This is a genomic window from Hymenobacter segetis (genome assembly GCF_054776495.1).
The window spans coordinates 747,275-804,945 of record NZ_BAAHBV010000002.1; the positions used below are offsets into that span (position 1 = coordinate 747,275).

A 57,671-nucleotide genomic window follows, 5' to 3' on the forward strand; every position below is an offset into this window, starting at 1 on the left:
AATGACAAACGAAGGGACTACTTCTTCGCCCGAAACGACCAGGTCAGCCTAAATACCGCCACCACGTCGCCGGCCTCATCCACGCCGGTGCTGGTGCATACCACGGTGCGGCCTTCGCCGGTGGCGCGGCTTTCGGCAATGGCCTGGGCGATAAGCGGGCCATCGGGGCAGGTGAAGGCGATAAGGCCCACGGCTTTTTTCGTAAAATCGCCTTGAATGCCGACTACCAGCATCGAAACAGGCCCGCCAGCCTGCACCTGCATCATGGCCTGCACGCCGCTGGCAAACTCCGCCGCCATGGCCAGACAGGCGAAATAGAGGCTGCGAAACGGGTTCTGGGTAAGGTATTTGTAGCGGATGGTGACCGTGGCCGATTCCGGCGTGAGCTGCGTGAGGCGCAGGCCCGCCAGCCACGCCATGGGCAGCTTGCGCAGCATAAACAGCCGCAGCTTCAGCGGATTCAAAACCTGGCGGCGGAAGGCGGCGGCTTGCAGGGGATCGGTGGCAGTGGTCATGGGGCGAAGGTACGTTTTAGTGTTTGCGCGCTTTGCCCTTTTCATCGGCCGGACTTGAAACCGGGCCGGGGGCTGGCCGCACCACCAGTTCCTGGTAGCCAAACGTGTCGTCTTTTTCGCGCCGAAACTCTAGCTGCGGCAGCTCGCCCAGCACGATTTCGGCGGTGGTGTACACCTTGCAGCCATCCAGCAAATGCCCGCCGATGGTGCGCCCGGTGCTGTCTGAAACGGCCAGGTGCAGGTGCGAGCCATTGGTGGAAAGTGTGCCGACCAGCGACACAATCTCGAAATGGCCTTTATACACGCTCGGTGCTTCCTGATTGGCCAGCCGTAGCGTAGCCACCGTGAGGCTGCCCACGCAGGTAATCATGGTGCCGGCCAGGATGTGGTTTTGCTGCGCGAAGGCCGTGAGCTGCTGGCGCAGGTCATCGCCGGGGTGCAAGCGCAGGGCGTATGTTTTGAGGGCGGAATGTTGGGCGGCGGGCACGGCGAACATGGACGGAAGCGGAGTAGTGGGCTGCGCCAGCAGCGGCCCCGCCGCCAGCTCCAGCCCCGCAAGAAGTAGCAGTTTCATGGTCGAAGGTAGTCAGCGCAGCCCCGCTCCCACCTCATTCCAAAACAACAACGCCCCCTGACAAAAGCCAGGGGGCGTTGGGCAATCAAGAGCAGGTGGCGGTTATTCCTTCACTACCTTCAGGTGCTGAGCGGGCTGGCCGGGCAGGGCCAGGTGCACGAAATACACGCCACTGGCCAGGCTAGCCAGCTCCTCGGGCAGCTCCACCTTGTTGGTACCGGCTTGCAGCGTGGCCGTGCCCTGCTTCAGCAGGGTGCGGCCGGCGGCGTCGGTCAGAGTGAGCTGGGCCGGGGCGGCGGCAGTGCCCAGGGGCACGTCCACGGTCAGGGTGAGGGACTGCCGGAACGGGTTGGGCGCGGCCGTCAGGCGCAGGGCCGTGGCCTCGCTCGTGCCGAACGTTACGGTGCGGACGGGCGAGAACGTGGCCGTGCCATCCAGGTCAAGCTGGCGCAGGCGGTAGTAGCGCAGGCCGGCTTTGCTGGCTTCCTGGTCGAGGAAGGCGTAGGCGCGCGGGGCCGTGCTGCTGCCAGCGCCGGCCACAAAGCCCATCTCGCGGAAGCTGCGGCCGTCGGTGCTCACCTGCACTTCAAAGCCCCGGTTGTTTTTCTCGCTGGCGGTGGTCCAGGCCAGGGCCGCGTTGGTGCCCTGGCGCTCGGCGGTGAAGCTGCTCAGCTCCACGGGCAGCGGGGCTTGGGCGTCGCCCAGCGTCCAGACGGACAGGTGGTCGAGGCCAGCCTTGCTCACGGTGTGGGCCGAGGTGTTTGGAGTGCCGCCCGCGTAAGCAAACGGCCCGGCCACGGTGGGAGCACTGAAGAGGCGCAGGTTGCTTTCGCTGATGCTGTTCAGCTCAAACACCGAATTGTTGTAGCCAAATACCATGTCCACGTTCAGGTTGGTATCGTTGACGGGCGTGATGGTAAAGCGGCGGCGGATGCTGCGGCTGCGGGGGCCGCCGGCCGGCGTCACCCCGTAGAGGGGCGTACCGGTGCTGCGCATCACTGTGGTCAGGCCCGGCAGCGTGGCCGGGGTCACGTTGTCGGCTTTCAGGGCGTGCGTGGTCAGCGTGAGGCCCAGGCCGGCAAAGCTGCTCGTGCTGTTGTCGGTGCTGAGGTCGGCGGCGGGTACCTCCACATCGCCCAGCACGAAGCTGGTGCTGGTTTCGGTGATGGTGGCACTGCCGGTCAGGCTGATTTTATGGCTGTTGGCCAGCACGTAGGTTTTCAGAATGCCGCTGGTCAGCACCAGGGCATTGGCTACCGTTTGGTTGGTATTCACGTGCAGGGTATCGGCCTTGTTCACCGTTAGCTGGAAGAAGCTCAGCGGCTGGGACCCGTCCAGGTTCTGGGCCACACTGCCCACGAAGGCCACGGCGCCCCCGGTCAGGGTGGCGTTGGCAGCGGGCGTGTTGTTGGTCAGGTTGCCGTACACGCTCAGCAGGCCGGCGCTCTGGGCCAGGCGGGTGCCGTTGTCCAGCGTCAGGCTACGCACTTCGGCGGCGGCCGTCGTGCTCAGGTTCGGGTAGTTGGCGAGGCCGGCTGGGATGAGGGCATCCACGGTGCGGGAGGGCACGCAGGCCGTCCAGTTGGCCGGGTTGAACCAGTTGCTGCCGTCGCCGGAAGCAGCCCCCGTGTAGGTGGTAGTGGTGCAGGCGGCGGCGGTGCCCACCGAAACGGTGGTATTAGCCGTGCAGGCGTTGGCATCGCGCACCGTCACAGTGTAGCTGCCAGCCAGCACACCCGTGAAGGTGTAAGCGCCGGCCGTGGCTACAGCAGGCAGGAAGGTGGTCCCGTCGAGGCTGTACTGGTAGGGGCTCGTGCCGCCGTTGCCGGTGGCCGTAACCGTGCCATCGTTGGCACCGGCGGCGGTTTCATCGGTTTTAGTGGCCGTCACAGCCGTGGCCGAAGCCGGAGCCGTGATGGTAACCGACTGCGCCGCCGAAGCCGTGCAGAACTGGCCCTTCACCAGCACCTGGTAGGTGCCCGCAGCCAGGCCCGTGAACGTGTAGGGGTTGGTGGCACTGGCGGTATAGCTCGTTCCGTTGTCGATGGAGTACGAATACGGAGCCGTGCCGCCCGCCGCCGTCACGGTGATGCTGCCCGTGCCGCCGAAGCAGGCCACGTTGGTTTGCGTGGTGCTGAAGGTGGGCAGCGGGTTCACCGTGATGGTGATGGGCGTAGCCGGGCTGGTGCAACCGCTGCTGGGGTAGCTGGCGGTTACGTTGTAGGTCGTGGTCGTGGTGGGGTTGAAGGTGATGTTTGAACCCGCTACCGAGGCCGTGGCCGGGTTGCCGACTACGGTGTAGGTGGGCTGGTCAGTGCGGGTACCACTTACGCCTACGTTGTCAATGGCCCAGTATAGGCCGTAAACGCCTGCATAGCGGAAGCGGATTTGTACGCTGGCCTGGTTGAGGGCCGCTGCTGGCAGGGCCACGGTAGTGGCTGGCGAAGCGCCACTGCTGGTGCCCACATCGGAGCCCGTGTAAGTAGCAAAAGCCGTCCAGGTAGTACCATCGGTGCTGTATTCAATGCCTGCAAAAGTATCGTTCGAGAAGCTGTTGTAGTACTGCTGCACCGAAAGGGTGGCGGCGGTATAGGCTAGGGTGCTGAAGGCCGGCGACACCAGCGTGGTGTTGGTGTTTGAACCGATGCCCCCGTCGTCGCTATCAGCAATGAAGAAAGACCCGGTGCCGCTGTTCGACGGCCCGTTATAGCTGGTAGGATTGCCGGCACGAGTGCCGGTGAAAGGCGCTGCCACTCGCTTAAAGCCCGTTATGGGCAACCCCGTATTGGTGGTCGTGAAGCCATTGGCTCCGCTGTCAAAGTCCGCCGTGGACAGAATCGTCTGCCCGGTCAGCGTGACCGCATTCGTCGAAGCCGCGACCACCGTGCTGCCACCGGCGCAGTACGCGGCAGGGGTACTGGGGGCCAGGGTCGGCGCGTTCGGCGTGGGGTTCACCGTAATGCTTACCGGCAGCGTGGCCGAGCAGCCGGTGGTGCTGTTGCCGTCGTTGGCGCTCACCGTGTAGGCCGTGGTACCTACTGCCGCCCCGCTGAACGTGATGGTCGAGCCGCTCACGGTGGCATTGGTGGCGGGAAGGATGCTCAGGTTGGTATAGGTGCCGGGCACAAAGGTGAGCACCGTGGAGCCGCCCGCGCAATACGAAGGAGTACCGGTGTAGCTCAGCGTCGGCGGAGTCGTCACGTTCACATCCACCGCCATGCGGGCACTCTGGCAAGGTCCCGTTACCTGCCAGTTGTAGAAGTAGAAGTAGGTAGTGGCCGTGGTGCCAGCGGTGATGGACACGTTGCCGCTGGGCGAGGTGTAGGGGAAGCCCCCGCTGGATGTCTCCCGCACCAGCGAGGTAAAGGTGCCGCTGGTAACCAGACGCAGGCCCGTACCCGCCGGCACGTTGTAGTTCAGGTTCACGGTGTAGGCCGTGGCGCCTGTGCCGGCCGGGTAGCTATAGGTGCCGGTCAGGCCCGGAATCAGGGTCCCGGCGCTGTTTTGCACCTGAATGGTGACCGAGCCAGCCGCCCCGTTCGGGTAAATATTCACCGATTTCAGGATGAAGGCCGAGGCTGCGGTGAACACCAGCCCGTTGCTGGTGGTGGTGCCAGCGCTTGCAGTCGGGGCCGCCCGACCTACGCTCTCGCTGCCCGCGTTGGGCGTACCGGCGGCCGCGAAGTACTGACGGCTGGCCGTCACGTTGGGCGAATAGCTGTTGCTGGTCGCCAGTATCGTCGTCGAAGTATTCGTGTCGTACCAGTAGATGGTGCTGCCCGCGTTGGGCGTCGCGGTCAGCGTCACGGTGCCGGGGCCGCAGCGCGTCACCGGCGAGTTCGTGGTCGTCACCACCGGGTTGCTCACGGCCACGGTCACCAGGTTGGAGGTGGCCGTGTTGCTGCCGCAGGTAGCCACGGCTTGGTAGTAAGTGGTGGCCGTGATGGCCGGAGCCACAAACGAGGCCTGGTTGGCGCTGCCCGCAAGGTCGGCGAATGGCCCGCCCGCGCTGCTGGCCGACTGCCACACGAAGCCTGAAGTAGCCCCGGTGGTGCCGGTAAGGGTGAGGGTGGGGCTGCCGCCCGGCGAGTTGCAGTAGCTGCCGGGGTTGGCCGATGCCGAGCCGGCCGCCAGCGGCGTCACGGTCAGGGTCACGGTGGTGGTGTTGGAGCAGGTGCCGTCGGTACCCGTCACGGTGTAGGTGGTGGTGGCGGCGGGCGTGAAGGTGATGTCCGAACCGCTCACCGTGGCCGTAGCCGTGGGCGTTACCGAGTAAGTGGGATAGCCGCCGAAGGTGATGGTGGTGCTGCTGTTGGCGCACACCGTCGAGGCCGGGGCCGCCGGCGTGACGGCCGGTGGCGTGGTCACGTTCACCTGAATAGGCGTGCGGGCAGTGGGCTCGCAGCTAGTGGCGAAAGTCAGGTTGAAGAAGTTGTTGTACGAAGTGTTTGACGTGCTGCTGGTACCGGCAGAACTATACGAATGCGTCACCGAGATAGGCCCGCTGGTGAGGGGATAGCTGCCCGTGTAGTTGCCCGCAGCGTAGCGCACGAAGCCGGCTGCATTGGCAGGGTTGCTCAGCTTGTAGCCGCCAGCGGCCAGGGCAAAGCCCAGCGGCACCGTCACCTTCGTGCCGACTTCGGCTGCCGTAAAGGCCCGGCTCACCACCGCGCCGCTCACGGCCGTACCCGCGCCAGGGTTGCCCCCGGCCACGGTATACAGCTGAATGCTGCTCGTGCCTGCCACCGTCGGGTACACGTCCACTGACACCAGGGTGCCAGCTGTGGTCACGTTGAAGCCCAGGGCATAATCAGCGACCGTAGTACCGGCCGAAGTACCGTTGCCCACGTTGCTGGCCAGGCCGGCCACGTTGGTCGCCGAACCGTTGTCTTTAGCCCCCACGTAGTAGGTGGTGGTGCCCGTCACGCTCACCGTGGCCGATGGCCCCGTAGCGAAAGCGGTGCCGCCCGTGGCGGCCGTGTAGTACTGCGCCGTGGCGCCGCTGCTGGCCGTGGCCGTCAGGGTCACGCTGCCTGCGCCGCAGCGCGACACCGGCGTGTTGGTGGCCGTGATGGTCGGGTTGGTTACCGTCACGGTTACCGTGTTGGAGAAGGCTGAGCTGCTGGGGCCGCACACCGACTTTGCCTGGAAGGAAGTAGTGGCCGTGAGGCTGGGCGTCACGAAGGGCGAACCCGTGCCAATAGCGGCTGTGTAGCCGTCGGCCGATGAGTACCAGGTGAGGGTACCACCGGTGGCGCCGGTAGCCGTGAGCGTGGCCGTGGTGGGGCCACAGCTGGTGGCGGGCGTCACGCTGGCCGTGCCCGGTGCCAGGGGCTGCACGGTGCGGGTCTGGGCAGCCAGGTTGTCGTTGCCGGTATTCTGGTCGCCGCTGGCCGTGGCCGATACGGCGAAGGAATAGGTGCCGGGCAGGGTCATGTCGAGGGTGCCGGGCAGGGTAATGTTCACGCTGGCCCCGCTGGCCAGCGGAGTGCCGCCGGGGTTGCCGGCGTTGGTGCTCACGGTAGTCGTGAAGGTCTGCGTCACTGCGCCGCTCACGCTTACGGTCACCGTCACGGGGCTGGCCGTGAAGTCAAGCACGTTGGTGGTCGAGCTGTTGCGCACGGTCACGGTCACGACCTGGGCGGCACTGTAGCAGGTGCTGCCGGCGGCCGGGGCTACCAGGGCGATGGGCTGGGCATCGAGGGCCACGGCGGGCACCTCGTCGGCCCCCATCCAAGGCGTGGTCGTGCTGCGGGTTTCCCCATCAATGTCTACCGTCACGCCCGCGATGGGCGTGCCGGCGGCCAGCGCCACGTTGGTGGTGTGCAGGTCGGTGGCCGCCAGGAAGCCGGGGTCAATGTTCTTGGAGTTCGCATCCTGGCCGGTGCCAGTCGTGGCCTGGAAGGCGGCCAGGGTAGTCAGGTCGGTACCGGAGGTAGTATTGGTGCCCGTGCCTCCGATGTTGCCCAGCACCCCTTGCGTACCGCTCACGAAGTAGTCGTTGTAGTCAATCGGCGCAAAGGCCGTATTGGCAGACGTGCTATAAAACGCAAATGCTTTGGGCGTGCCGCTAGCAGCCGAGCTGTTGATGGAGTTAACGAAAATGTTGTTGCGGATATCCAGCACCGTAGTTCCCGTGCCTACGTAAAGCGCTGCCGACATCAACGCAGCCGATGCCTGGGGAGCAGTGCCCGTCAGATTCACCGAATTATAATAGAGGTTGATGCCCCCTTGCCCGCCATTGTAGATGCGAATGCCTGTGATGCCCGCATTGGAGGAGCTGTTGAGGTTCGTCCAGCCCGCGCCCGTGATACCGGCCACGAAGTTGTTGCGCAAGGTCAGGTTGGCCGTGGTGCTACCCGTGCCGACGTCGATGCCGTGGCCGCTGTAACCGTTGGTGGTCGTGGCAGGGCCGACATTCAGCACCTTGTTGCGGTTCACCAGGCCGCCCGTGAAGCCCGTGCCCAGTAGCAGGCCGTAGGTATCCGAGGCAAAGGTGGTGGTGATGCCGGTAATGGTGTTCTGGCTAACCGCAGCCCCGGTCACGCCCGCCGGGAAGCTCATCCCGACCGGCGCAGTAGCTGAAGTAGCCACCACGTTCTGCACCAAGTTGCCTGTGACGGCCGGCGAAGTGGCCTGCGCCACGAAAATGCCAAACACGCTGATATTGGTAGCCGTGGCGGCCGTAGCGGGGCCAACGACGTTGTTGGTGATTTGCAGGCCCGTGCCCGGCGTGGTAGCATCAAGCCCCACCACAATGCCTTGGGAGGCACCCAGCACCGTGTTGTTATTGATAACGATGCTGTTGGCGCTGCCGCCGGTGCTCAGGTTGTAGGTGGTGCTGCACACCAGCACCCCGGTGCTGGTGCCGCTGCTGTTGGCAGCTCCCTGCAGGTTCAGGTTGCGCACCTGCACGCCTACGGCCGGCGCGGCCGGCGTGCCGGCCACCCACACCAGGGCGGCGGCCGTGGCCGTGGCGCTGGTGTTGCTCAGCGTCAGGTTGCGGGTGGTGCCGCCGGCCGTGTTCGAGCCGTCGAAGATGATGTATGAGCCGCTCGTTGTCTTAAAAGTCGAGGTCGTGGTGGCGTTGGTGAACGCCGTAACCACGCCCGTGTAGGGCTTGATGGTTAGCGTATTGGTGGCGCTGGCATCGGCATTGGCCCCGAAGTTGATGGGGTAGGTTTCGGTGCCCTGCGTGTTGCTGAACAGCAGGAAGCGCACCGGCCCGCCCAGGCCGCTGCTGTTGTAGGCCGCCGCCGCCGCCGTGAGGGTGGCAAACTCCTTGGTAGGGTCGGGCGAGGTGCCGGCCGCCGCGGTGCCCAGCACGTAGTAGTCGCCGGAAAGCGTCGGCAGAATGAGGTAGCTATTGGGGCTGCCGGGGGCCGTGCTGCCGGGCGGGTTGGTGCCCGAGCCACCTGCGGGGCTGGTGCTCGCATTACTGTTGGCGCTTGCGTCCTGGGCGGCCACGTAATACTGCACGGTGCTGCCCACTGCCGCCCCCGGAATGGTGAAAGTGTAGCTGCTGCCGCTCGCGGTGCTGGCCGCCACGCTCGTGTAGGCCCCGGTGGTGCCCACGCGGTAGTAAAGCAGCGGCGCGCCCGTGCCGGTGGCAATGCCGCTGGCATCGGTGATGGTGGCCGTGAGCGTGCGGCTGGCCGTGCTGGCCGTGCTGGCCAGCGCGGTGTAGGTGATGGTGGGCGGGGTCAGGTCGTTGGGCATGAAGCTGCCTTCGTCGGCCCCGATGTCCGGCGTGCTCGCGTCGCGGGCGTCGCCGTCGTAGTCGGTGGTGATGCCGCTCACGGGTGCGCCGTTGCTCTCCACCTGCGTGACCACGGAAGGGTTGATGTGCAGGAAGGTGGGGTCGGTGCCGGTGGTGCTCAGGAAGGGCGGGTTCTCCGATACCGAAGCCGCGTCGCGGGGTGTCACGCGGTTTTTGTAGACGGCCAGCGTCTGGTCGCTGTTGGTGCCGTCGTTGAAAATCAGGTTCGCGGCCGAGGGTGTACCGGCCCAGAACAGGTTGTTGTTCGAGGTGCTGGCGTAGCTGGTGAGCGTGGTGCTGCTGCGGCGGTAGGCTACCGTCAGGCCCGCGCCCTTCGCCGTCGAAGTGTTCACCACGATGTTGTTGCGCAGGTCCAGCGTGGGGGTGGTATTGGCAAAGATGCCTGAGGTGCCGAAGGTGGCAGCGCTACTGGTGGCATTCAGGTAAATGGTGTTGTAGTAGGCGTTGACCGTAGTAGTAGGTCCGGTAGCGGTGCTGGTGATGTTAAGGCCCGCAATAGCTGTGGTGCTGGAAGCAGCCGGCGTGCGCAGGTCGCCAATCAGGTTGTTGTTTACCGGGTAGGTAGTGCCGCCCGAAATGGTGATGCCGTTGGCAAAGCCCGCCGCGCCGGTGGCGCTCAGGTCGTAGATTTTGTTGCGGGCAATGTTGGTGCCCGTGGCCCCGCCCGTCAGCAGCGCGAGGCCCGTCACCGTGCCGCTGCCGCTGCTGATGGCCAGCCCCCCAATGGTGTTGCCCGTGACAATCTGCGCATCGGCAACCACGGTGTTGATGCTGATTCCCCGAACAGTGTGCGTGGTGGCCGCGCTGGTGCCGCTCACCGTGAGCCCCGTAATGGTGTTGTTCGTCACCGTTTCGGCCACCGGCGACCCAAAGTTGTAGTACCCGTAAAGCGTCAGGGCGGGCATCGTGCTACTGCCCGTCGCCGTGACGCTGTTGTCTTTAATCGTGTTGCCCGTTACCACCACCGCCGGACTACCCGCCGTGGTACCACCGCTGGCTTGAATCCCGTAGAACAACAGCGAGAATGCGCTGCCCCCGGTGTAGGCCGTGGTTAGCTTGAGGTTGGCTACGGTATTGTTGCTGATGTTGGTGGTGCCGGTTGAGAGGTTATTGATGCCTGCCATAAGAGCCCCACCGTTGGTAACAGACGTGACCACAATGGAGTTGGCGTTGCTAACGTCGCCGATGGTGTTGCCCGTGACGTTGCCAATGTTGGTATCGCCGGCTGACACGTAGATACCCGAAAACACCCCATTACTGGAGCCCGAGCCGCTGGTTGTGTTTAGCGCAATCCGGCGAATGGTATTGCCCTGAAGGCTACTGGCTGTGCCCGAGGAAAAGGCCGCCTGAATGCCTACAAACTTGTTGGCGTTGGCGCCGGCCACCGTGAAGGTGCCGCTCGCGGCACCAGCGGCTGCCCCCCCAATGGCGTTGCCCGTGATGGTATAGCCAGCGCCGGTCCCGATGAAGATGCCGAAGTACGTATTGCCAGCGGACGATGTGCGGGTAGTCGTCTGGTAAATGCTGTTGTTGGTGATGCTCCAGGCCGTGTGGCCATTGGCGTTGGTGCCCGCCAGGTAGATGGCCGCAGCATTGGCGCTGGCCAGGAAGTAGTCGAACAGCTCGTTGCTGTCAATGATGTTGCCGCTGTTGGCCGCGCCCGCTGTTGCCGTACCAAGCGAAAAGATGAGGAACGTGGGCGTAAGCGTGCCGCTCGAGGTACTAATCCGGTTATTCAGCAGCGAGTTGGTGCTGTTGCCCCCACCACCTGCCGTGCCGGTACCAAAGTATACCACCCCGCTTGTGGTGGAGGAAGTGATGCCCTGCACCTGACAGTACTGCACGGTGTTGTTGTTGGCATTGTTCACAAACTGAATGGTGGTGCCGCTCGCGTTGGTGTTGGCCACGAGCAGGCTGGCCGTGGTGCCCGTACCCCCGGCCCGGCCATCGAGCACCAGCGATTTGCCGCCGTTGATGTTAAGGATGGCCGTGCCATTGCTCCCCGTGATGCTGCGTCCGGTAGCGCCGGCCGCCGGCCGCACGGTCACCGTAGCGCCACCCGCCGGCACCAGTTTGTATTCAATGGGGAAGGTTTCGCCGGTGCTGACGTAGCCGCTTTGCAGCTCCAGAATGACCGAGCCGCTGATGCCGTTGGTGTTCACGGCTGCCATCGCGGCGGTGAGCGTGGCGTAGTCAGCGCCGGTTGGCCCCACGCTTTTCGTGCCTGTGACCTGGGCCCAGGCGCTGCCCACGTTGCCCAGCAGCGCTACCAGTATCAGAAAAGCCAGCCACCAGAGCCGGGCAGTAGTGGGCCGCGCCATGCGCTGCCCGAAGCGTAAAGGTTTTATCATACAGCAACAAAAAGGGGAACAGGAAATAAATGAATGACGGATGGAAAGCTGCAACGACCATTCCGGTAATAATGAGCAGCTTGAGCAACAGTACAGCCCTTAAAGCTACTGGAGTCGCCCGTGTTTTTCCTAATTATTGGGGTTAAATGTCAATTTTCCCCGACAAAGCGCCGTCGGGGCTAGGCGGGGTGGTGCGCTGCCTCCCCCAGGGCCAGGGGCCGTGCCCACGGGGGACAGGGGGCGTCCCCCCCAGGGACAGGGGTCGTCCCCCCAGGGATAGGGGTCGTACCTACGGGGGCATGAGGGCGATGCCAGGGGGGCGGGCCGGGTGCCGGGGCCAATTGTTTTTTTACTTACGTTTGCCCGGCCGGTGGGCCCGCAGAACTACTTCCGTCCCAACCAACTCATCACGCAGGCTGCCCTGCCCCTGGCCAGCCAGAACACGGCCCCCGTGGCCCTGGCCAAAATCGACGGCGTGGCCGTGACCCAGGGCGACGAAAAGGGCCACGTCGACGTGGCCTGGCACGGCAGCAGCCGCGCCAAAAGCTACGTGGTGCGCTATGGCCTGGGCGGCGGCCCCGACAAGCTGACCGAAACCAAAGTCGTCACCAAATCGCGCCTCAGCCTCTACGGCCTCGCCAGCGGCCAGGAAGGCTGGCTGAGCGTGTACGCCGTGGGCGCCGAAGACGGCCCCCCTTCCGCCCCCGTGCGGTTTATGGTGCCGTAAGGAATAAATCAGGGGTTAATAGCCAAGGGCTGCCGGGTGGGGACTATCATTTAATGATGACAGTCCCCACCCGGCAGCCCTTGGCTATTAACCCCGCTGCTCCTACTTGCTGAAGCGCACCGTGCCGTAGCGCACTCTGATGTTCACGTTGCCGGCTCCCCGGGCCGGGGCGGCGGCTCCAAACGTGCCCAGCACATCGCTCGTTTGCGGGCCGTTTTCCTGCGAGAGCACGCGCACCAGGTTTTTATCAACCAGCAGCTGCCCTTGCTCAGTGCTCACATCGAAGCGGAAGGCCGGAGCCTCGGCAAAGCCTAGGCGGATGGTGCTGAAACCGCCGTCGAGGTTCACCTGGCGGAAGTTGGCGCCCATGTCGCGCACCACGAAATCGGGGCAGTAGCGCAGGGCCATATCGAGGGCTTCATCGAGTTTTTCGATGGTGAAGCGCGAGTAGCCCGACGAGCCGCGCAGGTTGCGCACGGTGCCCAGGGCCACGTCGCCGTACTTGCTGTGCACGGTCAGGTCCTGCACGGTGCCGATATCCACGTCGGAATAGTTGTTGCGCAGGTCCACCGTCGTGCCCGTATCGAGGCGCAACTGGGCGTAGCTGGCATCAATGCTGGCGCGGCCGGCAAAGGCAATGCGGCAGTCGCCGTTGGCGATGCGGATGAGGTTGCGCGGGCCTTCGAGGCGGGCGGTACGCAGGGTGCCGTACTCCACGGCCAGCTCGGTGGGGCCGCTCACATCACCGGCCACAGTCACCTCGCCAAAGTTATTGTAGATTTTCAGGGCCGTGGTACGGGGCAGCCAGATGGTGTAATTCACCTCGTAGCGGCAGCCGCCGGCCCGGCCGCGCAGCGCGGGGCCAAACTGCGTACTCACGGCCACGCCACCGGTTTTTGCGTCGTAATCGAGCCACTGCACGCCCAGCGCATCCAGAATCTGGCGGGCCCCGGCGTCGCTTTCGGAGCGCGCCACCAGTTCGGCATCGACCTTTATTTCCTTCTTATTCCAGGGGTTAATCTGCACTCGGCCGTAGCGCGTATCGAGCGAAAACGGGCGGCCGGTTTTCGGCACCGCGTAGCTGCGCACGAGGTGGCGGCGCTGTTCCACTTGCAGGCTGGCGCTGCCCTGGCCGTCGGTCTGGTCCACCAGCGGGTTTTGCTGCGGGCCCTGCTCCTGCTCATCGCCACCAAACAAAGCGGCTTCGGCGCGGCGGGCTTCAGGGGTGAGAATATTGATGGCTACGCCGGGGCCCACCACCACCCAGCGGGCCTGGCGGTCCTGCGCCTGAGCACTACGCGGGCTCAACAGGCCCAGCAGCCCGCCGCACAGCGCCAACAGGCGGCTTACTCGGAAGACCATGTGCTGGTTCATTCGGCCTGGCGCCGGCTATCGGCCAGCACGTAAGAACTGGTGTTGGGAGCTGCCTGGGCCGTGTTGCCCAGGTTCAACTGCCGGTCCAGGATGTCGAGGCGGATTTGCAGGTTGCGGTTCATGGCCGTGAGCACGGCATCGGGCTGCGGGTGGTGCAACAGCTGCTGCTTGAGCTCGCGGTAGCTGGAGTCCAGCGACACCAGCTCGTGCTGCCAGTCAGCATTCATGGCGGCCATGCCGGGGCCGCTCAGCTGGCTCAACTCGGTTTGGCGGCGGGCCAGCTGGTTGGTATAGTAGGCTTCCATGCCGCGCACAGCGCGCACCAGCTGGCTATCGGCCCCGGTGGTGTGCTCGGCGGCGGTGAGGGAAAGCGGGTTGCCGCCCTGGTACAGGGCCGCGTCGGGTTCATTAGCAGCGGTGCCAAGCGTAGCGGCGGGCGCGGCAGCCACGGCCGTTTCGGGGGCGGCGCTGCGAGATTTCCAGGCTTCGCTGGCCCCAGCGGCAAACACGAGCAGGACCAGAGCCGCCGCTACGCCGTAGCGCTGAAACCAGTGGAGGCGGGCTTCGGGCTGAGCTACAGGAGCCACTGCCGCCACGGGTGCCACAAAGGGCACTTCCAGCGCCGCGGCAACGCGCATGGCCGGGGTTTGGGGCGCAGGGGCAGCAGCGTTTAGCTGCTCCTCCAGCGCGGCCCAGAGGTCGGGGCGTGGCTCGTGGGTGTCGAAATCGGCGCGGTGCCGCTCGACGAAGGTTTCAAGAGATTTATTTTTGAGGGTATCCATGAATGAGTAGCAGACGCACGGTTCGTCCAGGTTCAGGGCGGGCCACGGGGCTATACGAAAACCGCGGCCGGGCGAAAAAGGATGAAGGGTAGTTGAAAGGTTAAATGACTAGCGATAACGGATAAAAACTTAGCTAAGGCCGCGCTGAGCGGCTAATTCGCGCAGCCGAACCCGCGCCCGGCTGTACTGTGATTTAGAAGTAGATTCGGAAATTCCCAGGATGCCGGCGATTTCCAGATGGTCGTAGCCTTCGAGCAAATACAGGCTGAGCACCACGCGGTAGCCATCGGGCAGCTCCTGAATGCAGCGACGCAGCACGTCGGCGCGGTAGTGCATATCGGCCTCGTCTTCGGGCGAGTGGGCGGCGGTTTCGGCGGGCTCTTCGTGGTGCTGCTCGCCCAAGGGCACCAGTGCCAGCCGCCGCTGCCGCAGGCAGTTAATGCTCTTGTTCACCACAATCCGCTTCAGCCACGCCCCGAACGACGAGTCGCCCTTATAGCCGCTCAGCTCCCGAAAAGCGCTCAGAAACGACTCCTGGAGCACATCCTCAGCCTCGGCGTAGTCGCCGGTGATGCGCAGGGCGGCGTTGAACATGGCCTTGGAGTAGCGCCGGTAAATTTCGGCCTGGGCCTGGCGGTCGTTGAGGCGGCAGCGCTCCACCAGCGGAGCGTTGATGTCGACGTAGGCGGAATGGGCGAGGGCTTCCATTGCAGAAAACGGGGTATTTAGAAGTGCTTAAGCAACCCATAGACCAAGCGTTGGGTTCAGGGGTTGCACGGCAAATTACGCGGCGAAAGCACGGCCGCCAAACCTTTTGCGCAGTGGCCAGTTTCATCACCGCGAAACAAAATTTTGGCATTTCGCTTTTTTGTCTTTTACATTTGCCCCAGCAATCCTCGTTTGGGGCGCTATTCATTTTTATACAGAGGCGCGGAGAGACAGGCTCGACGAAACGCCGGCAACCCCCACCAGTTGGAACGGTGCCAAGTCCTGACATATAAAAACGCCGTGAGCACATCCACCAACCGCCGCCTGCACCCCACCACCCTCGCCGCTTCGCGCCGAATGTGCTGTTGCATGCCCCGTCCCCTGGCCTATATGCTGGGGGCAATTGCTGGTTGTTGAACTAGGGCTTCTCTTCCGGCGGCTGTTGCGACGGCCACCCCGCTATCCCTTTTGTGGTGATTGATTCATTGCGCGACGCATAGCGGGTTTTTGCGGCCTTCGCGGCCCATTCTGGTTTTTTCTACGGAGAAAAACTCCCCTTATCATCATGGCATTACCCCTTGAAAGCCAGGTCGCTGACCTGCGCCGTTACCTGCCCGAATGCTCGGTGCCGGAAACCCTGGCCCTGCTGGCCGACCACTTCCCCGGCCGCGTCTCGTTTTCCACCTCTTTTGGTTTGGAAGACCAGATTATCACGCACTTCATCTTCGAAAACGACCTACCCATCCGGGTTTTCACCCTCGACACGGGCCGCAATTTTCAGGAGACTTACTCGACCTGGAACAAGACCCTGCTGCGCTACGAAAAGCCCATCGAAGTCTTCGCCCCCAACGGCCCGGCCATCGAAGAGCTGACCCGCCAAAAAGGCCCCAACAGCTTCTACGAGAGCATAGCGAACCGGAAAGAGTGCTGCAACATCCGCAAGGTGGAGCCGCTGAGCCGCGCCCTGGCCGGCCAGCAGGTGTGGGTAACGGGCATCCGCGCCGAGCAGTCGCAGAACCGCCAGACCATGCACCCGGCCGAGTGGGACGCCGGCCACGCCCTCATCAAAGTGCACCCGCTCTTCGACTGGACGTGGGCCGAGTGCGAAGCCTTCGCCCAAGCCAACGGCATCCCGGTTAATCCGTTGCACCAGAAAGGTTTCGTAAGCATCGGCTGTGCGCCCTGCACCCGGGCTATTGCTCCGGGTGAGGACTTCCGCGCCGGCCGCTGGTGGTGGGAAGATGCCGCTGCCAAAGAGTGCGGCCTCCACGCCACCGCCGCTCACCAGGGCCTCGACCCGGTGGTGGAGCGAATGCCGGGCTAGGCCCGAACCGATGCGCCGGCGGCCGGGCCGCTGGCGCTACTTTCTTCCCCAAAGGCACCTTTCGCGGGCCTCATCCCACCCACCTCTTCCGGTTTTTCAATTTCGTCCGATTTTTTCGGGCCATGACTTCCTACGCCAATGCCAACCGCTGTTTATCTCGATTACCTCGACCGTCTGGAGGCCGAAGCTATTCATATCCTACGTGAAGTGGCCGGCCAGTTCGAGCGGCCTGCGCTTTTGTTCTCCGGCGGCAAAGACTCCATCGCCCTTACCCGACTGGCGGAAAAAGCTTTCCGGCCCGGCAAGTTTCCCTTCCCGCTCGTGCACATCGACACGGGCCACAATTTTGAGGAAATCATCAATTACCGCGACGAGCTGGCAGCGCATTTGGGCGAGAAGCTGATTGTGCGCAAGGTGGAGGACACCATCCGGGAGCGCGGCCTGCACGAGCCGGGCGGCAAATACCCCAGCCGCAACCCGCTCCAAACTTACACCTTGCTTGATGTCATTGAGGAGTTTGAGTTTGACGCCTGTATCGGTGGAGCGCGGCGCGACGAAGAAAAGGCCCGCGCCAAGGAGCGCATCTTCTCGGTGCGCGACGATTTCGGCCAGTGGGACCCCAAGCGCCAGCGCCCCGAACTGTGGAACATCTACAACGGCCGCATTCAGAAGGGTGAAAACGTGCGCGTGTTCCCCATCTCCAACTGGACGGAGCTGGACGTGTGGAACTACATCCAGCGCGAAAACATCAAGCTGCCAGATATTTACTTCTCGCACGAGCGCCAGTGCGTGGTGCTGCCCAGCGGTCAGCTGCTCGGTTTCAGCGAACACCTGAATTTGGATGAGACTGACGAAATCGTGAACCGCCGCGTGCGCTTCCGCACCGTGGGCGACTCGACCTGCACGGCCGCCGTGGAAAGCGACGCCGCTTCGGTGGACGACATTATTCAGGACCTGCTGCTGGCTAAAGTGAGTGAGCGCGGGGCCACGCGACTGGATGATAACCTCTCGGAAACGGGAATGGAGGACCGGAAGCGGAACGGGTATTTCTAGAAATCAAATGTGGGGAACCTTACCCCCGGCCCCTCTCCAAAAGAGAGGGGAGCTTGACACCGAAGTCATTGGCTCAAAGAAATCAATTAAACAAATAATCGACTGGCTCCCCTCTCTTTTGGAGAGGGGCCGGGGGTGAGGTTCCCCCGCGTGGGGTCGCCTGCCCGCCAGCCGCAACCAAACATCAAAATGGACCTTCTCCGATTTATCACCTGCGGCAGCGTCGACGACGGCAAGAGCACGCTCATCGGCCGCTTGCTTTATGACAGCGACTCCGTTTCCCTCGACGTGCTGGCTACGCTGGAAAAGCGCCGCGCCACCACTGGCGGCGACGTCGATTTAGCCCTGCTCACCGATGGCCTGAAGGCCGAGCGCGAGCAAGGCATCACCATCGACGTGGCGCACAAATATTTCACCACGCCGCGTCGCAAGTTTATCATCACTGACGCGCCGGGCCATGTGCAGTACACCCGCAACATGGTGACCGGCGCGAGCAACGCCGACCTCGCCATTGTGCTCGTAGATGCCCGCCAGGGCGTGATTGAGCAGACCCGGCGGCACACGCTGCTGGCCTCTCTGCTGGGCATTCAGCACTTCGTACTGGCCGTAAATAAGATGGATTTGGTGGGCCACGAGGAAGTGATTTTCCAGAAAATAGTGGCTGATTACGCGGCCATTACCGAGCAGCTGAAACTGCCGAACGTGGTGGCCATTCCGCTCAGTGCGCTCAATGGCGACAACGTGGTGCGCCGCTCCGATTTCCTACCCTGGTACCACGGGCCCAGCCTGCTGGAACACCTTGAAAGTGTGCCGGCCGCCATTGATGCTAACCCGAATGAGCCGCGCTTTCAGGTTCAGTATGTGATTCGGCCGCAGACGGAGGAACTGCCTGATTACCGGGGCTACGCCGGCCGGATTCAGAGCGGCACTTATCGCCAGGGCGACCGGGTACGCATCTGGCCCTCGGGGCTGGAAACGGTGATTGAGGCCATCGAAGTCAACCAGCAGGAAGTGGCGGCGGCCAGCGCCCCGCAAGGCGTGGTGTTGCGCCTGCGCGACGATGTGGACGTGAGTCGGGGCGCTACCATCGTGCCCATCAGCGCCCACCCGGCGGTGGTGCGCGAACTGGAAGCCACGCTGTGCTGGATGGACGAGCGGCCCCTGCGCGCCGGCCGCAAGCTGCTGGTGCAGCACCACGCCGCCACCGTGAAAGCGGCAGTGACCACCATCCTGCAAAAAACCAACATCGAAACCTTCGAAAGCCAAGGCACCGATGAGGCCAAACTCAACGACATCGTGCGGGTGCGCCTGAAAACGGCCCTGCCCTTGGTAGCCGATGAGTACCGTCAGAACCGTGTCACGGGCGCTTTCATCCTGGTGGATGAGCAGACCGGGGCCACCCTTGCCGCTGGCCTCGTGGCTGCTACCGACCCGGAATATTTCACGGATGAAGTACCGGCCGCAGCGGCTTTTTCCATCTAGTATTTGACCAGTAATATGGCTAATTCCCCTCTCTTTTTACCCCGCCTGACGGTTGTCGGGGCCGGACCCGGCGACCCGGATTTGCTAACCCTGAAAGGTACCAAAGCGCTGGCGGCAGCTGATGTGGTGCTCTACGATGCGCTGGCAAATGACGCGTTGCTGGCGCACGTGCGGACCGGCGTTCCGCTGATTTTTGTGGGCAAGCGCAGTGGTTTCAAGGCTTACACGCAGGAAGGCATCAATGACCTGATTGTGCAGCAGGCCTACCGCCACGGCCACGTGGTGCGGCTGAAAGGCGGCGACCCATTCGTGTTTGGCCGGGGGCGCGAGGAAATGCTCTACGCCGAAGCCCACGGGCTGGCTACAGACTACGTGCCGGGCATCAGCAGTGCGGTGGCGGCGGCGGGCAGCGTGGGCATTCCGGCCACACACCGGGGCCTGAGCGAAGGCTTTCGGGTGCTGACGGCCACCACGGCCGACGAGCAGCTTTCAACCGCCTTGCTGGAAGCGGCCCAGACGCCCAGCGTTACCACGATTATCCTGATGGGCATGAGCCGGCTGGCGGAAATCGCGGCGCTTTTCGCCCGCTATGGCGGGGCTGAGGTGCCGGCTGCCATCATCCAGAATGGCACGCTGCCCAACGCCCGTGTGGTGGCCGGCACCGTGGCTGATATAGCGGAACGCGCCGGCAGTGCGGGCCTGGGCGCACCGGCCGTGATTGTACTGGGCGACGTGGTGCGACTGATGAAGCAGCCGGTAACAGCAGTTTCCGGGGTAGCAACCGAGCGGCAGCCAGCGCATCGGGCTTATGCGAAAGTGGCTTAGAAATCTAGCCAAGCGGCCTCCCTCCTTTTGAATTTCGAATTGATTATGCCCACGCTCCCCATCCTTCCGCCTCACCTCGACGAGGCACGCCTTCAGCAGCTTAGCGCCGGATTATCGGCGCAGCAGCTGGCGTGGCTGAGTGGTTATTTCTATGGTCAGGCCACCAGCGGCGGCGCGGCAGTTGCAGCTGTCGTGCCCGCCCCCGCCGGGGTGGCAGCCCCGGTGGAAAAGTTGGCTATCCTCTATGGTTCGCACACTGGCAATGGCAAGAAAGTGGCTCAGCAAGCGGCCGAGGCGGCTAAGCAGCGCGGCCTCGCTGCCGAGGTGCGCGACATGAATGACTACCCCACCCGGCAGCTAGCGCAGGAGCAAAATCTGCTCGTCATCGTGAGCACGCACGGCGAGGGCGAGCCACCGATTTCGGCCGAGGAATTGCACCAGTTTATCAGCGGCAGCCGCGCTCCGAAGCTGCCCAAATTACGCTTCGCCGTGCTGGCGCTGGGCGATACGAGCTACCTGCATTTCTGCCAGACGGGTAAGGATTTCGACCAATGTTTAGCTGACCTAGGCGGTACCCGCCTGCTGGACCGCGTGGATGCGGACGTGGACTATCAGGCAGCTGCCAGCCAGTGGATTGAGGCGGCCTTGGAGAAAATTGCGGGAGTCACAGTAACGGCCGCTGAATCTGGAGGCATTGCAGCGGCTTCGGTTGCTTCAGCTGTTTCCACTGCTCCATTCGACCATTCAATCATTCACCAATTCACCCGCGAAAACCCCTGGCCGGCGCGGGTGCTGGAAAGTATTCAGCTGAACGGGCGCGGCTCGGACAAGGAAACGTATCACATCGAGCTGAATTTAGCCGGCTCGGGCCTGCGCTTTGCGCCCGGCGATGCGCTGGCCGTGCGCCCCCGCAACCACGACCCGCTGGTGGAAGAAGTGCTCCGTGCCGCTCGTCTTTCCGACTCGGCCACGGTGCAATTGGGCGCCGAAAACCTGCCGCTGGCCGCCGCCCTGGCCAGCCGCCGCGAACTCACCGTGCTCACCCGCGACGTGCTGGAACGCTACGCCGCCCTGGCTCCCCATGCCGAGCTGCACGGCCTGCTAGCCGACACCAACCGCCTCCAGCCCTACCTCTACGGCCGCGACGTGGCTGATTTGCTCACCGATTTCCCAACCGACCAGCTCACCGCCCAAAATTTAGCCGACACGCTACGCCCGTTGCCCAGCCGCGCCTACTCCATCGCCAGCAGCCTGCTGGCTCACCCCGACGAGGTGCATCTCACCGTGGGCACGGTGCGCTACGAGGCCCACGGCCGCCGCAAGCACGGCGTATGCTCCTCCTTCCTGGCCGACCGCGTGGCGGTGGGTGACGAGGCCCGTGTGTTCGTGGAGCACAACGAGTATTTCAAGCTGCCGCAAAATTCCGGCACCGACATCATCATGATTGGGGCCGGCACGGGCATCGCGCCGTTCCGCGCCTTCGTGGAGGAGCGAGTGGAGCTGGGGGCCACTGGCCGCAGCTGGCTGCTGTTTGGCAACCCGCATTTCACCACCGATTTCCTGTACCAGGCCGAGTGGCAACAGCACCTTAAGCGCGGCGGGCTGGCCCGGCTCGACGTAGCCTTTTCGCGCGACCAAGCCGAGAAAGTCTACGTGCAGGACCGGTTGCTGGAGAATAGCCGCGAAGTATTTGGCTGGCTCGAAAACGGCGCGCAATTCTACGTCTGCGGCGATAAAACCCGACTGGGTGGCGCAGTACAAACGGCGCTGGCGCAGGTAGTGCAGAAGGAAGCGGGGCTGTCGGCTGAAGACGCGACGGCTTACGTGAAGAACCTGCGCAAGCAGCGCCGCTATTTGGAGGACGTGTATTAGTCTTCTGAAAATACCTAAAAACGTCATGCAGAGCGTAGCGAAGCATCTCGCGTGCCACGACTAACCAAGACGTTTTCACTATTGAATTGCTGCTGCACGCGAGATGCCTCGCTGCGCTCTGCATGACGTTCTGAATAGCCTTTAAACCACCTATGAAAACCTCTTCCGCCCCCAATTCTCCCTGTTGTTGTCGAATGCGCCTGCTTCCCCGCTTCTCATTCCCGACTTCAACTTTCCCCGTTTATGAAATCCTATTACCCCTCGTTTCTCCTTTTCCTCATCCTGTTTCTGGCTAGCATCAGCGCAGCTTTTGCTCAAACGCAGCTCATTGCCATCAGTGGCGTGGTGCATGAGAAGGGCACCAACGGGGCGCTGCCCGGCGTGAGTATCAGCGTGAAAGGGGCCAGCACCGGCACCCAGAGCGATGCCACCGGTAATTTCGTCCTCAAAGCCAAGCTCACTTATCCGTTCACACTCGTCTTCAATGCCCTGGGCCACGAGGCCGTGGAGCTGGAAATTCTGAGCAGTAGCCAGCCGCTGAACGTGACGCTCGAAGCCAAGGGCGTGCTTACTAATGAGGTCGTGGTTTCGGCCTCGCGGGTGGAGGAAAGCCGGCTGAAATCGCCGGTGGCCATTGAAAAGCTCGATATCCGCGCCATCAAGGAGACGCCCGCGCCCAGTTTTTACGACGCGCTGGAAAACGTGAAGGGCGTGCAGATGCTCACCAGCAGCCTCACCTTCAAAGTACCTAATACGCGGGGCTTCAACATCCCGAACAACTTCCGTTTCATGCAGCTGGTGGATGGCGTGGATATGCAGGCCGCTACGCTGGGTGTGCCGCTCGGCAACGCCATTGGCCCAACGGAACTAGACATTGCCAGCGTGGAGGTGACGCCCGGCGCGGCCTCGGCCCTCTACGGCATGAACGCCATCAACGGCATGGCCAACCTCACTACCAAAAGCCCCTTCACCTACCAGGGCCTGAGCGTGTACCAGAAAGTGGGTGTGAACCACGTGGGCAGCGCGGCCGACCGCAACCCCAGCGCCCTCACCGAAACGGCCATCCGCTACGCCCAGGCGCTGGGCAGCCGCTGGGCCTACAAGGTGAACGTAGACTATCTGCGCGGCACCGACTGGCTGGCCAACAACCAGACCGACCAGAACCCGCAGGGCCTGAGCACCTCCAACCCCGGCTTCACTGAACTGTCGGGCACTGCCAACCCAGCCGCCGACTTGTGGAACCGCTACGGCGACGACACCAACTCTTCGCTCACCGTGACCATCCCCTACCAAGGCAAAAACCAGGCGTTTACGGTGACGCGCACGGGCTATTACGAAAAGGACCTCGTGAACCCCATCGTGCGCAACATCAAGGCGGACGCCAGCCTGCACTACAAGCTGACGGATAAATTGGAGCTGAGCTACGGCTACCGCTTCGGGCTGATGGACGGGGTATTCCAGCGCGGCAACAAGATTCAGCTCGATGGCGTGACCGTGCAAAACCACAAGCTGGAGCTGAAGGGCGCGGACTTCGTAGTGCGCGCCTATGCCCTGCTCGAAAACACCGGCAACTCCTACAACCTCAACCCCCTGGCCCTGAACCTGGACCTGCAAAATGGTTCGAATACCGTGTGGGGCAATAAATTCAAGACCGCGCTGCAAAGCCAGCTGGCCGGCGGAACCGCCCTCGCGTCCGCCATGGCCGCCGCCCGCGCCGCCGCCGATGCTGGCCGCGCCGAGCCCGGCACGCCCGCTTTCGACGCCCTGAAAGCCCAAATCATGGCCACCAACAACTGGGACAGCGGCGTGAACGTGGCCGGCGCGCCCACGCCCGGCGGTGCGGCCCTCTCGCAGCACAGCCGCACCTACCACACCGAGGGCGTCTGGAACCTGGGCCAGCGCGTGAAATTCGTGGATTTGCTAGTGGGAGCCGATGCCCGCGTGTACCAGATTATCCCCGACGGCAACAATTTCGTCGATTTCAGCCTCCCGCTGGCCGACCGCAACCGGGCCGGCGGCGACTTCGTGTACTACAAGAAATACGGTGCCTTTGGCCAGGCCACCAAGCTGCTGCTCGATGACAAGCTGAAGCTGACCGGCTCGCTGCGCGTGGACTACAACCCCGAGTTCACCGCCAAAATCAACCCGCGTCTGGCCGCCGTGTACACCTTGGCCGAGAAGCATAACTTCCGCGCCTCGTATCAGAACGGCTGGCGCTTCCCCTCGTTGTTTGAGGCGCTGTCGTTCGTGAACAACGGCAACGTGCGCCGCGTGGGCGGCCTGGCCCGCGTGAACGAGGGCCTGAACTACCTGCAGAATTCCTATACCCGCACCAGCATCGACCAGTTCAACGCGGCCGTGAACGCCTACGTGGCCGCCAACGCCGGCAGCACCGCCGCCCAGGCCGGCCTGCTGCTCCAAAACCGCGCCCTGCTGCAAGTAGCCAACCTGCCCACCGAGCAGCCCGAGCAAATCAACGCCTACGAAGTGGGCTACCGCAGCGTGCTCCTCGACAACCGCCTGGCCATCGACGCTGACGCCTACTACAACATCTACTCCGGTTTCCTGGGCCAGGTGGAAGTGAGCGTGCCCAAAGATGCCAACGGCGCGCAAGTGGCCGTGGGCTCCGATGCCGCCGCCCTGGCCGCCCTGCGCGCCAACCGCGACGCCCGCCAGGACCGCTACCGCGTGTACACCAACTCGCGCCAGGACTACCACAGCTACGGCTCCACGCTGGGCCTCACCTACAACTTCTACCAGAAGTTCACCGTGGCCGGCAACGTGAACTACAACGCCCTGTCGAAAAACAGCCAGGCCGATGTGTTTGTGACCGGCTTCAACACTCCGAAATGGGCCACTAACGTGTCGGTCGGCAACCGCGAAATCGTGAAAAACTTCGGTTTCAACGTGAACTGGCGCTGGCAGGACTCCTTCTACTGGGAGAGCCCGCTTGCCAACGGCCAGGTGCCCGCCTACGCCACCCTCGATGCCCAGGTGAATCTGCGCGTGCCCACGCTGAAATCCACCGTGAAGCTCGGCGGCACCGACATTTTCAACAAACGCTATTTCCAATACGCCGCCGGCCCCACCATCGGGGCGCTGTACTACGTGAGCGTCGTTTTTGATGCTACGGTGCTCCATTAACTGTAGCGTGGACTCTGCGAGTCCGAGAACGAGCGCAGCGAGTACCAATGCCTGCGCTGGCTGATTTCAAACAATAACAAGAGCGGCCGATGATACTCGCTTCGCTCGTTCGCGGACTCGCAGAGTCCACGCTACATCCCCCAAAATCCCATGTCCGAAACCACCGCTCCGCAGAAACTCTCCGAAGTCGAGCACGTCAAAACTGCCAGCCGCTACTTGCGCGGCACCATCGTCGAGAGCCTGCGCAACCGCCTCACCGGCGCGCTGAACCACGACGACACCCACCTCATTAAGTTCCACGGCTCGTACCAGCAGACCGACCGCGACCTCGACTCCGAGCGTAAGCGCCAGAAGCTGGAGCCGCTGTTTTCCTTCATGATTCGGGTGCGGGTGCCGGGCGGCGTGGCCACCGCCGCCCAGTGGCAGCGCATGGATGCCCTGGCCGACGCCTACGGCAACGGCACGCTCAAGCTCACCACCCGCCAGACCTTCCAGCTGCACGGCGTGCTGAAGCGCGACCTGCGCCCCACCATCCAGGGCTTCAACGATGCCCTGCTGGACAGCATCGCGGGCTGCGGCGACGTGAACCGCAACGTGATGTGCAACGTGAACCCGCACGAGTCGCAGGTACACGCCGAGGTGCAGGCCGTGGCGGCTGAAATCAGCGCCCACCTCACGCCGCGCACTACCGCTTACCACGAAATCTGGCTCGATGGCGAGTTGCAAAACACCACCGAAGCCACCGACGACGCGGAGCCTATCTACGGCAAAACTTACCTGCCGCGCAAGTTCAAAATTGCCCTGGCGCTGCCGCCCTACAACGACTCGGACATCTTCTCGAACGACATCGGCCTCATCGCCATTGAGGAAAACGGCCGGCTGCTGGGCTTCAACGTGGCCGTGGGCGGCGGCCTGGGCATGACCTTCGGCCTGCCCGAAACCTACCCCCGCCTCGCCGACCTCATCGGCTTCGTGCCCACCGAAAACGTGGTGGATGTGTGCGAGAAAATCGTGACCATCCAGCGCGACTGGGGCAACCGCGAAAACCGCAAGCTCTCGCGCCTTAAATACACCATCGACCGCGCCGGGCTGCCCGCTTTCGTGGCCGAGCTGCACCAGCGCCTGGGCTACGAGTTGGCCGAAACCCGCTCCTACCAGTTCCACAGCTCCAGCGACGCCTTCGGCTGGACGATTGCCTCCAATGGCCTGGCGCACCTGGTTTTGTTTGTGGAAGGTGGGCGGGTGCTGGACCGGCCCGGCTACCGCCTCAAAACTGCCCTGCGCGAAATCAGTGCCTTCCATACCGGCGAATTCCGCCTCACCGGCAACCAGAACCTGATTCTGGCCAACATTGAGCCCGCCCACCGCACCCGCGTGCAAGCCATCCTCGAAAGCCACGGCGCGGCCCCCAAAGCCGAGCAGCTCACCGCCCTGCGCCGCAACGCGCTGGCCTGTGTGGCGCTGCCCACCTGCTCCCAGGCCTTCGCCGAAGCCGAGCGGTATTTGCCCCAATTACTGGATAAGCTCGATGCCGTCATTCGCGCCCACGGCTTGGCCGAAGCCGGAATTCTCATCCGGATGACGGGCTGCCCTAACGGTTGCGCCCGTCCCTACCTGGGCGAAATCGCCTTGGTAGGCAAAGCCCCCGGCCGCTACAACCTCTACCTCGGCGCCAACCACGCCGGCGAGCGCCTCAACAAGCTCTACCGCGAAATGCTGGACGAGGATGGCATCCTGCGCGAGCTCTCGCCCCTGCTGGCCGCCTACGCCGCCGAGCGCCGACTCAACGAGGGCTTCGGCGACTTTGTGGTGCGGACCGGTGTTGTGAAAGCCACTCAGCACGGGTTGGACTTTCACGCCTAATTCTATTATCTTTCTGAGCTATGGATTCCAATTTCCCTAATCCCGCAGGCCCGGCGGTGGCACCCCCGCCGCCGGATACTGCCTCACCAGCCAACAACCTGTTTCCCATCTTCCTGAAGCTGGAAAACATGCGCGTGCTGCTGGTGGGCGGCGGCAACGTGGGCCTGGAAAAACTAGGCGCAATTCTGCGCAACAGCCCCGCCACGGCCGTAACGGTGGTCGCGCCGCACATCCTGCCCGAGCTGCGCGAGCTGGCCGCTCGCCACCCCAAAGTGCAGCTGCTCCAGCGCCCCTACCAGGACCGCGACCTCGACGACAAAGACCTCCTGTTCCTGGCCACCGATGACGTGGCGCTACACCGCTACATCTGCGCGGCGGCGGCGGCCCGCCAGCTCCTCACCAACGTGGCCGACACGCCGGAGCTCTGCGACTTCTACCTCTCCTCGGTGCTGCAAAAGGGTGATTTGAAAATCGCCATTTCCACCAACGGCAAGTCGCCCACGGTGGGCAAGCGCCTGCGCGAGGTGCTGGCCGAAGTGCTGCCCGCCGAGCTGGCCTCGGTGCTGGGCCAGATGACCATCATCCGCAGCCGCCTGCAAGGCGACTTCGCCAAAAAAGTAAAGTCGCTGAACGCCGTGACCGCCGAGCTGGCTCACGGCCCGGCCTACGAAACGCCCGCCACCGCCTACTGGCGGCGCGTGGCCACGGCCTCGCTCATGACGTTTGCGGCGTTTATCGTCCTCAATATTCTCTCTTACTACTTCACCTGGCAGCAGGCCTGGGACGTGGCGCGCTCGTCGGGCACGTTCTACACGTTTGTGGCCGTGGGTTTCCTGGCCCAGATGGTGGACGGCATGCTGGGCATGGGCTACGGCGTGGTGTCGGCCATCAGCCTGATGTCGCTGGGGCTGAGCCCGGTTTCCGTGAGCGCCAGCATCCACACGGCCGAGGTGTTTGCCAGCGGCGCGTCGGGCTACAACCACTACCGGTTTGGCAACGTGAATAAGCGCCTATTTCGGGTGTTGCTGCTGCCGGGCATCGTGGGCTCGGTGAGCGGGGCGCTGCTGCTGGCGCATTTCGGCGAAACCTACGCCGGCTACATAAAGCCAATTTTGGCCGTGTACCTACTCATTCTGGGCGTGCGCATCATCGCCAAAGCCTTCCAGAAAGTGGCAAAAAAGCGCAAAAAGGTGAAAAACGCTGGCTGGCTGGCCGGGGCCGGGGGCTTCCTCGATTCCTTCGGCGGTGGCGGCTGGGGGCCGCTGGTCACCAGCACGCTCATTACCAACGGCCGCACGCCGCGCTACGTCATCGGCACGGTCAGTCTGGTCGAATTCTTCGTCACGTTTGCCAGCGCGTTCACGTTTTTCACCATCCTGGGCATTTCGCACTGGCAAATTGTGCTGGGGCTCATCGTGGGGGGCGTGGCCGCCGCGCCCATCGCCGCCAAGCTGGCCGGCCGCCTGCCCACCCGCTGGATGTTCGTGGGCGTGGGCCTGATGGTCATCGTCTGGAGCCTCTGGGCGCTGCGCAAGCTGCTGTAAAGCCGGGGCGAATTTCGGCTTTTACCTTTGACGCTTTCGCACCACCAATCCCTTTCCATGCGTCAGCGTTTCCTACCCATTTTATTCCTCACCACCCTGTTGGGGTGCAGCAAGTCCGACTCCAACCCGATTGCTGATTTCGGTGAGGGCGAAGGCATCACCTATCGCACCGGCTCAAACCTCCCAGCCGGCCCCAGCGACCCCACCGACTGGACCTCCGATGGCGAGTGGAACAAGCAGGAGCGCGCCCTTTTCACCGACCTCAACTTCGACCTGAATGGCCCCCAGCAGTCGGGCTTAGTAAGCGTCTCCCCCGCTTACCCAAACCCTTCGGCCGGGCAGGCCAACTGGTCTCTGAACGCCACGCGCCCCGCTGGCGGCAATGCCGCATCCTACTCCGTACGCGCCCTGTTGGTGAACCGTCAGTATAAAATCATGCGTCAGCTGGGGCCTACTGATTTCGTCAACGGCATTCAGTTTTCGATAGATTACATCGGCGCAGGTCTCAGTCCCAACGAGCTGTACCGGCTCTATTATGTGGTGTACAATGCCACCGGCCTCGTTTATAAAGGCCACGGTGATGTTCGCTACAACCGCTAGCCGTCTTTTTCTCCATACACAAAGAGGCCCCGCCGAATGCATCGGCGGGGCCTCTTTTATTACTCCAACGCAAGCTAAAGCTGCACTACACGTCGAAATTAATCCCCTCCACCAGCGGCAGTTCAGTGCTGTTTATGGCATTGGAATCTTCTTGTCCGCGCCAGTTGGATGTCTCTTCGCTGGCTCAAACAGCTCCAAAAAACCGATTCGCTACTGGCCAGCGACTGCAGCGGGCGCGGCGCTGTGCCAGGCACTCAGCTGCTCTAGGATGGGCAGTAGCGCCCGCCCGTATTCCGTGAGGGAGTATTCGACGCGGGGCGGTGCTTCGGCGAAAGCCTCACGGTGCACGATGCCATCTTCCTCCAGCTCCCGGAGCTGCTCGGTCAGCACCTTGCGCGAAATAAGCGACAGGCGCTGCGCTAGCTGCCCAAAACGGCGAGGCTGCGTCAGGTAGGAAATGATGATGAGTTTCCATTTCCCGCCCAGCACGCCCATGGTGCGGGTCATGGAACAGGCTGACGAACAAAAATTGGCGTCCCGCATGGCAAAATTTAATAGCGTTCAGAATCAGGGATAGTTACACAGAAGTAACCAGTTTGTAGGGGGAAATGATTGGCGTTGGTAAGAAAAAGTAACTGTCGATAGTTACTAAAATAAACCAACACAAAATAACTCATTTTCTCATGTCAACTTCTCAGAAATTAGCTGGTAAAATTGCCCTCGTTACGGGCGGAAACTCCGGTATCGGGCTGGCCACGGCCCAGCGCTTCATTGCCGAAGGCGCCTATGTATTCATCACCGGGCGGCGGCAAGCCGAGCTCGACGCGGCCGTACAACAGCTTGGTGATTCGGCCTTTGGCGTACAAAGCGACGTTAGTAACCTGGCCGACCTCGACCGATTATTCACTGTCATCAAAGAGCAAAAAGGCCGGCTCGATGTGGTGTTTGCCAATGCCGGCATCGCAGAGTTCGCGCCCGTCGAGGCCGTGACCGAGGCGCAGTACGACCGGCAGTTCGACATCAACGTGAAAGGCCTATTTTTCACGGTGCAGAAGGCGCTGCCGCTGCTCACCGACGGCTCGGCCATTGTGCTAATGGCCTCCATCGTGGGCTCAAAGGGCTTCGAAAGCAACAGCGTATACAGCGCCACCAAGGCCGCCATCCGCTCGCTGGCCCGCACCCTGACTTCTGACCTCAAGGCCCGCCGCATTCGGGTGAATGCCGTCAGCCCCGGGCCCATCGAAACGCCCGGCCTCAACAGCGTGCTTGATTCTCCCGAACAGGTGGCCGCGTTTAAAGCGCAAATGGTGACCACCGTGCCGCTGGGCCGCATCGGCGACGCCGATGAGATTGCCAAAGCCGTGGTGTTCCTGGCCTCCGATGACAGCAGCTTCGTGACCGGCGTCGAGCTATTCGTCGACGGCGGCATGGCGCAGGTATAATTGCGGCAACCCGTTTCTAAGCAAAAAAGCCTCATCCAGTAGTGGATGAGGCTTTTTTGCTTTATTTAAACCGAGGAATTACACGTCGAACTTGATGCCCTGCGCCAGCGGCAATTCCGTCGAATAGTTAATTGTATTCGTCTGACGGCGCATGTACACCTTCCAGGCATCGGAGCCGGATTCGCGGCCGCCGCCGGTTTCCTTCTCGCCGCCGAATGCGCCGCCGATTTCGGCTCCGCTCGTCCCAATGTTCACGTTGGCAATGCCGCAATCTGAGCCGCTGGCCGAGAGGAAAGCTTCGGCCTCGCGCATGTTCAGCGTGAAGATGCTGCTCGACAGGCCCTGACGCACGTCGTTTTGCAGCTCAATGGCCGTTTCCACGTCGCCGCTGTACTTGATGAGGTAGAGGATGGGCGCGAAAGTTTCTTCCTGCACCGTGTGGTAGTGGTTTTCTACTTCCACCAGGGCCGGAGTCACATAGTGGCCGCCGTTCAGCTCGGGGCGGGCTAGCACCTCGCCGCCGCTCAGCAGCGTGCCGCCTTCGGCCTGCACCGCTACCAACGCCTGCTCAAACATTTTCACCGCATCAGCATCAATCAGCGGCCCCACCAGCGTGCCCGTTTGCAGCGGGTGGCCGATGGGCAGTTTGGGATAAATGGCCAGCAGACGGCTTTTTACTTCCTCAAATACGCTGTCCTCGATAATCACGCGGCGCGTGCTGGTACAGCGCTGCCCGGCCGTGCCCACCGCCCCGAACACGATAGCCGGGATGGCAATTTTGAGGTCGGCGTTTTTGGTCACGATGATGGCGTTGTTGCCGCCCAATTCCAGCAGGGCGCGGCCCAGACGGGCACCCACCACTTCGCCCACCTTGCGGCCCATGCGGGTGCTGCCCGTGGCCGATACCAGCGGAATGCGCTTGTCAGCCGCCATCGCGGCCCCGATTTTCGCACCGCCGATAATCACGCTGAACACGCCTTCGGCAATATCATTCTCAGCCAGTACATCCTTGATGATGTGCTGCACGGCCACGGCCGTGAGGGGCGTTTTCTCCGAGGGCTTCCAGATGCTCACGTCGCCGCACACTGCCGCCAGCATGGCGTTCCAGCTCCACACGGCCACCGGGAAGTTGAAGGCCGAAATGATGCCCACGATGCCGAGTGGCTGGTACTGGTCGTACATCCGGTGCGCGGGGCGCTCCGAGTGCATGGTGAAGCCGTGCAGCTGCCGGCTCAAACCCACCGCGAAATCACAGATATCAATCATCTCCTGCACTTCACCCAGGCCTTCCTGGAGGATTTTGCCCATCTCGGCGCTCACCAGCTTGCCCAGCGGCTCCTTGAATTCGCGCAGCTTATTGCCAATCTGACGCACGATTTCGCCGCGCTTCGGCGCGGGCACTAAGCGCCAGGTTTTGAAAGCTTCCTGCGCGGCTTTTACCACGGTTTCGTAGTCATCAGCGGTAGCGAAAGCTACGCTGGCAATGCGGCGGCCATCGGCCGGCGCGTTGATGACGCGGCGGTCGGCGTTGGCGTCACCGCCCCAGGTGCGGCCGGTGCTGTAGGCGGCGTTATCGGCCTGCACGCCCAGTTGGCGCAGCACGTCCTGAATGCCGTGGGGGTCGTGGTGGGGGTGCGGTACCGTTACGTCGGGTGCGGTAGCTTCTTCGAGGGCCTGCTTCATGGGGGGATTGGGGGTGGGATGTTGCTGCGGCAAAGCTACGGTTTGCCGGGGAGTTGGCCGAGTCCGGCCCAAGTTGGCTTGGCCATTTCCCCAGAAACTGTCATTCCGACGCAGGAGGAATCTTGGTTCAACCATTGGAACGGCTTTTATCAGATTCCTCCTGCGTCGGAATGGCAACTCCTCATCGCCTCGACCGCTTTTTCACACCTTGCGCGGCTCCTGCGCCAGCAGGTGCAGGTTATTGAACACATCAAGACTGTCGCGGCGCATACCCCGCACTTCCTCGTCCGAAAGCTGCCGGATTTTGGTGTGGAAGTCCTTGTAATACACCATGAACACGGCCAGCTCCGTCACCCGATTCTCGTAAGGCACCATGTTTTCCAGCACCGCATCAAAGAAAACCGGGCTGTGCGTAGTCACGAAATACTGGTTGGTTTGCTGGGTAGCAATACGCTCGGCCAGCTGCGAAACATATAGCGGGTAGGAATGCGCCTCGGGCTCTTCCAGCAAAATCACGGTGTTGCGGTTCGATTCCATGACCGCCAGGTGGAAGCCGTAGCGCTGCAAGGTATCGCCGCTGCTCGAGTACGGGTAGGCAAAGCTCAGGCCGTCGAGCTCCTTCATCACCTCGAAGCGGTTGGTGTCGGGGCGCACGCGCAGGCGCAGGTTGTGGTCGGCGAAAAGGGTGGCGAATTCGTGGCGCAGGTCGGCACTGGCTTCCAGCACCTGCACCAGGTTGTTGCCGTGGGGCGGGCGCAGGGTGGCATCGGGGTAGCGGCGGTCGAGGTGGGCGTTGCGCTTGAAGCGGTAGGATTTTACGGCCCGGGGCTGCCACGCCGGGCGCGATGTGAGGTAATGCCCATCAGTGCCCGGCCGGTCGGTCAGCCCGTCGCGGTCGAACTCGGTGTAGATGAAGCCGGGCTCGGGCAGCGCGGTGGCGCTGGCTAGGTGGCTGTGCAGCCGGGCTAATAGTTGGGCATCGTCGGTGCTTCGGGTGCGGCCCCGGCCTTCCAGCATGGGCAGGCCCAGCTGGGCGCGCAGCAGTAGGTAGGCTGTTTGGCTGAACGCTCCGTACTGAAAACGCTTGCTGTCGCCCACGCCCATGCGGCCCAGAAGGCACACGTCGCGGTCGGTTTCTACCCGGATGGGGGCCGTCATCATACTGTCGTGAAACAGCTGCGCCGGCTTCTCATACCGAATGAAGCTGCGCATAAAGCGCTTCTTCTGCTCAAACGGAAAGCTCCCCAGCAGGCTCATGGCCTCCAGCACCGTCGACTTGCCCACATTGGGCTGCCCAATGATGAGGTTGACGCGTCGCGGGTGCAGCACAGCACTTCGAATCGACTTGAAGTTCTGAATATACAGAGTGTTGATTACGTTTTCCATTAATAAAGGGAAAGCTGGGCACACCGCAGAAGCACTTCTAAACGCTCAGTCCTTCGGCTCCCGGTTTGGGATAACAACTACGTTAGAAGCCGCCGACAAGGACTAACTCTGAAGTACTAAAAAGGCATTTTTTCTCATTATTTTCTCTGACCATCAATCTACTACCTTCTTTCTTACGAGGACATTTCACGTACCCCCGGCTTTTCTTACTGCGAAATAAAATTCATCCCAAAATGGGACCTCAATACTGCAAGCGGGTCGCTAACAAAAAAAGCCCCTGCCGATGCGGCAGGGGCTTTTCCATTATTCAACCACGGCAGGCTATTCCTGCCCGATGGGGTAGTACGCCTTGCGGCCGTCGGGGTACACGCCTTCCACCAGCGCGCCCGAGTTTTCGCGGGCCTGGTCGAGGTAGTTTTTCACATCGGCGGGCTTGGTCACCTGGTTCTTGTCGATGCGGGTGATGATGAAGCCATCGGCCATGCCCGTCTCGCGGAAGTTGCTGCCCTTGATGCCCGAGATTTTAGCGCCGCCCTCCAGGCCCAGCTTGGCCAGGTCGCGGGCCGGCACGGCGGCAATGGTCGCGCCTTCATACTTGATGGCGGCGGCAATCGCATCCTCACGCACGATGCCGGTGGTACCGGTAGCGTTGCGCAATATGGCTTCGGCCAGGCTGGCCGTACCGTTGCGCGTGTAGCTCACTTTAATCTTGTCGCCAGGGCGGAAGCGGGCCACCTGCTCCTGGAGCTGCGAGGACGTATTCACGGCCACGCCGTTGATTTGGGTGATGATGTCGTCTTTCTTCAGGCCGGCCTGGGCGGCGGCGCTGCCGGCCGTCAGGCCCTGCACATACACGCCGTTCAGGGTGTTCAGCTTCTTCTCCGAAGCCAGCTTGGCGTCCACTTCCTGGATTTGCACGCCGAGCAGGGCGCGCTGCACCACTTTGTATTTCAGCAGGTCGTCCACCACTTTGCTGGCCAGCGAGCTGGGAATGGCAAACGAGTAGCCTTCGTAGCTGCCCGTGTGCGAGGCAATAGCCGAGTTGATGCCAATCAGGTCACCGTTCAGGTTCACGAGGGCACCGCCCGAGTTGCCCGGGTTCACCACGGCATCAGTCTGGATGAACGACTCGATGCCCATGTTGTCCTTGCGGCGCAGGATGTCGATGTTCCGGCCTTTGGCCGAGATAATGCCAGCCGTCACGGTCGAGTTCAGGTTGAATGGGTTGCCCACGGCGAGCACCCACTGGCCCACTTTCACGTCGTCGGAGTTGCCGTATTTCACGAAGGGCAGGTTGTCGGCCTTCACTTTCAGCACGGCCAGGTCGGTGTTGGGGTCGGCCCCCACCAGCTCGGCTTCGAATTTGCGCTTGTCATCGAGCACCACCTCAATCTTGGAGGCTTTGTCGATAACGTGGTTGTTGGTCACGATGTAGCCGTTGGCGGCGATAATCACGCCCGAGCCCGAGCCCTGGCCGCCACCCTGGGGCTGCTGGCCATGAAACTGCTCCAACTGGTCGCCAAAGAACTGGCGCAGGAAGGGGTCCATCTGCTGCTGGCGCTGGTCGACGGACGGCGCGGCATATTCGGTCATGACGTGGACTACGGCCGGGGTTACGGCGGCCGCGGCAGCCACGAAGTTCAGGCCCTCGGGCACGGCATAGGGCGTGCTCCGCATCTCAGAGGTGTAACGCACCTGGGGGTCGGCGGCTACGGCCTGAGGTGCCACGGGGGCCGGCTCGAGCAGCTTGTATCCCCCCACGGCCACGCCGCCGCCGAGAATAGCGGAACCGAGCAGGCCGAGCATCATTTGTTTTGCTTGCATGGGTAAGGGAAATTTAGAAAAAGGTGAATAGGGTGAACTGGAGACCTAATTTAGCATCAGCCGAATGAAAACCGGATGAGTCCGGCTTAGTTATTTTTGGCATAACGCAGAAAGGATTCGCTTTCGCATTCAAAGGTTGCTTTCAGCAGAAAGCAGACCAAAACGAGCTTGTCAGCAGCCCAACGCTGGCGGCTGCAAAAAAGGCACCCCAAGAGGTGCCTTTTTTTACAAGCCAACCCGCGCTTAGCGGATTTCGATGTGCTGGGTGGTCACTTTTTCAGTGTCGAAGGGCAGCGTCACGCGCAGGATGCCGTCGGTCATTTCGGCGGCGATGGCCTTCACATTAACCGTTTTGGGCAGGCGGAAGGTGCGCGAGAAGTGGCCGTAGTTGGTTTCGACGCGGCGGAACTTAGGTGCGGCTGGGGCCTCGGGGGCAACCACGGCGGGCGTATTCTCGTCGGCGGGAGCGGCGGCTTCGGTAGCAGCAGCGGCAGCTTCTTTCGCAACCGTCACCGGGTTCGACCGGTTGCCGGATACAACGAGCTGGCCGTCGAGGAATTCGAGGTTAACGGTTTCTTTTTTTACGCCGGGCAGGGCCAGGTGCAGTTCAAAACCGGTGGCGGTTTCGAGGATGTCGGCAGCGGGCACGAAGGCGGGCGTGGGCTGCGTGGCGGCCGTTTGCGGCTCGCGAAGCATGTCGGCCAGCATGGCGCTCAGAGCGCGGCTGGGGCGGAGGGAAGGACGGTTGTTGTTATACAGCAGGGTTGCCATTGAAATATAGAATATTAGGGGAAGTGAAAGAATCACAGCCGGCTGGCGGCATACTTCCCTTCCTTAAATTCTATACCAATCGATTTACGAAGTATTTTTTGCGACAATTTGTCTTATTTTCAGAAAATCGGTAATTATCGAATGTTGGCGCTAGCTAATAAAATTCCTTCTGAACTCATTCAAGACATAATCAGCCCTAAAGTCAAGCCTGAAATTTTGTCATCAACTGAAGGTTGTCATCCTGCCGCAGCAGGAACCTGAGGAAACCTTCAGGCACATTTTCTCAGATTCCTCCTGCGTTCAGAATGACAGTTATGCCTTAGTGCTGCGTGGGCAGCTGCTGGCGGTTTCCAGAGTTCTGTTCCGGGATGATGGTGAAGCGCAAATCGAGCCCCAGCACCGGGGTCACGGCATTGAGCTTGCCGCCGGAGGTCTGGATTCCCAGCGAATTGTATTGCGGCAGCGTGACCAAATAATTGGTCTGGTACGCAAACCAGGGCGTAAAATCAAACAAACCGGCCACCCGGAAACCCACCTCGCCGCGCAGGCTGGTGAACTGGATGGTGCGTTCGTCAGGGTCAGTATCGGACTTGAGGAGGCGAACGTGGGTGGCTGCCTCGTAGCTCAGGCGGGGGCGCAGAGCGAAGCCGCCGGTGCCAATGGGCAGGAGCTTTTCGAGGTCGACGCGCAGGCGGGCGTTGGTCTGGCCCTTGGCTCCGGTGGCGCTGGGGAAGGTGCGCTCCAGGCTCAGGCGCTGGCCGAAGGTGAGTGGGCCGAGGGGGCTGCGGTGGCGCAGTAGCACCTCCGGTATCAGCACGTAGTCCTTTGTGCTGGCGGAGAAGTAGCCGAGAGTGCCGCCCAAACTCCAGTGCTCGCTCAGGAAATGCTCGTAGGCGAGGTTCACGCGCTGCTCGTCGAAGCCCAACACGCGCTTGGGCTCAGCCCCGAGCAGGTGGTTGTTGTCGGTGTTCTGCTGGCCGCGCACGGACAGGAGCAGGTAGTCGTTGCCGGGCAGGGCCAGCTCGGCCTGCACTTCGGGCCAGAGCTGTAGGCCGGAGGTGGAGCGGCGCGTTTGGGCGGCGGCGGGCCGGGCCAACAGGGCGGCTAAGAGCAGGATGTAGGGCAGAAATCGGTTCATAAAGGGAAAGTAGCGCGGACTTTTAGTCCGCGAATGGAATAATTTGGGCAGTTCACTCGCGGACTAAAAGTCCGCGCTACTGAGCTCCTTTATCGCTAGCCAGGCCATGAGGCCGGGGCCGGTGGCCAGCGCCTGCTCATCAATATCGAAGGTGGGCGTGTGCACGGAGGCGGCGAAGCGGCCATCGGCGTGGCGCGTGCCGAGGCGGTAGAAGCAGGCCGGCGCGGCCTGCGAGAAGTAGGCGAAGTCCTCGGCAGCCATCCACTGGTCGAGCTCCACCACGTTTTCGGGGCCGAGGTATTCTTCGGCGGCGGCCCGAACGCGGGCGGTGAGGGCGGGCTCGTTTTCCAGGTACGGGTAGCCGTGGCGGATTTCGAGCTCGCACACCGCGCCCATGCTTTCAGCCAGTCCTTCGCAGAGCTTGCGCAGGTGCTGGTGGGCTTCGGCGCGCCACTCCTCGTTGAGGGTGCGGAAGGTGCCTTCGATGTAGACTTCGTTGGGAATAACGTTGGTGGCACCGTTGGCGATGACCTTGCCGAAGCTCAGCACCGAGGGAATTTTGGGGTTGGCGCGGCGGCTCACAATCTGCTGGGCGGCCACAATGATGTGGGCGGCCACCAGCACGGGGTCGAGGTTCATTTCGGGCATGGCCCCGTGGCCGCCCTTGCCTTTGATGGTGAGGTAGAGCTCGTCGGTACTGGCCATGTAGCGGCCGGGGCGCAGGCCGATTTTGCCGGCCGGCAGGTGCGGGAATACGTGCTGCCCGAGCACATGGCCCACAGCCGGGTTTTCCAGCACGCCTTCCTTTATCATCAGTGAAGCGCCGCCGGGCAGCCGCTCCTCGCCGGGCTGAAACATCAGCTTCACGGTGCCTTTGAACTCGCCTTTCAGCTCATTCAGAATGCGGGCCGCGCCCAGCAGGGAGGCCGTGTGCACGTCGTGGCCGCAGGCGTGCATCACGCCGGGGTTGGTCGATTTGTAGGGTACGTCGCTGGTTTCGGTGATGGGCAGCGCGTCCATATCGGCTCGCAGGGCGATGGTGGGGCCGCCGGGCTGACCTTCGATGAGGGCCACCACGCCGGTGTTGGCAATGGGCTGCGGCTTGAGGCCCAGCTTCTCCAGCTCCCGCGTGACGAAGGCGGCGGTGTTCACTTCTTCAAACGAAAGCTCCGGGTGCGCGTGCAGGTGCTGGCGGATGGCGACGGTGTCGGCGGCGTGGGCGGCGGCGAGCTGCTGGATGCGGGGAATGAGAGGGGTCATGGGCGGTAGGCGTTGGGCGGTCAAACTCCCCTCCTTACCAAGGAGGGGATGTTCGAGCCAAAGGCTCGGACGGGGGTGGTTGTGGGCGTTGAACGACTCGCGAGGAAACAGCAGGCGGGGTCGTTCAACGATTCAACCACCCCAATTTCAGCTTCGCTGAAATATCCCCTCCTTGGTAAGGAGGGGAGTTTTTTGTTCTTTCTGCCCCTCCCCTACGGGTTCTTGTTTAGCACCACTTGGGTGGCTTCGAGCTCCAGCTTGGGGGTGAGGCCGCGCAGGCGGGCCATGGCGCGGGCCGCGTCGAGCTTGGTGAGGTAGTCGCCGATGTAGAGGCGGTAAACCGGCGATTTGAAGGTGATGTAGTCCGTCTCATCGGGGTAGCGGCCGATGACGGTGCGGCGGATGGCCATCACCTGGTCGCGCTCCAGGCCGAGGTACACCAGCAGGCGGTAGCCCTGGGCGTATTTTACGTTCTGGTTGGTGTAGGCCTGGTCGCGCAGGCGCTGCTCTACCTGGGGGTTGACGTGGTTGGTAGGCAGCACCGTGGTTTTGGCGGGTGCGGTGGCCAGGATGGGCGTGGCTTTGGGCGCGGCAAATACCGGGCGGTACTTCGTCACGTCCTCGGCGGGCATGGGCGCGGCGGTGGCGGCCTTTTTGAGCGTGGTATCGGCGGGGGCGCTGGCACGGGGGGCCTGCGGGGCCGCGCCGGCGCAGGCGGCCAGCCCGAAGAACAGGGAGGCGACGAGCATCTTAGGCAGCAGGCGATTCATCGGATTCAGCAATCAGGGCCAGGCTATTGGACGAGCCGATGCGGTCGGCGCCGGCGGCTACCAGGGCCAGCGCGGCTTCGCGGGTGCGGATGCCCCCGGCGGCTTTGATACGCACGGTATCGGGCAGGGAGCGGCGCATGAGCTCAATATCGGCCACCGACGCGCCCCGGCTGGCAAAGCCGGTGGAGGTTTTCACGAAATCGGCCTCGCCGCCCACGCACAGGCGGCAGGCCAGCTCAATCTCCTCGTCCGAGAGCAGGGCGGTTTCGATAATGACCTTGAGCAGGGCCTGGTTGACGTGGCAGAGGTCGGCCAAATCCAGGATTTCGGCTTGGATAGTGTCGGTCCGGCCCGATTTCAGGGCCGAGATGTTGATGACCATGTCCAGCTCCGCGGCCCCGTCATACAAGGCCACTTCGGCTTCCTTGAACTTCACGGCCGGCGTGGCATAGCCCAGCGGAAACCCGATGACGGTGCAAATGCCCACCGCCGTACCGGCCAGCCGCGCCGTGGCAAGGGCCACGTAGCAGGGCGGCACGCACACCGTGGCGAAGCCGTGGGCGGCGGCCTCCTCACAGAGTTGGATTATCTGCGCCTCGGTGCAGTCGGGGCGTAAGAGGGTGTGGTCAATTTGAGCGGCGAGGTTCATGGGGCAAAGGTACGGGGTTCTGCCCCCCTACTCCACCACCAGCCGCCGGGTTGCGGTACGGCCGCCCGCCACCAGCTGCACCACATACACTCCGGTGGGCAGGCCCACCAAATTCAGCTCGGCGCGCTGGCCGGGGGCCGGCAGGGGCACCACCTGCGTGCGCAGGGTGCGGCCCAGGGCATCGAGCACGCTGAGGCGGGCTTCGGCGGCGCCGGCCACGAGTGGCAGGCGAGCCGTGGCCGTGTGATGGGCCGGGTTGGGGTACACCACCAGGTCGTCGGTCGCCCGCAGGCTGGTGGTGGCGGCGGTGGCGGTGGGCACGGGGTCGTTCAGCGAGGCCAGGAAGGCGAGGCCGTTCCCGAGAGGCCCGGTCAGGGTGAAGGCGCTGAAGCGCGCGCCGGCTTGCACCTCGCCCGCCACGTACACGGTCGAGCCGTTCAGGGCCAGCGCGTAGGCATTGTCCGTACCGTCGGAGCGGGCCGACTGCACCCACTCGAAGCGGGCGGTGCTGCCCTGGTCGGTGATGCGGGTCACGAAAACATCGGTGTCGTAGCTGTTATTGATTATCTGGAGGGTGTAGGGGCCGAACTCCGACAAGCGGCTGCCGTTGGCCCCCGCCACGTACACCCCCGTGCTGTTGGCGGCCAGGGCGGTGCCGTATTCATCGGCATCGCCCCCGGCGCGCTGCGCCCACCCGAAGCTGCTGGTCGTGCCCGCATCGGCGAGCTTGGCCACGAATATATCGGTGCCGCCCGCTGCGGTAAGCGACAAGGCATCGAAGCGAATGGTGCCCCTGAAGGAACCCGCCAGGTACACGTTGGCCCCGCTCACGGCCACGCACGGGGTTTGGTTCGAAGCGCCGCCCTGGGTCTGGCGGGCCCAGATGAAATCGCCGGTGGAGCCGGCATCGGTCAACTTGGCCACAAAGTAGGTGGCGAAGCCCCCCGCCAGCACCGTGGTGCCGAAGGCGGCCGCCGTGCTAGCGAAAGGGCCGGCCACATACACATTGGCCCCACTCACGGCCAGGGACGTGGCCACATCCTCGCCCGTGCCGCCCGCCTTCTTGGCCCACACGAAGCTGGCGCTGCTGCCCGCGTCGGTCAGCTTGGCCACGAATACGTCACTGGCGGAATTGGCTGGGGTGGGCAGGGTGGTGCTGCCCAGGGTGAGGGGAGCCCCATCGTAAGCGCCGGCCACGTACACGCTGGTGCCGCTCACGCCCACGGCGCTGGCCGTAGCCCCTCCGGTGGTGGTGCCCTGCCGGGCCCACGCAAAGCTGGCACTGGTGCCCGCATCCATGAGCTTGGCCACGTACAGGTTGGTGGTGCTGCTGCTGAGCGTGGTGGTGCCCAGCGTGAGAGTGCCGCTAAATACGCCGGTCAGGTACACGCTGCTGCCGTTTAGGGCAATGGCGGCTACGTTGGCATTGACAACGCCCAGGGCTTGCACCCACACGAAGGTGCCGGTGGCGCGGCTCCACTTGGCCACGTAGCCAGTGCCGGCAGGGCTGGTGACGGTGGTGCTGCCCAGCGTGACGGTGCCCTGCAAAATGCCGCTCACGTACACGTTGCCGCTGGCATCGGTGGCCAGCGCCCGCGCCCCCGACATGCTGCCGAAGGCCTGATTGGCCCCCACGGCCGTTTGCCAGCTGGGCGGGGGCGGCGTAACGGTGAAGGTGAGGGCATTGCTGGTGCCGGCGGGCGTGGTCACCGTGACCGGGCCGGCCCCGAGGGGCACCCCGGCGGGCACCAGCACCGTGAGGTAGTACCCGCCATTGTTGGTGATGGTGGCCTGGGCCACGCCGTTGAAATTCACGCTGGTGGCCCCCGCCAGGCCACTGCCCGTAATGTTCACCTGCGTGCCCACGCTCCCGTTGGTGGGCAGCAGGGTGGTGAGCACCGGCAAGGGCAGGCGGGCGGTGCCCGTAAGGCTCAGCACGTACGTGCCGGCATCGGAATTGATGATGAGACTGCCGGTGCGGGTGCCCACGGCCAGCGGCGTGAAGGTGATATCAACCGATGTGGTGCCGCCCGCCGCGATGCTGGAGCCCGCGCTGCCCCCCAAGGCAAAGTCGCCGGTAATGGAAACGCCGGCGAGGGTGAGCGCCCCCGAGCCGGGATTGCTGAGCGTGAAGCGCACGGCGGCACTGCTGGTGCCGACGACCTGCGACGCGAAACTATAGGCCGCGCCGCCGCTGGGGTAGGCGGTGCTGCCCTGCGCCACGGCCAGCTGCGGGGCCGTCACGGTGAACACCTGCGCGGTGGTGATGGTACCGGCCGGCGTGGCCACGGCCAATGCCCCCGATACCGCGCCCGTGGGCACCGCCACGCGCACGCTGGTGGCCGTAGCCGTCAGAAAGGCCGCCGCTGGCACCGTGCTGCCACCGCCAAAGCGCACGCTATTGGCCGCGTTCAGGCCGGTACCCGTGAGGGTAACCACCGTGCCGACCGGCCCACTGGTGGGAGCCAGCGTAATCACCGTGGGCAGGCTGGTTACGCATAGCGCAAAGGGCTGGCCGGTGCCGCCGGTTTCGGCCGTTACCCGCACCACGTAGGACTGCCCTACCGTGAGGCTGGCGCTGGCCAGCAGCAGAGTGCCGGCGGGGGCCGGAGGGGATGTGGTAGTGACCAGGGACAGGGCCGTGGCGGGGCCCCGGTACAGCTCCAGGGCCAGCGTGGTGGCGGCGCTGGTTAGCTGCACGCGCACGGCCGGGGAAGTGGCCACGAAGGTGTAGAACACGTCGTGGGCCGGCGCGGGCGTGCTCAGGCCGGTGGTGGTGCTGGCAGTGGCGGCGGCGCTGGTGCCGCTGACGGGCGTGCAGTCGGGGCCGGCCACGAGGGGGAGCGCGCCGGCGGGGTCGTCGTTGGCCGGCGGGCCGGTGAGGGTGAAGGGCAGGCCGTTGCTGGTGCCGCCGGGGGCCGTGGCGGTTACCGTGCCGGTGGCCGCGCCGCCGGGCACCACCACGCCCGTGATTTGGGTGCCGGCCGCGTTCACTACCAGGCCGCTGCTGACCACGGCAGCCCCCGTGCCGGCAAAGGCCACGGCGGAAGTACCCGTCAGGTTGGTGCCGGTGAGGGTGAGCACGGTGCCGGCCCCGCCGCTGGCGGGGCTGATGGCCGTGAGCACGGGCACCGGGGCCGAGGCATCGTTGAGGGCGACCAGATAAGGCCGGTAGGCCCCGTTGACATTCGCCGGAATGGTCAGGCCATCGAAGGTGCTGAGCGGTACCGAGTACCCGCCCGCGTACACGTTGGTGCCATTGGCGGCCACGGTGTACGCTACATCAGTCCGGGTGCCGCCGAATGCTTTGGCCCACAGAAACGTGCCGCCCTCGCCCGCGTCGGCCAGCTTGGCCACGTAGCCATCCAGCCCGGTGGGCGTGGGCAGGGTGGCGGGGCCAAAGGCGGCGGGCGCGGTGCCGTAGGTGCCGGCCACGTACAGGCTGGAGCCGCTGGCGGCCAGGCCGTACAGCAAGTCATCGCCGGTGCCGCCGGCCCGCTCCGTCCACACAAAGCTGCCCGAAGCGCCCGCGTCGGTCAATTTGGTCACGAAGATGTCGGCGGCGTGGTTGGCATTCTCAACCGTGGCCGTACCGAAATAAGCCACCGTGCTCCGGAAGTTGCCCCCCACGTAAATGGCGTTGCCCTGCACCGCCAGGGCCGTGCCTTCGTCGGTGAGGGGGCCGCCCGCCCCCTGCGCCCACACAAAGCTGCCGGTGCTGCCCGCGTCGGTCAGCTTGGCCACGTACATGTCGGCCGAGCCGTTGGTGAGAATGGTGCTGGCCCCAATGGTGACCGAATTGATGAACAAGCCCGTCATGTACACGCTGGTGCCGCTGGCGGCCAGGGCGGCCACGTTGTTGCCCCGGCCCACCTGGTAGGCCCAGGTGAAACTGCCGCTGGCCCCCGCGTCGGTAATCTTGGCCACGTAGCTGCTGATGGCCCCGGCGTCGTTGACGTTGACCACGGCGGTGGACCCGAACGTGGCCGCCACGCCGCTGAAATCGCCCCCCACATACACGTTGCTGCCGCTCACGGCCAGCGCATCGCCCCATTCCAGGGCGTTGCTTCCCGCCCGCAGCGCCCACACGAAGCTCCCGGTACTGCCCGCATCGGTCAGCTTGGCCACAAACATATCGGGGGTCTGGCCGTAGCCGTCGGAATTGGTCAGCGTCTGGCTGCCGAAGGCCGCCGTCGCGCTGTCAAACTCCCCGGTCACGTACACGCTGCTGCCCTGCAGGGCCACGGCTTCGGCTTTGTCGGCGGTGGAGCCGCCGGCCCGCTGCGCCCACACGAAGCCGCCGGTCGGCGTCCATTTCGCCACGAAGACATCGAAGTTGCCCGCGCTGACGAGCGTGGTGCCGCCCATCACCACGGTGCCCTGGAAGGTGCCGGCCACATACACGTTGCCGGCCGCATCGGCCACCGTGGCGTTCACTTCGGCCTCGCCGGTGGCGGTGCTCAGCAGCTGCCAGGGCGGCGCAATGCCGGGGGTGGTGCTCACGGCAAAGGGCACGCCGGCGGTGGTGCCCTCGGGCGTGGTCACGCTGAGCAGGCCGCTGGTGGCCCCGGCCGGCACCACCACGCCGCTGAGCTGGGTGCCCGCCGCGTTGGCCACGAAGCCCGAGCGCACGGCCGGGCTGCCAGCCCCGGCAAACGTGATGGCCGTGGCCCCGCCCAGGTTGGTGCCCGTGAGCACCAGGGTGCTGCCCACGGGCCCGGTGCGCGGCGCTACGCTGGCCAGGGTGGGCCGCAGGGGCAGGTCGGCCAGGGTGGCCAGGCAGGCGGCCCGGCGGCCCGGCAGGTTGTTGGTGCCGTTCACGTAGTGCCCGTCGATGTTGATGGGCGGGCCCACCGTGGCCCCTACGTACACGGTGGTGCCCACCACGGCCAGCCCGGCGGGCTCGTCGTTGCCGGCCCCGCCGGTGCGCTGCGCCCAGGCCAGCTGGCCGTTGGCTCCGGCATCCACCACCTTGGTCACAAATATGTCGTTGTAAGTCACCTCCGTCAGGGTGGTGGCCCCGAACGTGACGTCTACCTGAAAGGAACCGGTGGCGTACACGTTGGCTCCGCTCACGGCCACGGCGGTCATGGCGGCGGTGGTGGCGGTGCCGCCTTCGGCCCACGCAAAGTCGCCGGTCGGGCCCGCATCCACGAGCTTGGCCACGTAGAGGCCCACGCGGGAGCCGGCGTCGAGCAGCTGCTGGCCAAAGCTGACGCGCGTCGCGTAGCTGCCCACCATGTACAGGCTGCTGCCGTTGGCGGCCACGGCCTGGGCATCGGCGTAGCCCCCGGGCTGGCGCGCCCAGGCAAAGGCCGCGCTGCTGCCGGCATCGGCTATTTTGGCTACGAAGGCCGCGTGGCTGCCGGTTTGGGCGAGCGTGGTAGCGCCCATCGACAGCCGGGCGCTGGCAAAGTTGCCCACCACGTACACGCTGGTGCCATTCAGGGCCAGGCCGGTGGCGTTGTCGTTGAGGTTGCCGCCCGCGCCCAGCGCCCACTGCCAGGTAGCGGTAGCGCCGGCATCGGTCAGCTTGGCCACGAAGGCATCACCCTGGTTTGTCGCCCCGGTGGCATTGGTGAGGGTGGTGGCCCCGAAGGTGACGGTGGCCCCCATAAACGTGCCGCCCACATACACGCTGCTGCCACTCGCCACCAGGGCGGCCGGGTAGCTGTTGTTGGTCTGCTGGACCCACACAAAGCTGGCCGCCGTGCCCGCATCAGTGAGCTTGGCCACAAACATTGGCCCCACGCCCGAGAGGGTAATGTTGCCCATGGTGACTATGCCCGAGGCCACCCCGCTAATGTATACGTTGGTGCCCTGCACGGCAATGTCGGAGGCCGCATCGGCCCCGAGGCTGCCGCCCTGCTGGCCCCACACGAAGGACTGGCTGGTGGCGCTCCACTTGGCCACAAATACGTCGGTATCGCCGGTGCCGGGAGCGGCTTTGGTCAGGGTGAGGTTGCCGAGACGGAGCACATCGGTGAAGGTGCCGGTGATGAAAACGTCGCCCGCCGCGTTGGTGGCCGTGGCGTCCACCGTGCTGCCCGTGTTGGCCACCACGGCCATTTGCCAGGCCGGAGCCTGGGCCCGCGCAGCAAAGCCCGGCACTAACAATAGGAACAAGGCCAGCCAACTTACTGGCAGATGGTAGCGGTTTTTCATCAAAGCAATCGGAAAGGAAGGTAGGGTAATCGTAGAAATTTCGCCGTCAAAGCTACTCGCAAGCCTCAGCAATTCAATACCATGCCCGGCAGTGGAGAAGCGGGCCCCGGCATTGAGGCTCAATGTTTCCGGCAGCGCACCGGCAAAGCAAACCGTCCTCCCCTACTCCACCACCAGCCGCTGGGTGATGGCCTGGTTGCCCGCCGCCACGCGCACGGCGTAGAGGCCGGCGGGCAGGCCCGTGAGGTCCAGCTCGGCGTGGGCTTCGGTGGTGGTTTGGCTGCGCACGGCCCGGCCCAGGACATCGAGCACGGTGAGGGTGGCCGCGCCCAGGCCGGCTGGCAGCCGCACCATGGCCATGCCGTGGGCGGGGTTGGGCAGCAGGCCGAAGGCGGGCACGGGCGCGGCGGGCGTAGTGGCCAGCGCGGCGCGGCCCAGCCCCGCCAGCAGGCCCACCCCTACCCCGCTGCCGTCGCCGGCCAGTGCGGCCAGCGGCGCAAAGGTGGCTGGGGGGCTCACCACGCCGCCCACGTACAGTCCCTGGCTGCTCAGGGCCAGGGCGGTACCAAAGTCGCCCTGGCTGCCGCCGCCCACCTGCGCCCACACGAAGCGGGCACTGGCCCCGGCATCGGCCAGGCGCGCCACGAATACATCGTGGGTGCCCGCGGTCATTACCGGGATGCTCCCGAAAGTGCCCGCGTCGACTATTCCGCCCGTCACGTACACGCTGCCGCCGGCCACGGCCACGGCGCTGCCGAAATCGTCGCCGGGGCCGCCCGCCGGCTGCACCCAGGTGTAGGCCGCCGACGCGCCGGCATCGGTGAGCTTGGCTACGAATACGTCGCTGCTGCCGGCACTCGTGAGCGCCAGACTGCCAAACCAGGCCGTGCCCGAGAACCGCCCGGTGGCGTACACGTTGGGGCCGCTCACGGCCAGGCTATACAGCTCGTCGGACCCGGAGCCGCCGAGCGGAACCGCCCAACTCACGCTGCCGCTGGGACCGTTGTCGTTCAGCTTGGCTACCCAGCCATCTTCGGCCCCCGTGCCGGTAAGCGTGGCGGAGCCAAAGGTGGTGGAATTAACAAACAGCCCGCCCGCGTACACGCTGGTGGCCGTCGCGGCCAGCACATTCACATCGGTGTAGCCGGGGCCGCTCAGGGCCTGCACCCACCCGAAGGCGGCCGACGCGCCGGTATCGGTGAGCTTGGCCACAAAGCCCGTGAAATACCCGGCATTGGGCAGCGTGAGCGGGCCGAAGTCGGCCGCGCCGCCAATGGCGCCGCCCAGGTACACGCTGGTTCCGCTCACGGCCACGGCGTAGCCATTGTCGGGGCGGGAGCCGCCGGCGCGCTGCGCCCAGACCACCGCCGCCGTGGTGCCCTGGTCAACGAGCTTGAACACGGCCGCGTCGCTGGCCCCGGCACTGCTGAAGCTGATGGCGCCAAACGTGGCCGTGCCCTCAAAGGTGCCCGTCACGTACACGCTGGAGCCGGCCACGGCCACGGCATGCCCCTGGTCGGCCCCGGTCCCGCCAAAACGCTGCGCCCAGGCAAAGGTGCCGGTGGCGGGACGGTATTTTGCCACGAAGCCATCGTCGCCACCCTGGCTGGTGAGTGCAATGCTGCCCAGGCTCAGCGTGCCCACAAAGCGCCCGGTCAGGTACACGTTGCCGGCGGCGTCGGTGGCCATGCCGGTTACGTTTGAGGAGACGGCGTTTAGCGCCAGTGCCGTTTGCCAGGTGGGGGCCTGGGCGTGGGCCGCGCCGGTGCCCACGAGCAAGAGGGCCAGCAGCAGCCGGCAAACGATGGCCGGAATCAGGGTATGAAGCTTCATGAAGGAAAGGATGAGGGGAAGTATCGGAAAGCGGAAAGAGCCAAGGGGCCGCCCCTATTCCACCATCAAGCGGTGCGTGGCGGTGTGGCCGCCGGCCTGCACGCGCACGGCATACAGGCCGGGCGCAAGGCCGGCCAGGTCGAGCACGGCCAGCGCGGTGGTGGGCACGATGGCAGGGCACACCGCCCGGCCCAGGGCATCGAGCACGCTGAGCGTGGCCGTGCCCGCGCCCAGGCCCGCCGGCAGCTGCACGGTGGCCGTGCCGTGGGCGGGGTTGGGGGCCACGCGCAGGCCGGCCAGTGGCGCGGCGGTGGCGGTGGCCAGGCCGGTGGCATCCGTCAGGCTGGCTACGAAGGCCGCGTTGTTGTAGAAGCCAACGCCGCCGGGCACAATGGCCTGGGTACCGAAGCTGGCCGGCATACCCACCGAACCGGCGATGGAAACGGTGGTACCGCCCAGGGCCACGGCCCGGCAGTAGTCGCCGTAGATGCTGCCGCCGGCCTGCGCCCACACGAAGGTGCCGGTGGGGCCGGCATCGTGCAGGCGGGTCACAAACGCATCATAGGTTTGGGCGGCGGTGCGGTTGGTGAGGGTGGTGGGGCCAAAGGTGGCCGTGGGGCTGGAAAAATGCCCGGCCACGTACACGCTACTGCCCCGCACGGCTACGGCCGTGGCCTCATCATCGGAGCCGCCACCGGCCCGCTGCGCCCACACGAAGGCGGCACTCGTGCCCGCGTCGGTGAGCTTGGCCACGAAGGCATCGTTGTCGGTACTACCGCCCGCGTTGGCAAGGGTGATGGGCCCGAAGGTGGCCGTGGTGCCGGTGAACTCGCCCACCGCGTACACGCTGCTGCCCTGCACGGCCACGGCGTGCCCAACGGTGCTCTCGGTGCTGCCGCCGCGCACGGCCCAGTCGAAGCGCAGGCTGCTGCCGGTGTCGGTGAGGCGGGCCACAAACGTATCATAGGTGCCAAGTGCGCTCATCGTAAGGGCCGGAGTACCGAAAGTGGCCGTCCGCTGAAAATTGCCCGTCACGTAAACGCTGCTGCCGCTCACGGCCAGGCCAAAGGCTTCGTCGGCCCCGGGCCCGCCGGCCCGCACGGCTCCCGCGAAGCTGGCCGTAGCGCCCGCGTCGGTCAGCCGGGCCACGTAGGCATCGGCAATGCCGGCATTGGTAAGGGTGGTGCTGCCCACGGCCAGCGTGGCGCTCTGGAATCTGCCGGCCAGGTACACGGTGCTGCCCGCCACGCCCAGGCTGTTCACCCACTCCGAATCGGGGCCGCCCAGCCGCTGCGCCCACACCACCGTGGCCGAAGTGCCCGCGTCGGCCAGCTTGACCACAAAGCCGTCAGTATTAGCGCCGGTACTGGTGTTGGTGAGCTGCAGGGTGCCCGCCTGCATTACCGGGGCGTTAAAAAGGCCGCCCACGTACACACTGCTGCCACTCAGGGCCAGGGTTTGGGCATACACGGTGCCGGCCCCGCCCAGCTGCTGCGCCCACACGAAGGCGCGGGTGGCGCTGCTCCACTTCGCCACGAAGGTATTATCGCCCTGGTTGCTGTACAGGGTGGTGCCGGCCACCTGGAAGGTACCGGCGAAGGCGCCCACCACGTACACGTTGCCGGCGGCATCGGCCACGGCGGCGTTTACTTCGGAGCGGAAGGCCGAGGCCGTGGCCACGCCGAAGGCCGACTGCCAGGCCGGGGCCTGCGCCCGCACCGCCGGGGCGGCCAGCAAAAGGCCCACCGCCGCCAGCATTATCCGGCCGCGCTGCATCAGGGTAGAAATTTCACTCATCAGAAAAAGAAAAAAGGGAAAGGAATAAGCCGTGCCCCGAAGCCCGGGGCCCTACGCCGGTAAAGATACCGGGCTGCCCCCTACGCCCAAACGCCACAATGCCCCGGCCGACAGGCCGGGGCATTGGGCGGCAGCGGCCGGCGGGGCCTACTGCACAATGCGGCTCTTGACGGCCGAGTACTGCGGCTCGGTGGTGGAGCCGATGAGGGCGGCCACCTTCACGGCCACCTTCGTGCCCGACTCGAAGGGGCCGAGCTGGCGCTCGCGCCCGCCGCCCACAGCCACCAGCCACTGCTCTTCGGGCAGCTTGAGGTCGGTGGAGTAGCGAATAAGGTTCTGAAGGGTGCCGGTGGGGCGCTTGAGCCGTAGCAGCAGGCAGCCGGGCTGGGTGCCGTCCAGCAGCTCCAGGTCCATCACCGCGTCGGTGGCGCTGGCGGTGAGGGTGCGGGCGGCCGTGCCGGACGCATCGGCCAGCACGAGGCCCGAGGAGAGCAGGGCGGGCTCGTCGGCGGGGTAGTCCAGGTTCAGGCGCTTGGCCAGGCGGCCCAGCTCGGTGATAACGATACCGCGCAGCAGGTCGCGTTGGGCAGTTTGGGCGGGCGTGGGGTGGTCGGTGGCGGCCACGTTGGTGTCCAGGGCCGTCACGGCATCGTTCAGCGCCTTCGTCAGGTCTACTCCATCGGAGATGAAGGGGCTGCCTTTGGTCTGGCGGGCCACGGCGTAGGCGAAGGGCGATACGGCATCGTACAGCAGGTAGGTGTAATCTTCGATGAGTTTGGGTTTGCGCATGGCAGTGAGGAAATATGGAGTGAGGAATTGATTGAAATCAAATGTATTATCTCCCCAAACGATTCCAGCATTGCCCGGCTGTTTTCACGTAGAAGTACGTGGTAAATCAGGTGTTTTCACGGGGGTCGCCTTTGGTGGAAACTACTTGGTAAAGGTCTTGTCTGCCATCCCGGACAGCTTCACCCCAATCCCTTTGGCCTTGTCCGCCATCCCGGACAGCTTCACCCCAATCCCTTTGGCCTTGTCCGCCATCCCGGACAAGGCCAAAGGGATGGCGGAAACGTCAGTTTACCCCGAAAACAGCTTGTCCGCCATCCCGGACAAGGCCAAAGGGATGGCGGAAATGTCAGTTTACCCCAAAAACAGCTTGTCCGCCATCGGAGAAACGTTGTCCGGGATGGCTGACAAGCTTTCTCCGATGGCGGACAAGGCCAAAGGGATGGCAGAAATGAAAAATACGTGGCCGCCTGGCTACTCCACCACCAGGCGGCGGGTGGCGGTGCTGCTGCCAGCGGCCACGCGCACGGCGTAGAGGCCGGGCGCGAGGCCGGTGAGGTCGAGCACGGCCCGGGCATTGGTGGGCGTGCTGAGGGTGCGCACCGGGCGGCCCAGGGCATCGAGCACGGTGAGGGTGGCGGTGGTAGCGCCGGGCACGGCCGGCAGCTGCACGGTGGCCGTGCCGTGGGCCGGGTTGGGAGAAAGCGCGAAGGCTGGCAGGGCGGCCCCCGGCGCGGTGGCCAGCGCGGCCGGCCCCAGCGCCGACAGAAAGCCGTTTTGGCTACTGCTGCCGGACAGCACCAGCGTTCCAAAGCTGGCGGGCAGCTTCGCGTACCCCCCCACGTACAGGTTGCCGTTGGCCACGGCCACCGAGCTGGCAACGTCGGTTCCGGTGCCGCCGGCCAGTTGGGTCCAGGCAAAGCGGGCGCTAGAGCCGGCATCGTCCACGCGGGTTACAAAGGCATCGTAACCACCCGCGCCCGCCACGGTGTTGGAGCCGAACGTAGCGTTGCCCGACATGGTACCCGCCACATACACGCTGCCCGCCCGGGCTACCAGCGCGTAGCCCTGTTCGGGACCAGGGCCGCCGGCCTGCTGTGCCCACGTGTAAGTAGCAGTCGCCCCGGCATCGGTCAGCTTGGCCACGAACACGTCGCCGGACCCAGCGCTAACGAGCGAGGTGCCACCGAAAGTCGCCGTGGCGCTGAAGGCACCGGTGGCATACACCGTACCGCCGCCGGCCACCAGCGCGTTCACCTGGTCGCCGCCAGGGCCGCCGGCTGGCCGCACCCAGGCGGTGCTCGCCGCCGCGCCGTTGTCGGTCAGCTTCACCACCACGGCATCGGATAGGCCCGCGCTGGTGAGGGTGGTGCCGCCCAGCGTCATGTTGTAAGAGAAAAACCCGCCGGCGTACACCGAAGCCCCGTCGGCCGCCAGCGCATAGATGCCGTCGTAGTACGGGCCACCCAGGGTTTGCACCCAGGCATAGGTGGCCGTGGCACCGGCATCGGTCAGCTTGGCCACGAAGCCAGCGGCCAGCGAGGCCGTCACGGGCACGGCCACGTTACCGAAGACAGACGTGCCCCCCACCTGGCCGCCCACGTACACGCTACTGCCGCTCACGGCTAGGGCCCAGCCTTCGTCGCCGGTCGGGCTACCGCCCGACTGGGCCCACACGGCCACCGGGGCCGTGCCCTGGTCGGTCAGCTTCAGCACGGCCACGTCGCCGCCGCCCGCGCTGGTCAGCGTCAGCCCTCCTACCGTGGCGGTGCCATCGAAAGTGCCGGCCACGTAGATGCTGGTGCCGGCCACGGCCAGGGCGGTGCCCTTGTCGGCCCCGGTTCCGCCGAAGCGGATGGCCCAAAAGGTGCCGGCCTGGGCGTTGTACTTCGCCACGAAACCATCGGTACCGCCCACGCTTACGAGCGTGGTGCCGGGCACACTCAGCGTGCCGGTGAAGCAGCCCGTCACGTACACGTTACCGACCGCGTCGGCCGCCGTGGCCAGTACCTGCGCGGTGGTATTGCCCACGGCCAGGGCTGTTTGCCAGGCGGGGGCCTGGGCGTGGGCCACCGTCGGGCCCATTGCCCACAAGGCCACCATTAGCCCACTACACGAAAGGAAAGAGGATACGTGCTTCATATAAGGGGAAAGGAGTAGAAAAAGAAAACAACCGATAGTATTCGCGCTAAATGTACACCTTGAGGGGCTCCCGGCCCTCCTCTAAAACCAAAAATACCCCGACCAACCGGCCGGGGCGTTTTGATTATCGGATACAAGCACCGGCTATTCCACCACTAGGCGGCGGGTGGCGGGGCTGCCGCCGGCCTGCACCCGCACGGCATACAGGCCGGGCGCGAGGCCGGCCAGGTCGAGTACGGCGGTGGAATTGGTGGGCGTGCTGAGGGTACGCACCGCCCGGCCCAGCGCATCGAGCACGGTGAGGGTGGCGGTGGTAGTGCCGGGCACGGCCGGCAGCTGCACGGTGGCCGTGCCGTGGGCCGGGTTGGGCGAAAGGGTAATGCTTGCGGAGGCCAGGGCGGTGGCGGCAGCCAATCCGGTAGCCTCGGTGAAAGCAGCCAGAAACCCGGATTGGCCTCTGGTAGTGCCGGTCAGTTGCAGCGGGCCAAAGCTGGCGGGTAGCTCGCTTCCCCCAGCTACATACACGGTTCCGTTGCGGGCTAAGGTCACAGGGCCCCCAAAATCAAAGCCGCTGCCGCCAAATAGTTGCGCCCACGCAAAGCTGCCGGTGCTGCCCATATCCGTCAGTTTGGCCACAAAGCCGTCGGTGCGGGTAGTGTTGGTTAAAACGGTAGTTCCGAAGGTGGCAATGCCTCCGATGTAGCCGGTCAGGTAAAGGCTGGTGCCGGAAACGGCCAGCCCCCCCACGTAGTCGTCGCCATTGCCGCCTGCACCCTGGGCCCAGACAAAGGTGCCTGCCGCGCCGGTGTCGAGCAGCTTGGCCACAAACAGGCGGTTGCGGCTGGTGATGCTGGGCGCGAATAAGCTAAGGCTGCCAAAGCTGGTCGAGCTGTTATACGAGCCGGTTACATAGATGGTGCCGCTGCCGTTGGTGGTCAGCCCGGCGGCTTGCTGATTGTCGCTGCCACTTATTTGCTGGGCCCAGACAAAGCTGGCCCCGGAGCCGGTATCCGTGAGTTTGGCCACAAAGCCGTCGTAGTATCCCTGGCTGGTGAGGCTGATGCCGCCCAGTGTAGCCGTCCCGTTGAAGTAGCCCGCCACGTACACATTCGTGCCTTCCACGGCCAGGCCCCTGGCATCGTTGAAGCTGATGCCGCCCAGCTGGCGGGCCCAGGCAAAAGCACCGGTGAGGCCGGCATCGGTGAGCTTCGCCACAAATGCCTGGCTATAGTTCTGGCCACTCGTGAGCACGGTGCCGCCCATCGCTACCACACCCTCGAAAAAGCCGGCGGCATACACGCTTCCTCCGGTCACCGCCAGGGCGGTAACATCGTCCACCTGACTCCCCCCAACGCCCTGGGCCCAGATGAAGCGGCTTGTACTGCCTGCATCGGTGAGCTTGGCCACAAAGCCGTCGGTACTACCGGCACTCGCCAGGCTCACATTGCCGAAGCCAATAACGGGACTCGCAAAGTTGCCCGCGATGTAGAGGTCGGGGCCCTGCATTGCCAGCACGGTGGGGTAGTCGTCGGCAACGCCGCCGGCCTGCTGCACCCATACGAAGCCATTGGTAGCGGGGCTCCATTTAACCACAAATACATCGACACCTCCCGCGCTGGTGAGCAGCGTGGTTCCGAAGCTGGCCACGCCGCTGAAATACCCAACCATCACCACGTTACCGCTCGCGTCAACTACCGACGATGCCACCGCCACATCGTTGTTGGGTGCCTGCCCCACCACCAGCGCGCGCTGCCAGGCGGGCCCCGTCTGGGCCAGGGTGTTGATACTTGTCAGCAGCAGCAACAAAACGCCCAACCGGAGCCAGCGCAAAAAGATGGGAAGGCTGTTCATTGCAGCAGGCTCGGGGGTAGATACTTGGCCAAGAGAGGGGCAGGCTTCAAAGATAGCCGCATTATCATCCAGCTGGCAGAAATCCCCCTCCCCTGGCTTTTGGCCGGGGCTTTTGCATCGGCCGCAACCGGTTGCTGCTACTCGACCACTAGGCGGCGGGTGGCGGTGCTGCCGCCAGCGGCCACGCACACGGCATAGAGGCCGGGCGCAAGGCCGGCCAGGTCGAGCACGGCTTGGGCATTGGTGGGCGTGCTGCGGGTGCGCACCGCCCGGCCTAGGGCATCGAGCACGGTGAGCGTGGCCGTGGCCGCGCCGGGCACGGCCGGCAGCTGCACGGTGGCCGTGCCGTGGGCCGGGTTGGGGCTGAGGCTGAGGCCAGCCAGTGCCACCGCGTCGGCCGTGGCCAGGGGGACGGCGGCCAGCGAGGCCAGAAAGCCCACGCTCGCCGGGTTTACCGAGGTGATGGACTGGCTGCCAAACGTGGCCGGCGGCGTGGCGGTGCCCCCCACGTACAGGGTGCTGCCCAACAGGGCCACGGTGTTAGCCGCGTCGGTGCCGGTACCGCCGGCTTTCTGGGTCCACACAAACGTGCTGGCTGGGCCGGTGTCGTTCAGCCGGGTCACAAAGACATCGGCGGTGCGGGCGGCGGCCGTGGCGCTATTGATTAGGGAGGTGGTACCAAAGGTGGCGCCCGGGCTGGTGAAGGACCCGGCCACGTACACGTCCGGGCCGCTCACGGCCAGCGCCGTGGCTGCATCGATGGCAACGCCACCGCCCTGCTGCGCCCAGGTGAAGGTGCTGCTGGTGCCGGCATCCGCCAGCTTGGCCACAAAAACGTTGGCCGAGCCAGCGCTCACCACGGCATTCAGGTCGAAGATGGCGAAGCCGCTGAAGGCCCCGGCCACGTACACATTGGTGCCGCTCACGGCCAGGGCGGCGGCCAGGTCGGGGCCGGGGCTGCCGGCGCTTTTGGCCCAGGCCAGGGCGGGGTTGTTGCCGCCATCCGTGAACTTGAGGACGTACACATCGCGTCCCCCGGCGCTGCTGAGGGCGGTGCCGCCGCCCAGGTTCAGGTTGCCGGTGTAGTCGCCGGTCAGGTACACGCTGGTGCCATTCGCGGCCAGGGCAGCGGCGGCATCGTCGGCGGCATTGCCCCCGAAGGCCCGCGCCCACACAAAGGTGGCCGTGGTGCCCGCATCGGTGAGCTTGGTGATAAAGACGTGGGCCAGGCCGGCCGTGGTGGGCCCGGCCGTGGGGTTGGTGATGGTGAGGCGGCCCAGCGTGGCCGTCTGGCTGCGGAAGGTGCCGGTGAGGTACACGTTGGCCCCGCTCACGGCCAGCGCCGTGGCCCGGTCCTCGTTGAGGCCGCCCACCGGCTCGGCCCACACGAAGGTGGCGCTGGTGCCCGCGTCGCTCAGCTTCACCACAAAGCCGTCGGTGGCCCCGGCCGATGCCAGGTTGATGCTGCCGAAGGTGGCCGCCACGCCAAACGTGCCGGCCACGAACACGCTCACGCCGCGCACCGTGATGGCCAGGGCCTGGTCGTTGTTGGGGCCGCCGGCCCGCTGCACCCAGGCGAAGCGCTGGTTGGCCACGTTCCACTTGCCCACAAAGACATCGGTGGCCCCGGCACTGGTGAGCAGCGCCCCGCCCATGGCCACAGTGCCCGCGAAGGAGCCCGCCACGTAGAGGTTGGTGCCGGTGGCATCGGGGGCGCTGGCCGTCACGGTATAGGCTCCGTTGCTGGCCGTGGCCACGGCGGTGGCCGTTTGCCAGGCGGGAGCCTGGGCGTGGGCGGCCTCCAGGCCACATTTTCCAAGCAGCAGCGCGGTTAGCAGCAAGGTGCGCATCAGGGTAAAGGTGTGTTTCATGAAAGCGAAGAATTCTTGGTTGTGCGTATTCCCGTTGACCATCGCGGCAGCGGCTGGTTTAATCCTGCCCCCGCAAAAACGCCCACGCCCCAACTGGCTGGTCGGGGCGTGGGCGCAGATAAGGCCGCCCGGCAGGGCTTGCTACTCCACCACCAGCCGGTGGGTGGCGGTGCGGCCGCCGGCCGCCACCCGCACGGCGTAGAGGCCGGGCGCGAAGCCGGTGAGGTCAAGCGCGGCATTGGAGTCGGGGGCCGTCGTTTGGGTACGCAGGGTGCGGCCTTGGGCATCAATGATGGTGAAAACGGCCGGGCCGGTGCCGGCGTGCAGCTGCACGGTGGCCGTGCCGTGGGCGGGGTTGGGGAAGAGGCTGACAGCACCAGCGGGCAGCAGCCGGGGAGCCACCGCCAGCGCGGCGGCATCGGTGATGGTAGCCAGAAAGCCGAACGTAGCCGTGCCGGCAGTGCCGAGGACCAGGGGGCCGAACCGGGGGCGGCCGGCGGCGTAGCCGCCCACCACTACCTGCGTGCCGCGCAGCACCAGCGTGGTGGCCTCGTCGCTCCCGCTGCTGCCGGCCTGCCGGGCCCACACGAAGCTGCCGCTGCTGCCCGCATCCAGCAGCCGGGCCGCGAAGGCATCGTAGTCGCCCAGGCCCGCCAGCGTGGTGGTGCCAAACCGCGCCTGCGCACTGGTGGCGTAGCCGCTCAGATACACGCTGGGGGCCTGCACGGCCAGGGCCGTCACGGCCTCGTAGCCCGCGCCGCCGGCCAACTGCGCCCACGCAAAGCTGCCGGTGGGGCCGCTGTCGGTGAGCTTGGCCACGAAGGCATCGCTCCGCCCCAGGCTGGCCAGGCTGGTGCTGCCGAATACATTGGTGGCACTGGCCACGTCGCCGGCCACGTACACGCTGCTGCCGGCCACGGCCAGCGCAGTGGCACGGTCGGGGCCGGTGCCCCCGGCCTGCCGCGCCCAGGCAAAGCTGGCCGAAGTGCCGGCATCGGTGAGCCGGGCCACCAGCACGTCGGTATCGTTGGTGCTGCTGCTGGCCAGGGTGGTGCTGCCACAGGTGGCCGGCCCGGCAAACGAGCCGGCCACGTACACATTGGCCCCCAGCACCGCCACCGCGCCCAGGCGGCTCTGGCCGGGGCTGCCCACGGCCTGCACCCAAGCGTAGCTGGCCGAGGCCCCGGCATCCAGCAGCTTGGCCACAAAGCCCGTGGAGTAGCCGGAGTTGGTCACCGTGGCCGGGCCGAAGCTGACCGTGGGGCTGCTCAAAGCGCCCACCACGTACACGCTGCTGCCCTGCACCGCCAGGCCCAGCACGTAGTCGTAGGCTGTGCCGCCAATGGCCTGCGCCCACACAAAGCGGGCCGTAGGCCCGGAATCGCTGAGCTTGGCCACAAAGCCGCGGTAGCTGCCGGCCCCGGCCAGCGTAATATTGCCCAAGGTGATAGCATCAATAAAAAGCCCGCCCACGTACAGGCTGGTGCCCTGCACCGCCAAGGTAGTGACGTACGCGGACTGGGTGGTGGCCAACGGTTGCGCCCATACCCAGGTGCCGGCCGTCGGGTCCCACTTCGCCACAAAGCCCGCATAGTTAACGGCACTGGTCAGCGTGACGCTCCCAAACCCCACCGTGCCCTGGAAACTGCCCGCCACATACACATTCCCGCTGGCATCGACGGCCGTAGCGGTTACTTCCGAGGTGCTGCCAGTGGCAGTGGTGATGGCCAGCGCCTGCTGCCAGTCGGGCGCTTGCGCCCGGGCCGTCGCCCCCAGCAGCACCAA

General features: G+C 64.7%; 35 protein-coding genes and 1 riboswitch (1 of these 36 cut by a window edge). Of the genes, 12 read left to right on the forward strand and 23 right to left on the reverse strand.

Going from position 1 to position 57,671, the window contains the following annotated elements; translation table 11 throughout:
- Nucleotides 1–17: 17 nt before the first annotated feature.
- The 3 genes from ACYU70_RS13665 to ACYU70_RS13675 all read right to left on the reverse strand — a co-directional run bounded on the left by ACYU70_RS13665 (nucleotide 18) and on the right by ACYU70_RS13675 (nucleotide 11,220).
- The gene (locus tag ACYU70_RS13665; RefSeq protein ID WP_342300858.1) at nucleotides 18–515 is read right to left on the reverse strand and encodes a PaaI family thioesterase; all 498 of its coding nucleotides are present in this window, start codon (nucleotides 513–515) and stop codon (nucleotides 18–20) included.
- 16 nt (nucleotides 516–531) lie between these two features.
- Nucleotides 532–1,089 (reverse strand): PPC domain-containing DNA-binding protein, encoded by a 558-nt coding sequence (locus ACYU70_RS13670; RefSeq protein WP_342300857.1) that lies wholly within the window; start codon nucleotides 1,087–1,089, stop codon nucleotides 532–534.
- A 102-nt stretch (nucleotides 1,090–1,191) separates the two neighbouring features.
- Nucleotides 1,192–11,220, reverse strand: coding sequence for a beta strand repeat-containing protein (locus tag ACYU70_RS13675; RefSeq protein WP_460616024.1), 10,029 nt, complete (start codon nucleotides 11,218–11,220; stop codon nucleotides 1,192–1,194).
- Between the two features lie 370 nt (nucleotides 11,221–11,590).
- On the opposite strand from ACYU70_RS13675, the gene ACYU70_RS13680 reads away from it, so the two are divergent.
- Complete coding sequence (locus ACYU70_RS13680; RefSeq protein WP_342301593.1) at nucleotides 11,591–11,947, forward strand: hypothetical protein; 357 nt, start codon at nucleotides 11,591–11,593, stop codon at nucleotides 11,945–11,947.
- 102 nt (nucleotides 11,948–12,049) lie between these two features.
- On the opposite strand, the gene ACYU70_RS13685 is transcribed toward ACYU70_RS13680, so the two are convergent.
- From ACYU70_RS13685 to ACYU70_RS13695, 3 genes are all read right to left on the reverse strand, one after another.
- A complete protein-coding gene (locus ACYU70_RS13685) occupies nucleotides 12,050–13,309 on the reverse strand; it encodes a hypothetical protein (protein ID WP_342301591.1) in 1,260 nt (419 codons plus the stop codon).
- 8 nt (nucleotides 13,310–13,317) lie between these two features.
- Complete coding sequence (locus ACYU70_RS13690; RefSeq protein WP_342301589.1) at nucleotides 13,318–14,103, reverse strand: hypothetical protein; 786 nt, start codon at nucleotides 14,101–14,103, stop codon at nucleotides 13,318–13,320.
- Between the two features lie 129 nt (nucleotides 14,104–14,232).
- Entirely contained in the window at nucleotides 14,233–14,811 is a 579-nt protein-coding gene (locus ACYU70_RS13695) for an RNA polymerase sigma factor (protein WP_342301588.1), read from the reverse strand.
- A gap of 207 nt (nucleotides 14,812–15,018) precedes the next feature.
- A riboswitch (SAM riboswitch) is annotated at nucleotides 15,019–15,107 on the forward strand.
- Nucleotides 15,108–15,376: 269 nt separating this feature from the next.
- On the opposite strand from ACYU70_RS13695, the gene ACYU70_RS13700 reads away from it, so the two are divergent.
- The 9 genes from ACYU70_RS13700 to ACYU70_RS13740 all read left to right on the forward strand — a co-directional run bounded on the left by ACYU70_RS13700 (nucleotide 15,377) and on the right by ACYU70_RS13740 (nucleotide 28,518).
- Nucleotides 15,377–16,135: a phosphoadenylyl-sulfate reductase gene (locus ACYU70_RS13700; protein WP_342301587.1), complete on the forward strand. Its 759-nt coding sequence runs from the start codon at nucleotides 15,377–15,379 to the stop codon at nucleotides 16,133–16,135.
- Nucleotides 16,136–16,273: 138 nt separating this feature from the next.
- A complete protein-coding gene (cysD, locus tag ACYU70_RS13705) occupies nucleotides 16,274–17,188 on the forward strand; it encodes a sulfate adenylyltransferase subunit CysD (protein ID WP_342301585.1) in 915 nt (304 codons plus the stop codon).
- 189 nt (nucleotides 17,189–17,377) lie between these two features.
- Nucleotides 17,378–18,670 (forward strand): sulfate adenylyltransferase subunit 1, encoded by a 1,293-nt coding sequence (locus tag ACYU70_RS13710; protein WP_460616025.1) that lies wholly within the window; start codon nucleotides 17,378–17,380, stop codon nucleotides 18,668–18,670.
- A 15-nt stretch (nucleotides 18,671–18,685) separates the two neighbouring features.
- Complete coding sequence (gene cobA, locus ACYU70_RS13715) at nucleotides 18,686–19,495, forward strand: uroporphyrinogen-III C-methyltransferase (protein WP_342300034.1); 810 nt, start codon at nucleotides 18,686–18,688, stop codon at nucleotides 19,493–19,495.
- 45 nt (nucleotides 19,496–19,540) lie between these two features.
- Nucleotides 19,541–21,367 (forward strand): assimilatory sulfite reductase (NADPH) flavoprotein subunit, encoded by a 1,827-nt coding sequence (locus tag ACYU70_RS13720; protein ID WP_342300033.1) that lies wholly within the window; start codon nucleotides 19,541–19,543, stop codon nucleotides 21,365–21,367.
- 243 nt (nucleotides 21,368–21,610) lie between these two features.
- Nucleotides 21,611–24,511 carry a TonB-dependent receptor gene (locus ACYU70_RS13725; protein WP_342300031.1) on the forward strand — a complete coding sequence of 967 codons (2,901 nt, stop codon included), beginning with the start codon at nucleotides 21,611–21,613 and terminating at the stop codon, nucleotides 24,509–24,511.
- A gap of 150 nt (nucleotides 24,512–24,661) precedes the next feature.
- Nucleotides 24,662–26,374 carry an NADPH-dependent assimilatory sulfite reductase hemoprotein subunit gene (locus tag ACYU70_RS13730; protein ID WP_342300030.1) on the forward strand — a complete coding sequence of 571 codons (1,713 nt, stop codon included), beginning with the start codon at nucleotides 24,662–24,664 and terminating at the stop codon, nucleotides 26,372–26,374.
- Between the two features lie 20 nt (nucleotides 26,375–26,394).
- On the forward strand, nucleotides 26,395–27,918 hold the full coding sequence (locus ACYU70_RS13735; protein ID WP_342300028.1) for a TSUP family transporter: 1,524 nt from the start codon (nucleotides 26,395–26,397) through the stop codon (nucleotides 27,916–27,918).
- Between the two features lie 57 nt (nucleotides 27,919–27,975).
- Nucleotides 27,976–28,518 (forward strand): hypothetical protein, encoded by a 543-nt coding sequence (locus tag ACYU70_RS13740; RefSeq protein ID WP_342300026.1) that lies wholly within the window; start codon nucleotides 27,976–27,978, stop codon nucleotides 28,516–28,518.
- A gap of 210 nt (nucleotides 28,519–28,728) precedes the next feature.
- On the opposite strand, the gene ACYU70_RS13745 is transcribed toward ACYU70_RS13740, so the two are convergent.
- Nucleotides 28,729–29,025 (reverse strand): winged helix-turn-helix transcriptional regulator, encoded by a 297-nt coding sequence (locus tag ACYU70_RS13745; RefSeq protein ID WP_342300025.1) that lies wholly within the window; start codon nucleotides 29,023–29,025, stop codon nucleotides 28,729–28,731.
- 176 nt (nucleotides 29,026–29,201) lie between these two features.
- On the opposite strand from ACYU70_RS13745, the gene ACYU70_RS13750 reads away from it, so the two are divergent.
- Nucleotides 29,202–29,960 (forward strand): glucose 1-dehydrogenase, encoded by a 759-nt coding sequence (locus ACYU70_RS13750; RefSeq protein WP_342300024.1) that lies wholly within the window; start codon nucleotides 29,202–29,204, stop codon nucleotides 29,958–29,960.
- A gap of 78 nt (nucleotides 29,961–30,038) precedes the next feature.
- Here ACYU70_RS13750 and amaB read toward each other — a convergent pair whose 3' ends face one another.
- From amaB to ACYU70_RS13810, 12 genes are all read right to left on the reverse strand, one after another.
- Nucleotides 30,039–31,643 carry an L-piperidine-6-carboxylate dehydrogenase gene (amaB, locus tag ACYU70_RS13755; protein ID WP_342300023.1) on the reverse strand — a complete coding sequence of 535 codons (1,605 nt, stop codon included), beginning with the start codon at nucleotides 31,641–31,643 and terminating at the stop codon, nucleotides 30,039–30,041.
- A 201-nt stretch (nucleotides 31,644–31,844) separates the two neighbouring features.
- Entirely contained in the window at nucleotides 31,845–33,029 is a 1,185-nt protein-coding gene (locus ACYU70_RS13760; RefSeq protein WP_342300022.1) for an AAA family ATPase, read from the reverse strand.
- A 321-nt stretch (nucleotides 33,030–33,350) separates the two neighbouring features.
- Nucleotides 33,351–34,853 carry a S1C family serine protease gene (locus ACYU70_RS13765; protein ID WP_342300020.1) on the reverse strand — a complete coding sequence of 501 codons (1,503 nt, stop codon included), beginning with the start codon at nucleotides 34,851–34,853 and terminating at the stop codon, nucleotides 33,351–33,353.
- Between the two features lie 243 nt (nucleotides 34,854–35,096).
- On the reverse strand, nucleotides 35,097–35,624 hold the full coding sequence (locus ACYU70_RS13770) for an Hsp20/alpha crystallin family protein (protein ID WP_342300018.1): 528 nt from the start codon (nucleotides 35,622–35,624) through the stop codon (nucleotides 35,097–35,099).
- 319 nt (nucleotides 35,625–35,943) lie between these two features.
- Nucleotides 35,944–36,762 carry a hypothetical protein gene (locus ACYU70_RS13775; RefSeq protein ID WP_342300016.1) on the reverse strand — a complete coding sequence of 273 codons (819 nt, stop codon included), beginning with the start codon at nucleotides 36,760–36,762 and terminating at the stop codon, nucleotides 35,944–35,946.
- Between the two features lie 63 nt (nucleotides 36,763–36,825).
- Entirely contained in the window at nucleotides 36,826–38,022 is a 1,197-nt protein-coding gene (locus ACYU70_RS13780; RefSeq protein WP_342300014.1) for a M20 metallopeptidase family protein, read from the reverse strand.
- Nucleotides 38,023–38,234: 212 nt separating this feature from the next.
- Nucleotides 38,235–38,792 carry a hypothetical protein gene (locus ACYU70_RS13785; RefSeq protein WP_342300012.1) on the reverse strand — a complete coding sequence of 186 codons (558 nt, stop codon included), beginning with the start codon at nucleotides 38,790–38,792 and terminating at the stop codon, nucleotides 38,235–38,237.
- Complete coding sequence (deoC, locus tag ACYU70_RS13790) at nucleotides 38,773–39,441, reverse strand: deoxyribose-phosphate aldolase (protein ID WP_342300010.1); 669 nt, start codon at nucleotides 39,439–39,441, stop codon at nucleotides 38,773–38,775. The genes ACYU70_RS13785 and deoC overlap by 20 nt, the downstream gene beginning before the upstream one ends.
- Before the next feature lie 27 nt (nucleotides 39,442–39,468).
- The gene (locus ACYU70_RS13795) at nucleotides 39,469–45,606 is read right to left on the reverse strand and encodes a choice-of-anchor D domain-containing protein (protein ID WP_342300008.1); all 6,138 of its coding nucleotides are present in this window, start codon (nucleotides 45,604–45,606) and stop codon (nucleotides 39,469–39,471) included.
- 162 nt (nucleotides 45,607–45,768) lie between these two features.
- Complete coding sequence (locus ACYU70_RS13800; protein ID WP_342300006.1) at nucleotides 45,769–47,439, reverse strand: T9SS type A sorting domain-containing protein; 1,671 nt, start codon at nucleotides 47,437–47,439, stop codon at nucleotides 45,769–45,771.
- Nucleotides 47,440–47,493: 54 nt separating this feature from the next.
- The gene (locus ACYU70_RS13805; RefSeq protein ID WP_342300004.1) at nucleotides 47,494–49,236 is read right to left on the reverse strand and encodes a T9SS type A sorting domain-containing protein; all 1,743 of its coding nucleotides are present in this window, start codon (nucleotides 49,234–49,236) and stop codon (nucleotides 47,494–47,496) included.
- Nucleotides 49,237–49,383: 147 nt separating this feature from the next.
- The gene (locus tag ACYU70_RS13810; RefSeq protein WP_342300003.1) at nucleotides 49,384–50,025 is read right to left on the reverse strand and encodes a hypothetical protein; all 642 of its coding nucleotides are present in this window, start codon (nucleotides 50,023–50,025) and stop codon (nucleotides 49,384–49,386) included.
- 199 nt (nucleotides 50,026–50,224) lie between these two features.
- On the opposite strand from ACYU70_RS13810, the gene ACYU70_RS13815 reads away from it, so the two are divergent.
- Nucleotides 50,225–50,557 carry a hypothetical protein gene (locus ACYU70_RS13815; protein WP_460616026.1) on the forward strand — a complete coding sequence of 111 codons (333 nt, stop codon included), beginning with the start codon at nucleotides 50,225–50,227 and terminating at the stop codon, nucleotides 50,555–50,557.
- Here the strand turns inward: ACYU70_RS13815 and ACYU70_RS13820 are convergent.
- From ACYU70_RS13820 to ACYU70_RS13835, 4 genes are all read right to left on the reverse strand, one after another.
- On the reverse strand, nucleotides 50,497–52,164 hold the full coding sequence (locus ACYU70_RS13820) for a T9SS type A sorting domain-containing protein (protein WP_342299999.1): 1,668 nt from the start codon (nucleotides 52,162–52,164) through the stop codon (nucleotides 50,497–50,499). The two genes, ACYU70_RS13815 and ACYU70_RS13820, sit on opposite strands and share 61 nt — an antisense overlap.
- Nucleotides 52,165–52,308: 144 nt before the next feature.
- On the reverse strand, nucleotides 52,309–54,015 hold the full coding sequence (locus ACYU70_RS13825) for a T9SS type A sorting domain-containing protein (RefSeq protein ID WP_460616027.1): 1,707 nt from the start codon (nucleotides 54,013–54,015) through the stop codon (nucleotides 52,309–52,311).
- A gap of 137 nt (nucleotides 54,016–54,152) precedes the next feature.
- Entirely contained in the window at nucleotides 54,153–55,886 is a 1,734-nt protein-coding gene (locus ACYU70_RS13830) for a T9SS type A sorting domain-containing protein (protein WP_342300624.1), read from the reverse strand.
- A 141-nt stretch (nucleotides 55,887–56,027) separates the two neighbouring features.
- On the reverse strand, nucleotides 56,028–57,671 hold the 3' portion of the coding sequence (locus tag ACYU70_RS13835) for a T9SS type A sorting domain-containing protein (protein ID WP_342300625.1). Its footprint extends 54 nt past the window's final position; only the last 1,644 of its 1,698 coding nucleotides appear in the window; its start codon lies off the right edge, out of view; it ends in the stop codon at nucleotides 56,028–56,030.

Excerpts from the sequence above, each read along its gene's own strand:
- ACYU70_RS13770 (WP_342300018.1), bottom strand. The coding sequence starts at position 35,624 with ATGGCAACCCTGCTGTATAACAACAACCGTCCTTCCCTCCGCCCCAGC.
- ACYU70_RS13730 (WP_342300030.1), top strand. The coding sequence starts at position 24,662 with ATGTCCGAAACCACCGCTCCGCAGAAACTCTCCGAAGTCGAGCACGTC.
- ACYU70_RS13795 (WP_342300008.1), bottom strand. The coding sequence starts at position 45,606 with ATGAAAAACCGCTACCATCTGCCAGTAAGTTGGCTGGCCTTGTTCCTA.
- ACYU70_RS13685 (WP_342301591.1), bottom strand. The coding sequence starts at position 13,309 with ATGGTCTTCCGAGTAAGCCGCCTGTTGGCGCTGTGCGGCGGGCTGCTG.
- ACYU70_RS13800 (WP_342300006.1), bottom strand. The coding sequence starts at position 47,439 with ATGAAGCTTCATACCCTGATTCCGGCCATCGTTTGCCGGCTGCTGCTG.
- cysD (WP_342301585.1), top strand. The coding sequence starts at position 16,274 with ATGCCAACCGCTGTTTATCTCGATTACCTCGACCGTCTGGAGGCCGAA.
- ACYU70_RS13825 (WP_460616027.1), bottom strand. The coding sequence starts at position 54,015 with ATGAACAGCCTTCCCATCTTTTTGCGCTGGCTCCGGTTGGGCGTTTTG.
- ACYU70_RS13750 (WP_342300024.1), top strand. The coding sequence starts at position 29,202 with ATGTCAACTTCTCAGAAATTAGCTGGTAAAATTGCCCTCGTTACGGGC.
- ACYU70_RS13665 (WP_342300858.1), bottom strand. The coding sequence starts at position 515 with ATGACCACTGCCACCGATCCCCTGCAAGCCGCCGCCTTCCGCCGCCAG.
- ACYU70_RS13785 (WP_342300012.1), bottom strand. The coding sequence starts at position 38,792 with ATGAATCGCCTGCTGCCTAAGATGCTCGTCGCCTCCCTGTTCTTCGGG.
- ACYU70_RS13745 (WP_342300025.1), bottom strand. The coding sequence starts at position 29,025 with ATGACCCGCACCATGGGCGTGCTGGGCGGGAAATGGAAACTCATCATC.
- cobA (WP_342300034.1), top strand. The coding sequence starts at position 18,686 with ATGGCTAATTCCCCTCTCTTTTTACCCCGCCTGACGGTTGTCGGGGCC.
- ACYU70_RS13760 (WP_342300022.1), bottom strand. The coding sequence starts at position 33,029 with ATGGAAAACGTAATCAACACTCTGTATATTCAGAACTTCAAGTCGATT.
- ACYU70_RS13710 (WP_460616025.1), top strand. The coding sequence starts at position 17,378 with ATGGACCTTCTCCGATTTATCACCTGCGGCAGCGTCGACGACGGCAAG.
- ACYU70_RS13735 (WP_342300028.1), top strand. The coding sequence starts at position 26,395 with ATGGATTCCAATTTCCCTAATCCCGCAGGCCCGGCGGTGGCACCCCCG.
- ACYU70_RS13805 (WP_342300004.1), bottom strand. The coding sequence starts at position 49,236 with ATGAGTGAAATTTCTACCCTGATGCAGCGCGGCCGGATAATGCTGGCG.
- ACYU70_RS13670 (WP_342300857.1), bottom strand. The coding sequence starts at position 1,089 with ATGAAACTGCTACTTCTTGCGGGGCTGGAGCTGGCGGCGGGGCCGCTG.
- ACYU70_RS13695 (WP_342301588.1), bottom strand. The coding sequence starts at position 14,811 with ATGGAAGCCCTCGCCCATTCCGCCTACGTCGACATCAACGCTCCGCTG.
- ACYU70_RS13820 (WP_342299999.1), bottom strand. The coding sequence starts at position 52,164 with ATGAAGCACGTATCCTCTTTCCTTTCGTGTAGTGGGCTAATGGTGGCC.
- ACYU70_RS13775 (WP_342300016.1), bottom strand. The coding sequence starts at position 36,762 with ATGAACCGATTTCTGCCCTACATCCTGCTCTTAGCCGCCCTGTTGGCC.
- ACYU70_RS13830 (WP_342300624.1), bottom strand. The coding sequence starts at position 55,886 with ATGAAACACACCTTTACCCTGATGCGCACCTTGCTGCTAACCGCGCTG.
- ACYU70_RS13725 (WP_342300031.1), top strand. The coding sequence starts at position 21,611 with ATGAAATCCTATTACCCCTCGTTTCTCCTTTTCCTCATCCTGTTTCTG.
- amaB (WP_342300023.1), bottom strand. The coding sequence starts at position 31,643 with ATGAAGCAGGCCCTCGAAGAAGCTACCGCACCCGACGTAACGGTACCG.
- ACYU70_RS13690 (WP_342301589.1), bottom strand. The coding sequence starts at position 14,103 with ATGGATACCCTCAAAAATAAATCTCTTGAAACCTTCGTCGAGCGGCAC.
- ACYU70_RS13780 (WP_342300014.1), bottom strand. The coding sequence starts at position 38,022 with ATGACCCCTCTCATTCCCCGCATCCAGCAGCTCGCCGCCGCCCACGCC.
- ACYU70_RS13675 (WP_460616024.1), bottom strand. The coding sequence starts at position 11,220 with ATGATAAAACCTTTACGCTTCGGGCAGCGCATGGCGCGGCCCACTACT.
- ACYU70_RS13810 (WP_342300003.1), bottom strand. The coding sequence starts at position 50,025 with ATGCGCAAACCCAAACTCATCGAAGATTACACCTACCTGCTGTACGAT.
- deoC (WP_342300010.1), bottom strand. The coding sequence starts at position 39,441 with ATGAACCTCGCCGCTCAAATTGACCACACCCTCTTACGCCCCGACTGC.
- ACYU70_RS13765 (WP_342300020.1), bottom strand. The coding sequence starts at position 34,853 with ATGCAAGCAAAACAAATGATGCTCGGCCTGCTCGGTTCCGCTATTCTC.
- ACYU70_RS13740 (WP_342300026.1), top strand. The coding sequence starts at position 27,976 with ATGCGTCAGCGTTTCCTACCCATTTTATTCCTCACCACCCTGTTGGGG.
- ACYU70_RS13720 (WP_342300033.1), top strand. The coding sequence starts at position 19,541 with ATGCCCACGCTCCCCATCCTTCCGCCTCACCTCGACGAGGCACGCCTT.
- ACYU70_RS13700 (WP_342301587.1), top strand. The coding sequence starts at position 15,377 with ATGGCATTACCCCTTGAAAGCCAGGTCGCTGACCTGCGCCGTTACCTG.